The 53,248-nt window shown below is 69.5% G+C and carries 68 protein-coding genes and 2 tRNA genes (1 of these 70 cut by a window edge); 11 read left to right on the forward strand and 59 right to left on the reverse strand.

Features of this window, described 5'->3' with window-relative positions:
• Positions 1-376: 376 nt before the first annotated feature.
• On the forward strand, positions 377-1,543 hold the full coding sequence (locus ABZX65_RS26460) for a type III polyketide synthase (protein WP_355344878.1): 1,167 nt from the start codon (positions 377-379) through the stop codon (positions 1,541-1,543).
• A 171-nt stretch (positions 1,544-1,714) separates the two neighbouring features.
• Here the strand turns inward: ABZX65_RS26460 and ABZX65_RS26465 are convergent, their stop codons facing one another.
• Positions 1,715-3,871: a SpoIIE family protein phosphatase gene (locus tag ABZX65_RS26465; RefSeq protein ID WP_355344881.1), complete on the reverse strand. Its 2,157-nt coding sequence runs from the start codon at positions 3,869-3,871 to the stop codon at positions 1,715-1,717.
• Between the two features lie 586 nt (positions 3,872-4,457).
• Positions 4,458-4,685 carry a hypothetical protein gene (locus ABZX65_RS26470; RefSeq protein ID WP_355344884.1) on the reverse strand — a complete coding sequence of 76 codons (228 nt, stop codon included), beginning with the start codon at positions 4,683-4,685 and terminating at the stop codon, positions 4,458-4,460.
• 337 nt (positions 4,686-5,022) lie between these two features.
• Here ABZX65_RS26470 and ABZX65_RS26475 point away from each other — a divergent pair, with 337 nt between their 5' ends.
• Positions 5,023-5,277 (forward strand): helix-turn-helix transcriptional regulator, encoded by a 255-nt coding sequence (locus ABZX65_RS26475; RefSeq protein ID WP_355344887.1) that lies wholly within the window; start codon positions 5,023-5,025, stop codon positions 5,275-5,277.
• A 500-nt stretch (positions 5,278-5,777) separates the two neighbouring features.
• On the opposite strand, the gene ABZX65_RS26480 is transcribed toward ABZX65_RS26475, so the two are convergent.
• Positions 5,778-6,041 (reverse strand): hypothetical protein, encoded by a 264-nt coding sequence (locus ABZX65_RS26480; RefSeq protein WP_355344890.1) that lies wholly within the window; start codon positions 6,039-6,041, stop codon positions 5,778-5,780.
• Between the two features lie 91 nt (positions 6,042-6,132).
• Between ABZX65_RS26480 and ABZX65_RS26485 the strand changes: the two genes are divergently transcribed.
• The 3 genes from ABZX65_RS26485 to ABZX65_RS26495 all read left to right on the forward strand — a co-directional run bounded on the left by ABZX65_RS26485 (position 6,133) and on the right by ABZX65_RS26495 (position 8,320).
• A complete protein-coding gene (locus ABZX65_RS26485; RefSeq protein WP_355344893.1) occupies positions 6,133-7,371 on the forward strand; it encodes a Twin-arginine translocation pathway signal in 1,239 nt (412 codons plus the stop codon).
• Positions 7,368-7,682, forward strand: coding sequence for a 4a-hydroxytetrahydrobiopterin dehydratase (locus tag ABZX65_RS26490; protein WP_355344896.1), 315 nt, complete (start codon positions 7,368-7,370; stop codon positions 7,680-7,682). The genes ABZX65_RS26485 and ABZX65_RS26490 overlap by 4 nt, the downstream gene beginning before the upstream one ends.
• A 323-nt stretch (positions 7,683-8,005) precedes the next feature.
• Positions 8,006-8,320, forward strand: coding sequence for a hypothetical protein (locus tag ABZX65_RS26495; RefSeq protein ID WP_355344899.1), 315 nt, complete (start codon positions 8,006-8,008; stop codon positions 8,318-8,320).
• Between the two features lie 36 nt (positions 8,321-8,356).
• On the opposite strand, the gene ABZX65_RS26500 is transcribed toward ABZX65_RS26495, so the two are convergent.
• Positions 8,357-9,040: a hypothetical protein gene (locus ABZX65_RS26500; protein ID WP_355344902.1), complete on the reverse strand. Its 684-nt coding sequence runs from the start codon at positions 9,038-9,040 to the stop codon at positions 8,357-8,359.
• A 21-nt stretch (positions 9,041-9,061) separates the two neighbouring features.
• Here ABZX65_RS26500 and ABZX65_RS26505 point away from each other — a divergent pair, with 21 nt between their 5' ends.
• Complete coding sequence (locus tag ABZX65_RS26505) at positions 9,062-9,418, forward strand: hypothetical protein (RefSeq protein ID WP_355344905.1); 357 nt, start codon at positions 9,062-9,064, stop codon at positions 9,416-9,418.
• 149 nt (positions 9,419-9,567) lie between these two features.
• Here the strand turns inward: ABZX65_RS26505 and ABZX65_RS26510 are convergent, their stop codons facing one another.
• Positions 9,568-10,215 (reverse strand): hypothetical protein, encoded by a 648-nt coding sequence (locus ABZX65_RS26510; protein ID WP_355344908.1) that lies wholly within the window; start codon positions 10,213-10,215, stop codon positions 9,568-9,570.
• 166 nt (positions 10,216-10,381) lie between these two features.
• Here ABZX65_RS26510 and ABZX65_RS26515 point away from each other — a divergent pair, with 166 nt between their 5' ends.
• Together ABZX65_RS26515 and ABZX65_RS26520 are read left to right on the forward strand one after the other, a co-directional pair.
• Complete coding sequence (locus tag ABZX65_RS26515; protein WP_355344911.1) at positions 10,382-10,717, forward strand: hypothetical protein; 336 nt, start codon at positions 10,382-10,384, stop codon at positions 10,715-10,717.
• A 136-nt stretch (positions 10,718-10,853) separates the two neighbouring features.
• Positions 10,854-11,150, forward strand: coding sequence for a hypothetical protein (locus tag ABZX65_RS26520; RefSeq protein ID WP_355344914.1), 297 nt, complete (start codon positions 10,854-10,856; stop codon positions 11,148-11,150).
• A 655-nt stretch (positions 11,151-11,805) separates the two neighbouring features.
• On the opposite strand, the gene ABZX65_RS26525 is transcribed toward ABZX65_RS26520, so the two are convergent.
• The 49 genes from ABZX65_RS26525 to ABZX65_RS26765 form a co-directional block, all read right to left on the reverse strand.
• The gene (locus ABZX65_RS26525; RefSeq protein ID WP_355344917.1) at positions 11,806-12,057 is read right to left on the reverse strand and encodes a hypothetical protein; all 252 of its coding nucleotides are present in this window, start codon (positions 12,055-12,057) and stop codon (positions 11,806-11,808) included.
• Between the two features lie 3 nt (positions 12,058-12,060).
• Positions 12,061-12,183, reverse strand: coding sequence for a hypothetical protein (locus ABZX65_RS26530; protein WP_355344920.1), 123 nt, complete (start codon positions 12,181-12,183; stop codon positions 12,061-12,063).
• 85 nt (positions 12,184-12,268) lie between these two features.
• The gene (locus ABZX65_RS26535; protein ID WP_355344923.1) at positions 12,269-12,490 is read right to left on the reverse strand and encodes a hypothetical protein; all 222 of its coding nucleotides are present in this window, start codon (positions 12,488-12,490) and stop codon (positions 12,269-12,271) included.
• Position 12,491: 1 nt separating this feature from the next.
• The gene (locus ABZX65_RS26540) at positions 12,492-12,806 is read right to left on the reverse strand and encodes a hypothetical protein (RefSeq protein WP_355344926.1); all 315 of its coding nucleotides are present in this window, start codon (positions 12,804-12,806) and stop codon (positions 12,492-12,494) included.
• 255 nt (positions 12,807-13,061) lie between these two features.
• Entirely contained in the window at positions 13,062-13,715 is a 654-nt protein-coding gene (locus tag ABZX65_RS26545) for an HNH endonuclease family protein (protein WP_355345441.1), read from the reverse strand.
• A 192-nt stretch (positions 13,716-13,907) separates the two neighbouring features.
• Positions 13,908-14,066, reverse strand: a complete 159-nt coding sequence (locus tag ABZX65_RS26550; RefSeq protein WP_355344929.1) for a hypothetical protein — start codon at positions 14,064-14,066, stop codon at positions 13,908-13,910.
• A gap of 301 nt (positions 14,067-14,367) precedes the next feature.
• Positions 14,368-14,712: a hypothetical protein gene (locus ABZX65_RS26555; RefSeq protein ID WP_355344932.1), complete on the reverse strand. Its 345-nt coding sequence runs from the start codon at positions 14,710-14,712 to the stop codon at positions 14,368-14,370.
• A gap of 195 nt (positions 14,713-14,907) precedes the next feature.
• A complete protein-coding gene (locus ABZX65_RS26560; RefSeq protein WP_355344935.1) occupies positions 14,908-15,225 on the reverse strand; it encodes a hypothetical protein in 318 nt (105 codons plus the stop codon).
• 32 nt (positions 15,226-15,257) lie between these two features.
• Entirely contained in the window at positions 15,258-15,650 is a 393-nt protein-coding gene (locus ABZX65_RS26565; RefSeq protein ID WP_355344938.1) for a hypothetical protein, read from the reverse strand.
• Between the two features lie 26 nt (positions 15,651-15,676).
• A complete protein-coding gene (locus ABZX65_RS26570) occupies positions 15,677-16,540 on the reverse strand; it encodes a GH25 family lysozyme (protein ID WP_355344941.1) in 864 nt (287 codons plus the stop codon).
• Positions 16,540-17,424 (reverse strand): hypothetical protein, encoded by an 885-nt coding sequence (locus ABZX65_RS26575; protein WP_355344944.1) that lies wholly within the window; start codon positions 17,422-17,424, stop codon positions 16,540-16,542. The genes ABZX65_RS26570 and ABZX65_RS26575 overlap by 1 nt, the downstream gene beginning before the upstream one ends.
• Positions 17,425-17,453: 29 nt before the next feature.
• Positions 17,454-17,987: a hypothetical protein gene (locus ABZX65_RS26580; RefSeq protein ID WP_355344947.1), complete on the reverse strand. Its 534-nt coding sequence runs from the start codon at positions 17,985-17,987 to the stop codon at positions 17,454-17,456.
• Positions 17,988-17,999: 12 nt separating this feature from the next.
• Positions 18,000-21,389 carry a hypothetical protein gene (locus tag ABZX65_RS26585; RefSeq protein ID WP_355344950.1) on the reverse strand — a complete coding sequence of 1,130 codons (3,390 nt, stop codon included), beginning with the start codon at positions 21,387-21,389 and terminating at the stop codon, positions 18,000-18,002.
• Between the two features lie 9 nt (positions 21,390-21,398).
• A complete protein-coding gene (locus ABZX65_RS26590) occupies positions 21,399-25,280 on the reverse strand; it encodes a phage tail tape measure protein (RefSeq protein WP_355344953.1) in 3,882 nt (1,293 codons plus the stop codon).
• A gap of 84 nt (positions 25,281-25,364) precedes the next feature.
• Positions 25,365-25,829 (reverse strand): hypothetical protein, encoded by a 465-nt coding sequence (locus ABZX65_RS26595; protein ID WP_355344956.1) that lies wholly within the window; start codon positions 25,827-25,829, stop codon positions 25,365-25,367.
• 227 nt (positions 25,830-26,056) lie between these two features.
• Complete coding sequence (locus tag ABZX65_RS26600; protein WP_355344959.1) at positions 26,057-26,425, reverse strand: hypothetical protein; 369 nt, start codon at positions 26,423-26,425, stop codon at positions 26,057-26,059.
• Positions 26,426-26,459: 34 nt separating this feature from the next.
• On the reverse strand, positions 26,460-27,707 hold the full coding sequence (locus ABZX65_RS26605) for a phage tail tube protein (protein ID WP_355344962.1): 1,248 nt from the start codon (positions 27,705-27,707) through the stop codon (positions 26,460-26,462).
• Positions 27,708-27,710: 3 nt separating this feature from the next.
• Positions 27,711-28,067: a hypothetical protein gene (locus ABZX65_RS26610; RefSeq protein ID WP_355344965.1), complete on the reverse strand. Its 357-nt coding sequence runs from the start codon at positions 28,065-28,067 to the stop codon at positions 27,711-27,713.
• 32 nt (positions 28,068-28,099) lie between these two features.
• Positions 28,100-28,636, reverse strand: a complete 537-nt coding sequence (locus ABZX65_RS26615; RefSeq protein ID WP_355344968.1) for a hypothetical protein — start codon at positions 28,634-28,636, stop codon at positions 28,100-28,102.
• On the reverse strand, positions 28,633-29,514 hold the full coding sequence (locus ABZX65_RS26620) for a hypothetical protein (protein WP_355344971.1): 882 nt from the start codon (positions 29,512-29,514) through the stop codon (positions 28,633-28,635). The genes ABZX65_RS26615 and ABZX65_RS26620 overlap by 4 nt, the downstream gene beginning before the upstream one ends.
• Before the next feature lie 26 nt (positions 29,515-29,540).
• A complete protein-coding gene (locus tag ABZX65_RS26625) occupies positions 29,541-29,777 on the reverse strand; it encodes a hypothetical protein (protein WP_355344974.1) in 237 nt (78 codons plus the stop codon).
• 2 nt (positions 29,778-29,779) lie between these two features.
• Positions 29,780-30,046: a hypothetical protein gene (locus ABZX65_RS26630; RefSeq protein WP_355344977.1), complete on the reverse strand. Its 267-nt coding sequence runs from the start codon at positions 30,044-30,046 to the stop codon at positions 29,780-29,782.
• Positions 30,047-30,120: 74 nt separating this feature from the next.
• Complete coding sequence (locus ABZX65_RS26635) at positions 30,121-31,842, reverse strand: hypothetical protein (protein WP_355344980.1); 1,722 nt, start codon at positions 31,840-31,842, stop codon at positions 30,121-30,123.
• A gap of 63 nt (positions 31,843-31,905) precedes the next feature.
• A complete protein-coding gene (locus ABZX65_RS26640) occupies positions 31,906-33,678 on the reverse strand; it encodes a hypothetical protein (RefSeq protein WP_355344983.1) in 1,773 nt (590 codons plus the stop codon).
• A gap of 27 nt (positions 33,679-33,705) precedes the next feature.
• Positions 33,706-36,426, reverse strand: a complete 2,721-nt coding sequence (locus tag ABZX65_RS26645; RefSeq protein ID WP_355344986.1) for a phage minor head protein — start codon at positions 36,424-36,426, stop codon at positions 33,706-33,708.
• A 23-nt stretch (positions 36,427-36,449) separates the two neighbouring features.
• Entirely contained in the window at positions 36,450-37,748 is a 1,299-nt protein-coding gene (gene terL / locus ABZX65_RS26650) for a phage terminase large subunit (RefSeq protein WP_355345444.1), read from the reverse strand.
• A complete protein-coding gene (locus ABZX65_RS26655) occupies positions 37,667-37,987 on the reverse strand; it encodes a hypothetical protein (protein ID WP_355344989.1) in 321 nt (106 codons plus the stop codon). Before ABZX65_RS26655 ends, terL begins: the two co-directional genes overlap by 82 nt.
• A gap of 38 nt (positions 37,988-38,025) precedes the next feature.
• Positions 38,026-38,538, reverse strand: a complete 513-nt coding sequence (locus ABZX65_RS26660) for a hypothetical protein (protein WP_355344992.1) — start codon at positions 38,536-38,538, stop codon at positions 38,026-38,028.
• Between the two features lie 16 nt (positions 38,539-38,554).
• Positions 38,555-38,959, reverse strand: coding sequence for a hypothetical protein (locus ABZX65_RS26665; protein ID WP_355344995.1), 405 nt, complete (start codon positions 38,957-38,959; stop codon positions 38,555-38,557).
• Positions 38,960-38,967: 8 nt separating this feature from the next.
• Complete coding sequence (locus ABZX65_RS26670) at positions 38,968-39,384, reverse strand: hypothetical protein (RefSeq protein ID WP_355344998.1); 417 nt, start codon at positions 39,382-39,384, stop codon at positions 38,968-38,970.
• Between the two features lie 147 nt (positions 39,385-39,531).
• Positions 39,532-40,323: a hypothetical protein gene (locus ABZX65_RS26675; RefSeq protein ID WP_355345001.1), complete on the reverse strand. Its 792-nt coding sequence runs from the start codon at positions 40,321-40,323 to the stop codon at positions 39,532-39,534.
• 12 nt (positions 40,324-40,335) lie between these two features.
• A complete protein-coding gene (locus ABZX65_RS26680; RefSeq protein ID WP_355345004.1) occupies positions 40,336-40,755 on the reverse strand; it encodes a hypothetical protein in 420 nt (139 codons plus the stop codon).
• Between the two features lie 10 nt (positions 40,756-40,765).
• A complete protein-coding gene (locus tag ABZX65_RS26685) occupies positions 40,766-41,131 on the reverse strand; it encodes a hypothetical protein (RefSeq protein WP_355345007.1) in 366 nt (121 codons plus the stop codon).
• Positions 41,132-41,144: 13 nt separating this feature from the next.
• On the reverse strand, positions 41,145-41,327 hold the full coding sequence (locus ABZX65_RS26690; protein ID WP_355345010.1) for a hypothetical protein: 183 nt from the start codon (positions 41,325-41,327) through the stop codon (positions 41,145-41,147).
• A gap of 127 nt (positions 41,328-41,454) precedes the next feature.
• Positions 41,455-41,640, reverse strand: a complete 186-nt coding sequence (locus ABZX65_RS26695) for a hypothetical protein (RefSeq protein ID WP_355345013.1) — start codon at positions 41,638-41,640, stop codon at positions 41,455-41,457.
• Positions 41,641-41,642: 2 nt separating this feature from the next.
• Complete coding sequence (locus tag ABZX65_RS26700; RefSeq protein WP_355345016.1) at positions 41,643-41,774, reverse strand: hypothetical protein; 132 nt, start codon at positions 41,772-41,774, stop codon at positions 41,643-41,645.
• On the reverse strand, positions 41,771-42,013 hold the full coding sequence (locus ABZX65_RS26705) for a hypothetical protein (RefSeq protein WP_355345019.1): 243 nt from the start codon (positions 42,011-42,013) through the stop codon (positions 41,771-41,773). The genes ABZX65_RS26700 and ABZX65_RS26705 overlap by 4 nt, the downstream gene beginning before the upstream one ends.
• 168 nt (positions 42,014-42,181) lie before the next feature.
• A tRNA-Trp gene (locus tag ABZX65_RS26710) sits at positions 42,182-42,254 on the reverse strand.
• 142 nt (positions 42,255-42,396) lie between these two features.
• Positions 42,397-42,470: transfer RNA gene (locus ABZX65_RS26715), tRNA-Met, on the reverse strand.
• A 405-nt stretch (positions 42,471-42,875) separates the two neighbouring features.
• Positions 42,876-43,181 carry a MerR family transcriptional regulator gene (locus ABZX65_RS26720; protein WP_355345022.1) on the reverse strand — a complete coding sequence of 102 codons (306 nt, stop codon included), beginning with the start codon at positions 43,179-43,181 and terminating at the stop codon, positions 42,876-42,878.
• 15 nt (positions 43,182-43,196) lie between these two features.
• On the reverse strand, positions 43,197-43,922 hold the full coding sequence (locus ABZX65_RS26725; RefSeq protein ID WP_355345025.1) for a hypothetical protein: 726 nt from the start codon (positions 43,920-43,922) through the stop codon (positions 43,197-43,199).
• 68 nt (positions 43,923-43,990) lie between these two features.
• The gene (locus ABZX65_RS26730) at positions 43,991-44,428 is read right to left on the reverse strand and encodes a DUF6221 family protein (RefSeq protein ID WP_355345028.1); all 438 of its coding nucleotides are present in this window, start codon (positions 44,426-44,428) and stop codon (positions 43,991-43,993) included.
• Complete coding sequence (locus tag ABZX65_RS26735) at positions 44,425-44,904, reverse strand: hypothetical protein (protein ID WP_355345031.1); 480 nt, start codon at positions 44,902-44,904, stop codon at positions 44,425-44,427. Before ABZX65_RS26735 ends, ABZX65_RS26730 begins: the two co-directional genes overlap by 4 nt.
• Positions 44,901-45,377: a hypothetical protein gene (locus tag ABZX65_RS26740; RefSeq protein ID WP_355345033.1), complete on the reverse strand. Its 477-nt coding sequence runs from the start codon at positions 45,375-45,377 to the stop codon at positions 44,901-44,903. The genes ABZX65_RS26735 and ABZX65_RS26740 overlap by 4 nt, the downstream gene beginning before the upstream one ends.
• Complete coding sequence (locus ABZX65_RS26745) at positions 45,374-45,655, reverse strand: hypothetical protein (protein ID WP_355345036.1); 282 nt, start codon at positions 45,653-45,655, stop codon at positions 45,374-45,376. The genes ABZX65_RS26740 and ABZX65_RS26745 overlap by 4 nt, the downstream gene beginning before the upstream one ends.
• Positions 45,656-45,755: 100 nt before the next feature.
• Positions 45,756-45,908, reverse strand: coding sequence for a hypothetical protein (locus ABZX65_RS26750; protein ID WP_355345039.1), 153 nt, complete (start codon positions 45,906-45,908; stop codon positions 45,756-45,758).
• A gap of 44 nt (positions 45,909-45,952) precedes the next feature.
• Positions 45,953-46,414 carry a DUF6221 family protein gene (locus ABZX65_RS26755; RefSeq protein WP_355345042.1) on the reverse strand — a complete coding sequence of 154 codons (462 nt, stop codon included), beginning with the start codon at positions 46,412-46,414 and terminating at the stop codon, positions 45,953-45,955.
• Positions 46,411-46,794: a hypothetical protein gene (locus ABZX65_RS26760; protein WP_355345045.1), complete on the reverse strand. Its 384-nt coding sequence runs from the start codon at positions 46,792-46,794 to the stop codon at positions 46,411-46,413. Before ABZX65_RS26760 ends, ABZX65_RS26755 begins: the two co-directional genes overlap by 4 nt.
• Before the next feature lie 40 nt (positions 46,795-46,834).
• Positions 46,835-47,218: a hypothetical protein gene (locus ABZX65_RS26765; RefSeq protein ID WP_355345048.1), complete on the reverse strand. Its 384-nt coding sequence runs from the start codon at positions 47,216-47,218 to the stop codon at positions 46,835-46,837.
• A gap of 84 nt (positions 47,219-47,302) precedes the next feature.
• Here ABZX65_RS26765 and ABZX65_RS26770 point away from each other — a divergent pair, with 84 nt between their 5' ends.
• The 3 genes from ABZX65_RS26770 to ABZX65_RS26780 all read left to right on the forward strand — a co-directional run bounded on the left by ABZX65_RS26770 (position 47,303) and on the right by ABZX65_RS26780 (position 48,449).
• Positions 47,303-47,617, forward strand: coding sequence for a PadR family transcriptional regulator (locus ABZX65_RS26770; RefSeq protein ID WP_355345051.1), 315 nt, complete (start codon positions 47,303-47,305; stop codon positions 47,615-47,617).
• Between the two features lie 17 nt (positions 47,618-47,634).
• Positions 47,635-48,207 (forward strand): hypothetical protein, encoded by a 573-nt coding sequence (locus ABZX65_RS26775; RefSeq protein ID WP_355345054.1) that lies wholly within the window; start codon positions 47,635-47,637, stop codon positions 48,205-48,207.
• Between the two features lie 62 nt (positions 48,208-48,269).
• Complete coding sequence (locus ABZX65_RS26780; protein ID WP_355345057.1) at positions 48,270-48,449, forward strand: hypothetical protein; 180 nt, start codon at positions 48,270-48,272, stop codon at positions 48,447-48,449.
• Positions 48,450-48,645: 196 nt separating this feature from the next.
• On the opposite strand, the gene ABZX65_RS26785 is transcribed toward ABZX65_RS26780, so the two are convergent.
• From ABZX65_RS26785 to ABZX65_RS26805, 5 genes are all read right to left on the reverse strand, one after another.
• Positions 48,646-49,041: a DUF3307 domain-containing protein gene (locus ABZX65_RS26785; protein WP_355345060.1), complete on the reverse strand. Its 396-nt coding sequence runs from the start codon at positions 49,039-49,041 to the stop codon at positions 48,646-48,648.
• Positions 49,042-49,109: 68 nt separating this feature from the next.
• Positions 49,110-49,493, reverse strand: coding sequence for a hypothetical protein (locus ABZX65_RS26790; RefSeq protein ID WP_355345063.1), 384 nt, complete (start codon positions 49,491-49,493; stop codon positions 49,110-49,112).
• An 11-nt stretch (positions 49,494-49,504) separates the two neighbouring features.
• Positions 49,505-51,562 carry a hypothetical protein gene (locus ABZX65_RS26795; RefSeq protein ID WP_355345066.1) on the reverse strand — a complete coding sequence of 686 codons (2,058 nt, stop codon included), beginning with the start codon at positions 51,560-51,562 and terminating at the stop codon, positions 49,505-49,507.
• A gap of 32 nt (positions 51,563-51,594) precedes the next feature.
• Entirely contained in the window at positions 51,595-52,476 is an 882-nt protein-coding gene (locus ABZX65_RS26800; protein WP_355345069.1) for a hypothetical protein, read from the reverse strand.
• 769 nt (positions 52,477-53,245) lie between these two features.
• A protein-coding gene (locus tag ABZX65_RS26805; protein WP_355345072.1) for a DUF2637 domain-containing protein crosses the window boundary here: on the reverse strand, positions 53,246-53,248 show its 3' end. 1,119 nt of this gene lie beyond the right edge of the window; only the last 3 of its 1,122 coding nucleotides appear in the window; its start codon lies beyond the right edge, outside the window — the gene reads right to left on this strand; it ends in the stop codon at positions 53,246-53,248.

The following is a 53,248-nucleotide window of genomic DNA, read 5'->3' on the forward strand; positions in this document are numbered from 1 at the left end:
CCGGGGCCCCCCTTACCCCGCGGCGGGGGGGCCCCCCCCCCCCCCCCACGACCCACCCCCCGGCCCCCGCACCGCCACCCTCGTCTCCTGCCCCGGCTCCAAATCCCCCGCCGCCCCCACCGCCGCCCAACGCACCCTGGACGGCTACACCATCCCCGACTTTCCCGGCCAACTCCCCTTGTTCTAGACATATCGCCGCACCCACGGAAACAGCCGGTCCGCACGGGCCGCTGGATCCGGCCGAGTTGACCGGTCAGATCGGCGAATTCCTCGACATAGAGGTCGAAACGGGCAATGTGGAATCCGGACTTCCGTTTCGGGGAGAGGGACAATACGGTGATACGGCGCCGTCCGGGCGCCGGGAAGGGGGTGCGGGATGAGCGTGTACATGTGGCCTCCCGCCGTGGTGCCGGGGCCGTACACCATCACTACCGAGGAGATCCTCGCCGAGGTCAACGGCCGTCACCCGGGGGCGAGTTGGCTGAAGCGCGCGGACGGGATGGCCAAGAACACCGGGATCGGGGAGCGGCGGTGGATGCAGCCCCTGGAGGCGATCACGGCGCCGAGCCGCAGCGGCTTCCCCGGGCCCGCGGCCTCAGCGGCGGGCGGGACGGGCGAGACCGGCAAGACGGCAGAGGCGGGCCCGCCGGTGCCGCAGACCGTCGAGGAGCGCACCGCGTCGGTGTGGGTGACGGTCCAGGACTGCGCGGAGCGGGCGGCCCGCCAGGCGCTGGAGACCGCGGGAGTCACCCCTGACCAGGTGGATTACGTGGTCACCAGCAACTCGACCACCCCCGCCCTGCCGGGCCTGGACATCGCCTTGTTCAACCGGCTCGGGCTGCGCGAGGACGTGCTGCTGCTGCCGTTCTCGCAGTGGGCCTGCATCGCCGGTACCCGGTCGCTGGCCACCGCTTCGAAACTGCTGGCCGCCGACCCCGGCGCGACGGTGCTGATCGTCATCGCGGAGGCGCTGAGCACCACCTACCAGCCCGACGACACCGGCATCGACTCGCTGCTGATGCGGCTGCTGTTCGCCGACACCGCGGTCGCCGCCGTCGTCCGCGGCCGGCCGGACCAGGGCGCGTTCCTGCGGCTGGACGCCGCGTGGCACCGCACGGTGCCCGGCACCGCCGACATCCACCGGCTGCACACCCGCGCCGACGGGGTGCACTACGAGATGGACCGCTCGGGGCCCAAGTGGGTGCAGTCGACGCTCCCGCCGATGTGGGAGTGGGTGCGCGGCCGTCACACCGACCCGGACTGGCACCCGGACCTGCTGGTGGCCCACCCGGGCGGCACCCGCGTGCTGGAACTCATCCAGGAGAGCGTCCCGAGCTCCTGGCCCGACGTCCCGGGGCCCTGGACCGACCACCTGCTGGACCACTCCTGGAGCAGCATCGTCACCGGCAACCGTGGCGGCGCCGCCGTATTCGACGTCCTCGACCGCGCCCTCAGCGCGGGCGTACCCGCCGGAGCCCGGACCGTGCTGTACGGAGCGGCGCCGGGGCTGACGGCCACCGCGATGGACGGAGTGTGGCTCTAGCCCGCCGTACGGGACGCGCGGATCACAGGGCCGGTCCGGGCCCAACTGCCCGCCGCCGACGGTCAGTCCGGGTGACACCTACTCGCCGCCAGCGTTCAGTCCGGGGCGCAGCTGCCCGCCGCCAGCGTTCAGCCCGGGGCACAGCTGCCCGCCGCCGACAGTCGGCCCTGGTCACAACTGCCCGCCCGTGACGGCCAGTTGTGCCCACACCGTGCGCTCCCCCGCGGTCTCCCCGAGCCGCGTCCCCCACGCGGCACTCGTGTGCTGGACGACGAGGAGCCCGCGTCCGCTGGTCTCGGACACCGCGGGGCGGGCGGCCCGCGGCCTGCCGTGCGAGGGGCCGGTGACCTCGCAGATCAGACGGTCGGACAGGTGCAGCAGCCGGAGGGTCACCGGGCCGCCGGTGCCGAACCGCAGGGCGTTGGTGACGAGTTCGGACACCACCAGGGCGCTGCGGCCGTGGGGGTCCGCGATGCCCCACTCGGCGGTGCGGGCGCCGGTCCACGCCCGTGCGCGGGCGACCGCCGTGAGATCGCCCGCGGGCAGGCGGAGTGCGGGCATGTCGGCCGCGGGCAGGCCGTCCATGCGCGCCAGGAGCAGCGTGAGGTCGTCGTGCTGCGGCGGCGGCCCGGTGACGTGGTCGACGACCGGGCCGACGACGGCGCTCAGGTCGCCGGTCGCGTAGTGCCAGGACAATGCCTCCAGCAGGGCGGTCATCCCGTCGTCGAGGTCGCGGCCCGGGTGCTCCACGAGGCCGTCGGTGTAGAGCCCGATCAGGGCGCCCGGCTCGGCGGTGACCTCCAGGGCCTCGTACGGTTCCTCGCGGGCCGTGCCCAGCGGCGGGTGCAGCGGCGGGGCGAGCAGTTCCGCGGCCCCGTCCGGGTGGACCAGCACCGGCGGCAGGTGCCCGGCGCTGACCACGGTGAGCCGCCGGGCGGCCGGGTCGTACACGGCGTAGCAGCAGGTCGTGCCCAGCGCCGCCGCCGCGGCGCCCAGTTCGCCGTCGGTCTCGGCGGTCGCGTGCAGGCTCCCCACGAGGGTGTCCAGGTGGGTCATCACCTCGACCGGCGGGTGGTCGGCGGCGGCCAGGGTCTGGGCGGCCTGGCGCAGTGTGCCCATGACGGCGGCGGCTGCCAGGCCGTGTCCGACGGCGTCGCCGATCACCAGCGCGATCCGGCCGCCCGACAGGCCGATGACGTCCATCCAGTCGCCGCCGAGGCCGGCGCTGTCGGGTGCGGCGGGCCGGTAGGCGCCCGCGGTGTGCATCGCCCGGCTCGGCGAGTGCGGCGGGCGCAGCCTGCGCTGGAGCGCCAGGACCTGCCGGTGCTCCCGCTGATGACGGCGCCCGTGCTCCAGATTCATCGCGGCGCGGAAGGCCAGTTCCTGGACGGCGAGCTGGTCGTCGCCGTCGAAGGCCCCGCGGGGGTTGTCCTCACGCCGCCAGACCGCGACCGTGCCGAGTACGCGCTGCCGCCGGTCGGCGTCGGGGACGGTCAGCGGCGCGAAGGCCACCGCGAGCGGGCCGTGGTCCGGCACCAGGGCCCGTATCAGGTCCGGGTCGTCGCCCAGGGCCCGCTCGATGGCGGCGCGGTCGGGCAGCACGGTGACGCCGGGGTGACCGGTGGTGTCGGAGGCGGGGTGGGCGGGCAGGTCCGGCAGGCGCTCGCCCAGGCGGAGGAAGCCGCGCGGCCACGGCCGGTTCCCCGCGCGGGCGTACGCGGCGCGGCACAGCGGCTCGGTCCGATCGGGCAGGTCCCCGCTCCACAGGCACTGCGCCAGCGACACCGTGACGGCGTCGCCCCAGGGCAGCAGCCCTTCGGCGAGCTGGCGCGCCGTCGTTTCGATCTCCAGGGAGGTGCCGAGGGTCGAGGAGGCGGCGAAGACGTCGAGCTGGGCGCTGACGTCGATCAGGCTGATCACCACCCGGCCCGGAGCCGCCGGGAGGACCGAGAGCGACACCACCGCGGGCGTTCCGTCCGGCCGGATCATGCGCTGGACCCGCGCCAGCAGCGGGCGGCCGGTGGCCAGTACCCGCTCCACCCGGGCGGCGATCGCCGCCGCGTCCTCGGTCGGGAAGAGGTCGGTCGCCCGCGCGCCCGATCCGTCGACCACCCCGTCGAGCCAGGTCCCGGCCAGATCGGCCTCCAGCACGGTCAGCCGCTCGTCGACGACGATGATGCCGAGCGTGTCGTCCGACCCCGCCCCCGACGGCGCGCTCAGCGCACTGGGCGGCTGCTGCGGAATCATCTCCGTCAGCACGGCACCGACCCGGCCGCCCGCACCGGACGCACCCTCGGAAGAAGCGTGGCTGGAGTTGGGGCTGGTCATCACGGCAAAGTCCGATCATCCGCCAACGGTTGATTTCAGACATTACGGACAATTAGCCAATAAAAACATAAAGAGTAGGTAAAGCGACTCTTTGTTCACCATGACTCACACGGTGTACGGGCCGCGCGATCAGCCCCTCCCGGTGGACCCGCACGCCCCCACCTGCGGTCCAGGACCGCGTCCCGGCAAGAGCCCTCGCGGCACCCAGGAGTGCATCAACGATGCACGACGCGGCTCACCCGACCGTGCTCGCGCCCCGGGCGAGCCCAAGGGGGCGGTGGCGGCAGACGAGTCGAGCTGTACGCCGGGTTCTGTCGCCGGTAAATCTGGGTGTCGAGGTGGGGTCACGGCGCCGCTTCCTCGTGAGTCGGCGACTGCGCTCTCCCTGCCCTGAACTGGCCCGATGGTGAGTCGGTTCAGGGTCGACGCGGAGTCGACGAGTTCCGACGGTGCGAGAACTGGTTCTCCCCCGGCGCTCCCCAGTCCCGGATTCTCCCCACGTGCTCCCCAGGAACAGGACCGTGAGCAGCCCTGATGCGACAGAAGCCGCCCTCCGCGAATCGGAGAGCGGCAAAGTGTCGCGGCACTAGGAGCCGAGCCCTCCCGGCATGTACCGCGCGCCGAGGCGGTCAGCTCGGCGCATCCTTTCGTACTCAAGATCAATCACGCAGGCACGGCAGGCACGGACGTCGTAGCGGACGCCGGCCGGGGTGTCGATCTGGTTCAGGCTCGTGGTTTCCACCCGGCTCCGTGCGCACCTGAAGCATGAGCCGGTGGCCCAGAGGTAGAGCCGTGTGATGTCTTCGTCGTCCATGCCATCCTCCGCAAGAGGCGCTGCCCTACGCACTCCGGCCGTATCGGCGAGGCGATCCGACTTCGGTCCGGGGTTGTGCACGGTCTGTCAATCTGTTCAACGAGTTGGTCATGACCCGGTCATTCACTCGTTCGAGTGAACATGTGTTCGAACCTAGCGCAGGGGGTTCCGGCCTCGCGGCGTCGTGAATGCCGCGGGGCTGCGAAGGGGCGGGGCGTCAGGGGCGGCTCGCCTCGCGGGTTCATGGCGACGAGCGGGTGGACCTGCTAGATCAAGATCGCGAAACACTTCAAAGTTGCTGTGGGCTTATGATCAACAACGCCACAGCGTTTGTCGAGTGCCTGCACAACCGCCGCTTCCCGCCTGGGTTCACATCCGCCGCCGTATGCACGGCCGCCGTATCCAGATGTGGCGTGAGCACCGCAACCTGACGCAGGAGCAGCTCGCAGAACGAGTCGAGGAGACTCTGTCCCTGTCGTCCATCCAGCGCATCGAGGCCGGAGGAGAGATCCGCTTCTCTGCGATCATCGTGGTCGCCGAGGCGCTGGGTGTGCCCATCGGGACCCTCCTCTCCGCCGACCCTGAAAGCTGACCGCCCGCCAGCTCGGGGGCATCTGGCGGGCGGTGGTCACGCTCCCACTGTCTCGCTCGTGCAATTGCACGTCCAGCCGTAGGACGGAATCCGGTAGCAACCATGTACCCCGGTATGGCCATTCGGCCATGCCCGACATCCCGGACCGTCACGGCGCCGGCCACGCGCGGGCCCGCGGCTTTGCGGCACGGAGGCATGACCGGGCGTCCGCGCACACCACCACGTTGCTGCCCGCACTCCCCTGCTCGATGTCCGCTGTGACGACGGTCTGGTGTGCGCGCTGGCAGCGGTGGCACGTACCCGTGCGGCGGGTCATCGTGCGGGCCGTTCCGGGGCAGCGTCCCGGCGGCCGATGTACGGGCGCGGCACGATCCCGTGGTCGCGGACGTGCGTGTGGCAGGCGTACACGGGCACCCCTGGCCCGGACCCGGCCTCCATGCTCCCGATGACCTGCGCCTCGTGGTTGGGCACCGCATGCCGTCCGGGGCCGCACCAGCGGGTCACGACGCGGGCCCAGCAGGCGTCGGCGGTCCGGACAGGGCAGCGAGAAGCAGGTCCGCCGATTCCACGGACACCGTGCCCAGCCGCACGTACCCGCGGCCCTCGATGTCGGTCTGGGGCAGCACCATGCGCACCTCGTCCGGGGTGAGACCGATAACGGCCAGCTCGTCGCGGAGCAGCGCGACCGTCGACTGCGCGCGGGTGTAGGCGCGGGTCGCCGTGTCGGGTGAATCTGCTGCGGTACCTGCATGATCTGTGGTCACAGGTCGATAGTGGGCGGTGTACGCATTGCGCCACTAGGCCGTGCAGCGGCCATCATCGGCCACATGGCGGCCACGCCTGGGGAGCACGACGATGGCCGGACACAATGACATCCTGCGGGCCGCGCGTCTCAGAAAGGGCTGGTCATCGCAGGAGGCGGCGGCGCGTTGGGTGACCCGCGCGGGCGTTGAGGCGCTCGGCGATCCGTCATTCGAGGTGTCCGCACGGACGTGGCGCCGGTGGGAATCGGAAGCGCCGGGCTGGCCTCGCGGCGATTCGGCAATCGCGCTCCGGGCGGCGTTCGGCGTCGGGCCCGGCGCGCTGGGGTTTCAGCCGCCTGACGGGGTGGATCTGAGTGAGAGCGAGCCGGTGGCCCAGCGCAGTCTGATCTCCGTCACCGCTGCGGCGCTCGTGGCCGGGCCGGTCCCGCACCGGGCTGTTGACCCTGCGCTGGTCACGTACTTCGACCAGCAGTTGGAGGGCCACTACCGGGCGGACATGCTTCTGGGCCCTCACGATCTGATCGGCACCGTGTCCGAGCAGTACAAGCTGATCGACAACTTGGCGCGCACCGCCACCGGGGAAACCCGGCGCGGTCTGCTGCGCGCGGGCGCAGCCTACGCGGCGCTCGTCGGATGGCTGTACCAGGACGCGGGCGATATGGGTGCCGCCGCTTTCTGGCGGGGTATCACGCAGGAGATTGCCATACGGTCACGGGATGTGCAGCTCGTCGGCTACAGCCTGGTGAATCAGGCGCAGGTGCGGACGGATCTGGGTGACGGTCTGGCGGTTGTGGACCTGTGTGAGGCGGCCCTGGACGATGCCGACCGGCTCGCCCCGAAGGTGCGGGTGATGGCCCTTCAGCAGCAGGCGCACGGCGCGTCACTTGTCCACGACCGTACTGCGGTGGACGCGTTGATCGACCAGGCTGCCGGGCTCATCGGGCGCATTGATGACGAGATGCCGTGGGGCAATGCGTGCCGGAGGACGCCCGGCTATCTGGAGGTGCAGCGGGCCACTTGCTACGGCCGGTTGGGGCTTGGCCGGGAGGCGGGTGCCTTGTGGCACCAGGTGCTCGCCGGGGTGCCGGTGACGGCGCGACGGGACCGCGGCGTCTACATGGCGCGGCAGGCTGTGGCGGCGGCGACGGCGGATGCCCCGGATCAGGCGGTGGAGATCGCGCGGGAGGTGGCGACGATCGCGGTGGAGACGGGGTCGGTGCGGATGTGCCGGGAGCTGGTCAGTCTGGAGCGGGTGATGAGGCCGTGGAAGGATGCGCCGGAGGGCCGGGGTCTGGTGGAGGCGCTGGCGCCGCTGGCGGAGAGGGAATGACTGTGGCCGAGCCGGAGCCGTTGTCGGATGCTGAGATCGAGGCGCGCCTGGCCGGGCTTCCGGGGTGGGAGCGCCGTGGTGACGAGATCACCCGCACGTTCTGGACGGGCCGGTATCACGGCGGTGTCGCCCTGATCGTGCACGTCGCGGACGTTGAGCGCCTGATCGGCCACCACGCGGACATTGATCTGCGGTGGGACACGGTGCGGTTCGGGATCACGACTCACGACGCTGGGAACCGTCTGACCGAGGCCGATTTCGACCTGGCGGAGCGGATTAACGGCATCGCCGCGAGACACGACGCAACGTAGGCATATGCCGCGTCGCCTGCGCGTATACCGCCGTGTCACACCCGCCCCATAGGCTTGCTCTATGCGTGGGGGGCGGTCGTCGGCGGAGCTGAACCGGCGCCTGCGTGCGTTCATGCGGCCTCGTGGTCACCGGTTGCTGACTGACCCGGAGCAGGCCGAGTACCGGCGGATGCTCGCGGAGTGGGCTGCCGCAGAGGAGCAGGAGCGGCTGTGCCGAGGCGACGTCGTTGAGGTGGCGTAGCCAGGGAACAGCGGGCTACCCCCCAGGCTGGTAGTTGCGTGGCGCTCGCGCCGCTGTCACACCTCCGTCGTAGGGTGCAACCATGCCTGACATCGATTTCCCGGCCACGCTCGTTGACCTGCAGAAACGTTCCGACGCTGCTTGGGCTGCTGTCGAGGCGCACCGGAAGCAGGTGGACGCGCAGCGGCGTGCGGAAGCAGCCCCGCTGAAGGATGCGCCGAAGTGGATGTCCCCGGCGCTCCGCGAGTGGACGGCAGAGGAGCGCGAACGGCACGCGGCCCTGATGGCCGAGGCGACCGCCGCGGCTGACGCACTGCACCAGGCGCTCGCCGCGTCCGGGCTCGGTGCCAGCTATGACGTGGTGCAGGGGCTCCACCGGGCGGCGCGCGCGGCGTAGGCCCCGCCGCTCAACCAGCGGGGCTCGCAGCCACAGTCAGCGTGAATGGGATACGGCGAGCGTAGCGGCGGGGTCGGACAGCCTGGTCAGGCCCGTCTCGTCCTCGCCGACCGCGGCGAGGCGTCCGTGGCGGTCGGGCAGCCATACCTCCGCGTGACGGGGTACGGGCACACCTCGGCCGCTGGCGACGACGGTGGCGCGGCGTCCTCGCAGCAGGCCGTGCCCGGTCCCGAGGCCGTCCCATGCGGTGGAGGTCACGCGCAGGCGCATGGATGCGGTCGGCCATGGCCCTGCTGACAGAAGGATGCTGCTAGCGCGGCGGGCGCGGGCGGTGATGCGCCGGGCGAGCTGATCCGGTACCGGGCCGACGTCGCCGATGAGGACGACGCTCGCGGAGTCCAGAAGCAGCCCCACTACTTGCGGCCAGGATCCGCCGGGGGTGTCGACCCACAGTCCGGCGGAGATGTCGAGGCCCGCGTCGGCGGCGGCGAGTGCACCGAGGTCCGGTAGGGCTACGGCGGCCCAGATTTTGGCGGCGGCTCCGGCGAGGGCGAGGAGCAGTGCGCGGTCGGCAACCTCGATGGCCGATCCTGCGGGGAGTCCGTCCGGGAGGAGGCCGGTCAGGGCTGGGGGTACTGGGAGGCGGCGCACCGGGGTCACCGGGGTGGCGCTGACTGCGCGCGGCCCGGTGGCGACGGGTCTCAGGGGTGCGGGTTCCACACAGGCACTATATTAGAACAAATGATCGAACACGATGGAACGCCGCAGCTCAGCCGCCTGGATAAACTCCGGGTGACCGAGGAGTGGCTGGCCTGGGCGCTGGGGCGTGTTCGAATGCAGATCGCCGCCGCCGAGCACGAACAGGCGCGCGCTACACAGGAAGCGGCGACCGCCGAACGAAGAGCCCGCGCACTTGCCGGTTGGACGGTTGAGCGCCGCTGGCAGGGTCAGCGCGTCCACCACGGGTCGTGTCTGCGGCGCGACGACGACAACAGCCACCCTCTGGCCGGTCACGAGCAGGCGCGGGCTCTCGTCGACAGCGGCAACGCGGAGGCGTGCCCGGAGTGCGCGGGGCCCGTCCTGGACGCACCGGCATGAGGTGGCAGCGCCGCGCCGGTCAGCAGGTGAATCACGGCTTGTCCGAGGCGGCACACGCGGCATCGCGGATCGCGTCCGCCTCCGCCCCTTGCTTCATCAGATGCTTCATCAGATCCAGGATGGTCTGAGCCTGCGCGCGGATCTTCGGCTCAATGCTCCTCGTCTTCGGGCGTCCCCGTGGGGGTTTCACCGCGCGCAACCTGACCGCCGAGCCGGAATCCGTGGATGCTGTACCCCGCCTTCCGAGCCTGCCGGATCGCCGCCTCTCTGCTGATCGGACGGTCGCCGATCCGTAGAGCAGGACCGTCCTCCGCGCCACCGATCGCCGCGACGAGCAGTGCGGCTGAGCGCTCGCCAAGCCGGACGGTGAAGGGCTCCTTCGCACGCGTCGGATAGTCGACCTTGATCACCCGGCCTTCAAAGTCGACGTCCCTCACGTCGATGGAGAGCAGTTCGTCGAGATAGACGTCCCCGTCCCACAGCAGCGACCACAGGGCGCGGTGCGCAACGGGAACTGCCTGGTCTGTGAGCAGTTGCGCCAGAGCGTCCGCCGGAACGGCGGTGTTGCGGCCGGAGCCGGGGGGTCGGCCACCCTTGCGTGAGCGGCGAGTGGCCAACTCCTCTTCTGCGGCGGCGAGTTCGGCGCGGTCGTGGTCGTTGCCGTGTTCGGTGATGACGGTCCGGACGTGGTCGAGGAGGTCGGCGGAGCGGTCGCGGTCGCCGAGGACGCGGCCGTAGGTGTCCCACATTCGGTGGGGGATGCGGACGCGGGCGGTGAAGGTGTGGTCGTTTGCCATGAGGTCATGTTGCCACACGGTTTTCTTCAGTGGGAGGCTTGTGTAGCTACACACTTTTCGTTTACTGTGTAGCCACAAGGTTCGACAGGGGTTGCCGTCGAACCACACCAGCGCCCCCTGACCCGAATCCGCCCGCGCCGCCTACTCGTCACGCAAGGATGAAGCCATGACCGAGACCGACACCACGCCCACCGCCACCATCGACGACATCCGCGACCTCCTCGCCTACGGCGGCCAGGAGCCCGTCCTCTACGTCCAGAACGGGCCCGACGACGAAGGCGGCGAGCAGACCCTCGCCGTCTGGGCGCGCGCCCTGGTGCCGCACAACCGCGTCGTGTGCTCCCGCGAGGAGGTCATCGACGCCCTCGGGGACGGCCCGGACGGCGGAGACATTGACGACGACCTCATCGAGGACTACCTCCCCGGCGTCCAGGACACCATCGACGAGATCATCCAGACCGCCGCGCAGAACAAGGCGGACTGGGCGGACATCGAGAGCTGACCGTCTCCGGGGTGGCGGGGGCGCGGGCGAACCCGCCCGCGGCGCCGGACCGTTCCGGTAGACCAGAACCACTGCTCCCCGCCCACGCGGGGCCGAACCACCCACCCGCCAGACCCCACGCCCCAGGGAGCATCCCATGATCGAGATCGCCAGCAACAACCCCGGCCGCACCGTCTACCCGTACGACCTCCTGGACGACGTCATGGAGGACACCGGCCTCAGCCGGGCCGACGCCCACGCCGGGATCCACGCCATGCTCGACGACCTCATCAACCTCGACGGCGAAGACACTGTCATTCTCAGCCGCCGCCCCGTCGACCCCGCGCTGCTGGTGTCCAACCCGAACGACCGCGACGTCTACTACTGGCTGACGGTCAGCGACGAGACCGCGCAGGCGATCCGCGACGCCCTCGCCGCGACCAACCCGCGCTGACCCCGGACACGACGAAGCCCCCGAGCGTTAACCGGGGGCTTCGTAACCCCGCTGATGCGGGGAGCACTACAAGAGGTTCGCCATGATCGGCCTGAGCTTACGGGCCAGCCCCGCGTAAGCGGGGAGCATGCCGTCATTGCTGACGACGAGACGACTATGGCACAGCCCGCAGACCGCCCGCATTCGAACAGCCGAAGAACACCCCACCCCGCTTGGGCCGTGCCGCCGACTCCCCCCGGCCGCACGCCCCTTCTGCGTCACAGTCCCGTCACAACCCGCACGCCACCACGCGCAGACCGGCACACTCCCCCCGACACCACGCACCAGGGGGAACCGTGAAGAAGTTCGCACTCGGCTGGGCCGGAACCGCCCTCGCCTTCCTCGCCGCAGGTTGCACCGCCGGTATCTTCCTCGGCGGCAGCGCTGGCGGCCGGATCGGCAGTGGCGTCATTGCCGTCGTCGCCGCCGCTTCGGCGTGGCGGTGTTGGAATCTCGCCAGCGGGCACACGCAGCCAGGGCCGCCTCGGACGCCGACACCTGAACGTCGGCCGTGGGAGCGGTAGTCAGCCCTCGTAGTTGTCCGTTGAGGACTGCTGGCCCGAGCCGTAGCGCCCCGCCTCCACGAAGGCGTTGACGGGGCGCGTCCTTGAAGGCGTCAAGGACTCTCGGGCTCGTAGAAGCCCTTCATCTGCGCGTTCAACTCCGCAAGGTCCGGGTGCTCGGCAATCTCACGGGCCTCGGACTCGGTCATCACCTCGGCGAAGCGCTTAAGCGACCGGGTCGCCAGAACGGCCGTGGCCGCCATCTCCAACTCGGCGGCGCGGGCACGAGCCCGGGCCGCCAGGATGCGCAGCACGCGAGCACGGATCTCGTACTGATCCGGAGGCGGATCGGTTGGGGTCGTCATGGCTCAATGCTCCTCTTCGGCGGGCGTGGCCTGCGTGGGAACCGCGAGATTGCGGCCGTCGGCGACGAGGCGGCGGACGGTCTCCCGGCTGTAGCCGGTCGCTTCGATGATGTCCGTCTGCGGCATCTGGTCAGCGCCTCCTCCCAGCTCGCGGGCGCGTTGACGGTTCGCCGCCCAGCCCACTTTCACTGGGCTGGGTGTCGCACCATTGTCAGAGCTTGTTGGGCTGGATATCGAAGGCTATGACCGTGAGTTCCTTCAGGCCGGACAGGTCTGCCACCATGTCGCGGATGTGGCGGTACATGTCCCAGCGCGTTGCCCCGTCTGGCAGGTCGATGTGACCGGCGTGATCTTCTTGGCGCAGACCGAGCGGGTTTCGGCCGACGACATTCATGAACCAGAAGTGCGAGGCTTGCTGGGGCTGGTCGGCCATCTCACCCCTCCTTGGTCGCGCGGTGTTTGCGCAGGTGATTGGTGATGCTGGCGGGTGCGCCGACGTAGCCGCAGTCGCGCGGGCACTCCTCCCAGCCGCCTTCGGCGAGGGCGGCGGCGGTGACAGAGTTGTCGGGACCGAAGCCGTGCTCGGCGAGGAGGCGGGGCACGGAGGCGTCGTAGCGGGCGGCCACGAGGGCGGCCTCGGAGACTTTGTCGTGGCCTTGAGCGAAGAAGCGGCCGATGCCGACTTCCTTGCCGCAGCCGCACCAGCAGAATCCATTGGGGAGCAGGCGAGGTTTCTCGGTGTCGTTCATACAGCCAAGGTAGCACTTCAAGACTTGCAGTCAAGAGGTAAAGTCAAGACTTCAGATGGGAGTCGCGAGGGATCATGACGTGCGTAACGCACGCCATGCCCTGCGACCAAGCCACCACCCCCGGTCCGTGGTGCCGGGCCGCACGCTCTGGGGCCCGGCACCACTCCGCGCAGACGGGCGCGGCCGTGATGCGATGGTGGCATCGGGGCCTGACAGCGGCCCATTCCTGTTTCGGTGAACGCCGGAAAAGCCTGCTCAGGCGAGCGGTACGTCAAGCTCGTCGTCGGGGCACGAGTCGGCGATGTCGGTGAGCGCGGCCTGCTCCGCCGGATCAATACTGAGGTTCCAGCGGGTCTTCACGGACACCCAGTCATCCAGGTAGCGGCAGCGCGCATCAGCAGCCGGAGGCATCCACGTCGCCGGGTCCTGGTCGGACTTGCTGCGGTTCGCCTTCGCCGTCACCGCCGCAAGGCTCCGCGGCCAGTCCAGATCGTTGGCGTACTGCTCGCGCCTCTTCGCATCCCACTGCGACGCCCCGCTGTCCCACGCCTCCGCGAGCGGCACCATGTGGTCAATGTCCAGGCCGGACGGGCCGTCAACGGTCGTGTCGTCGTAGTAGGAGAACCACTCGCCACCCGTCAGCTTGCAGTTCGCACCGCGCTCCGGCGCGACCACCGCCTCGTCCAGCAGCACCTCGGCGCGCGTGTTGCACCCGTCCTTGTCCGCGTCCACCCAGTGCTTGAACTTGGTCCGCTCATACCCCTCGCGCGACTCCGCCGCCACCGGCAGGCGAGCCAGCAACTCCCGCACCGACACGGGCCCGGCAGCCGACTCCTGGGCGTGTGCGCCCACCGTCGTACCGCCCAGCAGGGCAGCGGCAGCCAGCAGGGCAAACAGCGTGCGCTTCATCAAGATCCCATCAACGATCAGCAACTGACGAGACCTGACTACCGGCGATCACCAATCAACACGCGCAGGCGCGACCGCCGTTCACCCCACAGAGAGCCCAGATCACCCACGAGAAGGGGAGCCTCGGGTACGACACAGAAGGGCCGTGCGAACCGCCGCGATACGAACGGGGCGGACCGCACGGCCCAACTGCTACTTAATGGCCTGCGTCACCAGCCAGCCCAGCACCGCGACCCCAGCCATCGGGATCCCCAGTGCCGCCGCCTGCTTGTTCGCCGCCTTCGTCGCCACAGCCGACACCGCCAGCATCACAGCCAACGCGACTGCCGCATCCTGCTGCTTCCTTGTCATCTTCGTCTCACCTCCTCCCAATTGATCACCTCCCTTGATCGTCGCAGCCGACGATTTGAATGCAAGCCCCGCACGTCCCCGAACATGCAAACGAGCCCCGCCCCGGCCGGAGCCAGGGCGGGGCAACTACTAGTCTGGGACGATTCGGTAGATCACTAGTAGTTCACTTCGCGGTGCCAAAACCGCTTCTCCCGGGCCCGCCCAGCACCCTTTGACCGGGACACGTCCGCGCAGTCCAGCCCTACCGGGCCACGACAGAACGGGCACCACGAGCGCCGACACGCGCCCAACATGCGGGCCATCAGGGGGATGCCCCAGGAGGTCGGCCCTCCTCCTCGCGCCGGACTCTGTCGCGGACCACACCCTCGCGCTGCGTGCGGACCAGCAGCCAGGACTGGCGGACCAGCAACACGATCATTCCCAGGCCGATCGCGACCCGGCAGCAGCGGAGAACCGCCGCCACCGCACCGTGAGGCCAGAAGTAGATCAGTACCGTGTACGCGCCGAACAGCCCCACCGTTGCCGTCAGCGCCATCAGATGACGCCCCACCCGCGTCGTCCACCACGGCGCCACCCGCTGATACGTCACCGCGAACACAGCCGCCGTCACCGCAATCGCCCCGGACGTGCACACGTTGGCGGTCATCGCCCAGTCCATCAGGATCTACCCCCCAGTCCGGCGTTACTGAACAGCTCACCGAAATGGTTCCGCTCCCGCAGCCGACGCTGGAGCGCCGCCTGTTCAGCCACCTCCGGGGCGCGTCGGCCAGCCTCTAGACCCCGCTCCTCCACCCTCGCCAGAGCAGACGACGCTGCCTTCTGCCCGGGAGTCGCGGCCCGCTCACCCAGGCGGAACAGCCGTCGGATCAATCCCACTGGCCGCCACCCCCTGCACCTGAGCCTGGGACGGATGCGGCAGCGACGTCAGTACATGCCCTGCCGTGCGGGACAGTTCCAGCAGCTCGCCGACCTGCCGCTGCTGCACCCGGGTGACCTCCTCGGCGGCCTGAGCCGTCTCCCGCCACGTATCCCGTTCACGCAGCAGATCGTCATACGTCCGCCGAGGCACCAGTCGGCCCGTCAGAACCATCAGCACAACCAGCGCCAACAGGCCGACCGCACCGCCCTGAGCCACGCTCACGCCGAGAACCTCGCTCACACACACCTCCCGGCGATCTCAACTGCGACGTGCTACGGCTCTGCGACCACGCGCGGGGCCGTCGGCTCGACCGGGCTGGTCTGCTCCAGCCCCACCACGGGCACGGGGGCGGTGACTTCGCGGTGCAGGACCAGGGCCACGATCGCGGCGAGCGTCGACATCAGGAGCGCCTGTTGGTCCGCGCTGAGATGCAGGCCGAACCCGACGAACAGGGCCAGGGCCGCCTGCCCGACCTGGATGACCGCCGCACCGGCCGCACCGGTCTTCAGGACGATCGCCGACACCACACCCACTGCGGCGGCGAGGGCGGCGTTGATGTACGCCTGCTGGGTGTCGCTGACGTCCCACCCGAAAGCGGCGGCCAGCTTCAGGACGATGGCCACCAAGGCCAGGATGTAGACAGGCTCACGCCCGAAGATCTTCATGAGGAGATCCGTTTCTGCTGGTGGGATTAAGACTGGAGTCGGGCGGCGAGGTCCTTGCCGAGCGCGACGGCGAGCGCCTGCGCGAAGACCGGGCTCACGGCGAGCCGGTCGGCGATGGCCGCCGTCTGCGCATCTGTGAGCGCCGGGGCCGTGAGCCCCTTCACCGCGTTGAGGGCGGCGGCAGCCGACGCTGCGGCTGAGGCGGCGCTCTTCGCTGCGTTCGTCATGGTCTGGTGCACGTCGGGGCTGTCACCGGGGCCCTTGTAGCCCCACAGCTTCTTCGCGTCGGCGTCGGTCAGGGGCATGTCGTCGTTCTCCTTCGCGTGGGCCCACGTCTTGAGCTGGGCCGGGGTCAGCGGGCAGTAGTCGCGGTCGACACCCGACGCCCCGTACTGGTGGAACAGCCAGGGGTGGACGATGCCGGGCTGCCCGGCGGGCTTGTCCGCGGTGGCGATCCACAGGAAGTCCCCGTACCGGCCCTTGGGGTCACGGGAGAGGTAGTCGGCGTTGGCGTAGGTTCCGACCTGATGCAGGGGCTGCGCCGCCTGGACGCGGTCGAGAAATGCGTCCTTGTAGGCGATCTGCCGGGCCATGGGCACGCCCTGGTTCGCCGCGTCGTATCCCTCCCAGTCCAGGACGAGGATTTCTCCGGCGGCCGGCTGTGCGGCGGCGAGGAAGTACGCGGCCTCGGCGGCCGGGTCGGCGGCCATGTGCGGGTAGTGGTAGTGCCCGACGACGAGCCCGGCGGCTCGGGCGTGGGCGACCTGGGCCGCACGGCGGGTGTTGACGTACCCCAGGCCCTCCGTGGCCTTCACGAACACGAACCCGAGGCCCGCGGTGGACGGGGTGGCCGACTGGTATGACGCCCAGTCCTGTCCGTAGGTGCCCATCACAGCCCCTTCGCGGTAAGCCACGTGTGCGCGGCGGCGGCAAGGCTGGCGTCCGCACTATCCGGAGAAGGTGCCGGAACGGGCGTGGGTGCTGTCGTGAACTGGGGCACGGTGACGTCGCCCTGCATCTTGAGGAGCCGGGCCAGGTCGACGCTGGTGAAGTAGCCGCAACCGTCCACACCCCACGATTCGGCCCACGAGTTCGGGACCTCGTACTCGCCGGTCACCGCGTCGAAGGAGACGACCTCCAGTTCGTGGCCGCCGTCCAGCGGGCTGCTGGTGTCCACGACGATCCGGCCGTCCGGCGCGGGGTCGAACATCGACCGGTACCAAGGGATGCCGATCAGTACCGGCCCCGCCTGCAACGCCGATTTCAGGGCGTCCATGGAGAAGGCGTGCGTGTAGCCCGACGCCAGACCCAAGGCCCGAAGTGCCTTCGCCACGCCGATCCCCGATGACCCGGTGTCAGTCGGCGGGTACTGGCCGGAGATCCCGTCGAGGATCGTCGCCAGCGAATACAGGGCCACCGCGAACGCCTCGTCCAGATCGTGCGCGCCCGCGGTGAACAGGCCGTGCGAGGCAGCCGCACCGGCGGCGCTGACCGTCACCGACGTCGACGCCGTCCGCCCCAGCGAGTCCGTCCCCAGCGCGCCCGTCGCCGCATTCCCCGTACACGACCCCAGGTCGCCCTGGTCCAGGACCGGAATCCGCCGCGTCCACGACACCGACCGCACCGCAGACCGCGGCAGCACCCCATGCGCGAACGCCAGCGACCTCGGGTCATGCTCGACATGCCGTCCCAGGCGCGGACCCGCGCCCGTCTCCGGCAACAGCTCAACGTGCATACGGCCCTCCGGGCATGAGAAAGCCCCGGCCAGCGGCACGGGGCGTGGGTGGTGAGGGGGGCAGGCGATCAGGCGGCAATCCATTTCAAGGTCAGCGAAGGCCCGAAGGCAGCCGTCACGGCAGTGTTGAGGGAACCGCCGGAGGTCTGCCACCCGACGAGTTCGACGTAGTCGCCGATCGCAAGGACGGCGTCACAGGTCACGATGGCGCACCAGGAGTTGCTGGCTATGCCGCCCTGCTGGGTGATCGAGCCCCTGGCCGAGGTGCCGTTGATAGTGATGCCAGCGCCCCGGTTGCCTGTCGCCGAGGAGTTGAAGCCCAGGCAGCCGGTGATGGTGTACGTGCCTGCGACTCGGCACACGTACCGGGACGTGTTGGTGGTGGTGGAGTGTCCGCCGTCGGTGTCGTAGTCGTCGGTGTCGAGGGTGATCGGCACCAGCGTGGTGCCGGACAGGAGGGCCTGGGCGCTGGTGGCGTAGCCCTTGTAGCGGGGCGGGTTGGTGAGGAAGTCCCCCAGGGCCTTCGCCGTCGCGTTGAAGAGGCTGCCGGTGTTGTAGTTGCCGGGGGCCTCGGTGGGCATGACCGGCGGGATGCGGGCCACGGCGCGCTCCTCTCAGTAGGCGAACACGGTTGCGTCGAACGCGCTGACGGCGTCCCAGGTGGTGGGGTCCGTGAACCCGGCGGGCAGCAGCTCGCAGACGACTGTGCCCGCCGCGTGCGCCTTCACGGTGGGTGCGGTGAGGGTGATGACCGCGGTCGTCCAGCCTGGCGATGTGGCGCCGACTGCGGCGACGGTGACGGTTTCGGCGTTGACGACACCGGGTTCCAGCTTGAGCTGCTGGCCTGCAAAGAGCTGCGTGCTCAGCGGGTTCGTGTTGTCCTGGGATGCCTTGACGGTGATGCTCGTGGCGCCGGTCGCAATGCTTGATGCCGCAGTGGTGTGCCATGCGGCGAACCGGGCGTATGGGGTGAGGTCGGCCGGGGAGCACTGGAGGGTGAGGGTCGCGTCGTTCCCGTCATCCCAGGACCACGCCAGGTTCTCAATGAAGCAGTCGACCTGGATCGCCGCCAGGCCGGGTGGCCGTCGCATTACCCGGACGCGGGTGCCGAGCTCCAGGGACAGGCACATGGCCCACATCGCCGGGTTCGCGGACGGGTGGAGGACGAGGCTGCCGATGCGGTTGACGGGTGCCTTGTACCGGGACAGGGCGTAGGCGGCGGCGTCCTGCACTTCGAGGGCGCTGCTGGCGTTGACGGTGCGGGTGATGGTCTTCGGGAAGTGCGCCGCGATCGATGCGGCGTCGCGCGCGTTGAAGACCTGTCCGGTGGACGCCTGAGTGAACGCGATGACGTTGCCCAAGTGGGTGCTGTCGAAGACCGGCTTGAGGTCCTCGTACGGCCACTCCCCCAGGTCGGTTCGCTCCCCGAACGTCACAGCGGGCGCGAACGCGTTGTAGCGGGCGGCGCGGGACAAAAAGGTGACACCACCGCTGCCGTCAACGAAGTGCGCGCCATTCTCAGTGGTCACAACGTCGCCGAGTGCGGTGACCGCGTCCTGCCCGTCGATTGCGGCAGGGCCCATGCTGGTGGTCAGCCCGCTCTGGATCGAGGTGGGCCCGGTGTACCCGGCGTAGCGGAGGATCCGCGCGTACCGGGCATCCGTGGACTCTCCTGCGCATGCCGCCGACCAGGCCGTGTACAGGTTGGTGCAGTCAGTGGCGGTGAGGATTGACGGGAACTCCCCGACGAAACTGATGCTGCCGCTGAACGTGTTGCTGGTGTAGTTGCCGTTCGCGCCGTCCACGAACGCGGCCACGCTGTCGGAGACGACATCGCGCGGGAACACGCTGATGCCGGATGCGCTCGACGTGTAGCTGCCGTCGAGCGACAGGAACACCGTCCCCGCCCCGCCCGCCTGGTTGCCGAACACGGCCAGATGCCAGTTGCCGTCCAGCACGCTCGCAGTGGAGGTGAGGGTGGCACCGCCGACGGCGAACGACGTTGTGGTCATGTTGACTTTGCCTGCGCTGTTGATGAACAGGCGCAGCTGGCCGCTGGGGTTCTGGGCGTGCCGGTTGTCCAGCGCAACCCACAGGTCGGTCTCGGTGGTGGGTGTCGGGCCGGTGTACCGGAACGCGATCATGCGGGAGTAGGGGCTGGTCTGGGGCCCCTTGATGCCCGCCTGCGTCAATGACAGGAACGTTGCCGCATTCGCAGCCCCCGATCCGCTGCCTGCGTTGGCGACGGTGGCCACGGTGCCCGTCGAACCGGTGTACACCCCGGACGGGCTCGTCGCCGTGATCGCGTTTCCGAACGACCAGGCACCAGCACCGTTCTTGCCCGCGACGACTGGCGCCGCAGGGTACGTCCCTGTCTGATCCGTGGCTGATACGACGCCAGCCGGGTCGTCCAGCCGGTACAGGAACGTCGGGGTGTGGGAGTTGATTTCCATAGTGAGGGCGTCTTGCAGCTCTTGCTGCGACAGGAGACTGAACGCGTCCGCCGCCGGCGGGCTGACGGTCCCGTAGGTTCCGGACATGGACCAGGATGAGGCGTAGTCGCCGGTGAATCCTGCGAACCACCCGTACCAGACGCCCGGCATCACCCACGGGGAGGCGGTGAGGCCCTTCTCCAGTTGCCAGCCGTCCGTCTGGATAGTGCAGTTCGCGGTTGCGGTTGCGGCTACCGCGACCCCGGCGTCCATGCCGTACACCCCGGCCGGAGCCGTGCCGGAGACGGTCAGGTACGTCCAGCCTGCGGTGGCCGAGCCCGTCAGGGTGGCGGTGCTGCCGTAGGTGTACGACGAGGGGACCTGCGACGCGGACCCCACCCAGCCGAGGAACGGCTTCACCGACAGGCTCGTTGACGCGGTCACGTCCCGGACCCGCATCTGCGCCGTGTACGCCTGACCCGGCAGTACCGCGACCTGACCGCTGTGCACCACCCGCTGCCCGGACGTGGCGCCCGTCGGCACGAGGAACTGGGTGACGCTCGCGCCCAGCCACGCTCCTGCCGTACTGATGACGCTGCCCCCGGACGCATCCGTGTCCGAGAGCAGGTCCAGGGCGGTCGAGGGCGTGATGGTGCCCGCTGCGACGCCAGCGCCGCCCAAGGCGATTCCCTGAGAGAGCAGGTTCGGCGACGGAGGCCACTGTGCCCTCACGCGCGTCGGCTGATCCGGCTGGATGTGCCCTGCATACGGGCCGGTGCCGGTCGGGTCCAGGAGCCCGTCCGCGTTGGTAAGGGTGACCTGCTCCTCGCCCGACCGCACCTGGTCGCTCTCGTACTGGCGTCCGCGGGAGACCGATACCGAGCCCTGTGTGCGCTGGGTGATGTCTACGTAGTAGTCGCGGGGGACGGTGCCGCCGTTCGCTCCCCAGAAGAGCCCGGCACCGAACTCGGCTTGCGGCCAGTTGTTGTTGAATTGCCCGCCGGTTCGGGTGCCGACGTGCGCCACGGTCATGGCGTTGCCCGCGACTTCGGTGCTGGTGGCCTGCGTCTCGAAGCGGAACAACGTTGCGGATGCGTCCCACGGGTACGCCATCGACGACTGGTTCGTCCAGGTGAGGCCGTCCGGGGAAGTGTCGGCGAAGAACACCCCGCCGGATTCCCGGAGCCGCCACCAGCGGTGCAGGTGCGGGTCGTAGGCGGGCAGTGTCACCGAGGTGAGAGTGCCCGCCACCTGAAGGGTCTGCCGGAAGGCTCCGCCGTCGAGCCGGATCGTGACGGCGTTGTTCGTGTCGAGCCGGACCCGCATGATGCTGCGGGTGCCGCCGTTGCCGTTCGCCGCAGGGGTGACCTGCGCATAGACCGCGGATCCGCGGGCGTCGTACACGTTGTTGCTGCCGAATACGTTCGCGGCCCCGGTAGTGGTGGGGTGCGCCAGAGACACCTGGCAGTTGACGGTGTCGAGCGTTACCGCCCCTGCCGTCACCGATGACCACAGGGCGGTGTTGATGGCGCCCGTCGTGAACGAGTCGACCAGGGTTTCGATCTTGGCCACGACGTCTCCTCAGCGCTTGTACGGGACATACGTGGATGAGTTCCGGGTGCCCCCCTGCTGGAGCCCCTTCGTGACCACGTCGATGAGCTTCTTCTCCGTCACGACAGAGCCCGTGACCTGCACATCGGCGTGGTAGTGGTGGTGGACGACCATTCCGGTGCCACGCGGCGCTACGGCCGGTCCGACGCCGGTGAGGCTTGCGCCCTGCTGTACCGCCATCGCGAGGCCCTGTGCCGCGATGGCGGCGTGCTTCGTCGACCGGTTGATGCCGACGGCCATTCCCTGGGCGGTGTAGTCGCCGAGCCGGGCCATCACCGCAGAGGGCGACTTGATCCCCAGGGCTTTCTTGATCGCCGCCTGCATGGATCTGGCGATGCGCAGCATCTGCGCTTCGATCGCCTTCTCCTGCGACTGAAGGCCCTTCACGATGCCCTGAGCGGACTTGATCCCGGCCCCGTACATGCTGTCCGCGACGGCGGCACCAGTGGAGTTCGCCGCCGATGACAGGCTGGCCTGGAGGCGGTTCATCTCGGCGATCTGCGCACCGTTGCCTGCGGAAAGCGCCAGTGCGGTGGCACCGCCCTGATCGACACCGGCTGCTGCGAGCTGCTGAAGGAGGTCGCTCCGCAAGCCCTTCTTGCGGAGCTGGTTCAGTTCACTGGCGAAGTCCTTGGCGGCCTGAACGCGCTGCCGCATCTGCGCGAGGATGTCAGTGGTGGCGACCGCGCGGCCTTCATCCGGACTGGCCGTGATGATCGACGCGTTCTGCATGATTCCCGAAGCGACGCTGCCCCGTTCGTCGGTCCAGGATTTCTTCAGGTCCGACAGCTTCTTCTGGGCCGACTTCAGGCGGCTGGCCACGGAGTCCCGCTGCGACGCAAGCTTCAGCAACTGGGCGTTCTCACGCCCGACCAACTGCTGGAGCCTCTTGTGGCTCGACCCGAAGTCGACATACAGGTCACTTGCGATGCGCTTGGCGGCGGCGCGGACATTCGCCGTGGACCCGGTCAGTCCCTGGACCAGGCCGTGGATGACGTAGGCGCCGAGCTGCCGGAAAACCCTGGACGGCGACTGAATTCCGAGGACGCTCTTGAACTCGGAGGCCGCCGAGTGCCCGAGCCCCTTCACTTTGCTCATCAGGGAGCCCGTCATCGACTCGATGCCGTTCGTGAGGCCGCGGATGAGATCCTGTCCGGCGCTGTAGAGGAGGGTGCCGAGGGAGCCCACCGCGCTGACGACTCGCCCCGGCAGGCCGCGGGCCCAGGACACCAGGCTGGTTGCTGTTGTCACCGCTGCCGTCTTGGCGCGGCCGAACGCCGACGTCGCCCACGACGAGAGGCGCCCGCCCAGGGCGGCCACGGCGCCAAGGATCCGGCCAGGCAGGCTGCGGGCCCACTCGACGAGCGTCGAGCCGACCCCCACAACGGCGTGGTAGGCGGCGGAGAAGCCTCTGCTGATGGACCCCCAGTAGTGGATGATCAGGGCGGCGGCGATACCGATGGGTCCGCCCAGCAGTCCGACGAGCAGCGGCCAGTGGGCGCGCACGAAGCCCGTCACGGCGCTGATCGTTGAGGTGAAGGCGACGCTGACCTGGCGCCAGTACCTCACTACGACGGCGACGGCGATGCCGATGGGTCCGGTGATGATCAGGACGATGGGCAGCCAGTGCGCGCGGACGAATCCGACCACGGCCATGACTGCGGTGGTGATCGCACCGAACGCGGCCTGCACCCCGGTGCGGAACCACGCGAAGTGCGTGTAGGCGTAGACCAGTCCGGCGACGACCGCCGCAAGGGCGAGGACGATCAGCATGATCGGGTTGGCGTCCATGGCGACGTTCAGCGCCCACTGCGCCAAAGCGGCGGCCTTCTCCGCGATCGTCGTCGCAATGAGCTGGACCTTCTGGAGGGTCCACGCTGCTGCGGCGCGCAGTCCGGCCACAGCGGACGCCAGCATGCTCTTGGAGAATTCGAGGGCCGCAACCGACGCGGCGCGGAGCGCTGTCGCGGTGGATTTGGCACCGCTGACTATGCCGGTCCAGGCGCTTTTGCCCGCGGTGGCCGCGGCGGTTGCCATGCGGCGGCCGAAGTCGGCGGCGGCGGTTGCGGCCTTCCGCGCCCCGCTCTGTGCGCCCTGCCAGGCGTACATGGCCTGGAGGCGCATGGTGGTGAACGCGCTCACGGCGCTGGCCCGGGCGGATGCCGCACCGGCTTTGATGCCGTCCATGGCGTACATGCCGCGCAGGCGGATTGTGTCCAGGGCCGACTTGATGCCCGCGCCTGCGGAGGTGAAGCTTCGGCGCAGCGCGCCGCCGAAGGTTCCGGCCCGGCCGGACGCCTCGGACGCGGCGAACTCTGCGGAGGCGAACCCGCGGACGACGTTCGCGCCTGCCGTGACGGCTGTCACGCCCATTTTCGCGAAGGCGGCGACGGCTTTCCCTGCGCCCCATATGAGTTTGCCGACGTATGCGATGACGGACAGGGTGAGGATGCCGCCGATGACGCTGGCGAGGGCGAGGGCGGCGTTCTTGTGCTGGCCGAGCCATGCGGTTGCGGCGGTGAGTACGGGGATGAGTTTTGTGCCGATCTCGATGGCCAGTACGGAGATCGTCTGCTTGGCTTTGGCCAGTTGTACGTTGAAGAGTTTGGAGGTGGCGTCCCAGCCCTCAACGTCCTTGGAGGCGTGGGTGAAGGATGCGGAGACCTTGTTGACGCGGTCCTTGAAGCCGGCGGTGTTTTCCCCGGTCAACTGCAAGGTCGTGTTGAGGCCGGTCGCGCCGCCGGTGAGTTTCTTGATTGCCTCTGTGTAGGTCTGTGCTGCGGGGCCGCCGCGCTTGAGTTCGGCGCTGAAGCCGTTGCTGCGGTTCTGCAGTGTCGCGTACTGCGACAGGAGATTCGCTTGTGCTGGTGGCAGTGTCTTGAGGGTCTGCCGCCAGTCGCCGAGGTTGATGGTGCCCTTGGCGTAGGAGTCCGCCAGTTTGTGGAGGCTCGCGGGCATGGCCTTGACCATGGTGTCCGCGTCGGCGGCGGCCTGCTTGGACTTGTTGAATGTCGACATCAGGACGGTCCCTGACGGTCCCATTTTCTGAAGGACTGTCTGTGAAAGGAGGTCCAGGGTGCCGGTCAGGCCGCGCTTGCCCAGCTTGGTGGAGATGTCCACTGATGACAGGCCGAGGCGCTGCATTTCGATGACTGCGACGTTGTTCGGCGCGGCCAGATTCCGGATCGTGTTGGACAGTTCCTGGGTGGCCTCGCGGGCGGAGGTGCCGTGCTGCGTGAGAGTGGCGATCGCCCCGCTGACCTCACCGAAGCTGATCTTGTTCGCGGAGGCGATGGGGATGACCGTGGAGAGGGAAGAGGCGAATTCCTCCATGGTCATTTTGCCCTCACCCGCAGCGGTTTTCAGCGCGTTCATGACGCGGACGCTGTCGGTGGCCTTGAGGTGGTAGGAGGCCATGACGCTGGTCATCGCGTTGGTGACCGACTCCAGGGACGCGTTCTCCTCGCGCGCACCCTGCGCCGCCGCTTTGAGGACCTTCAGGCCGTCGGCACCGCGAAGACCGGCCTTCTCGACCTGGTACATGCCGTCGGTCAGGTTGTGCCAGTCGGTACCGGTGCCCTTGGCGATGTCGAGGATGCCCTTGCGGACCGTGGCCAGGCCCTTCACCGACTCGCCCGCAGCCGTGTGCAGCACCATCGTCTGCGCCTGGAAGTCGCCCGCCATCTTCACCGACACGGCGGCCACGCCCACACCGATGAGCGACACCTGCCTGCCGAATTTCGCCGTCGCTGCGGCGATCTTCGCGCCGCTGGCCCGGATCCGGCTGCCCGAGGTGTCCGCGATCCTGGTGGCCTCGGCCATTTCCGCCCGGTAGTGGCTGATGTCGCCCATCAGGCGGGCTACGACCGGGGGAAGGAGAGCACCTCCCGACATGACGTCTCCCCTCGGCTGGGTGAGCTGTCTGCCGGTGGCGGGTCAGCGGGCCTTCGACAATGCGGCGAGCCACGCCTGGTGGTAGATGCCAGCCAGGAGGCCGGATGCGACGGCGCGGTCGAAGGTGGGCCGCACGTAAGGGCGTGCGGGCAGCGTGGTGGTGCCTCCGCGTCCGGTGACCCCTCCGAGCTCCTGGATGCGCCCGTAGACGGCGGTCGGCCCGATCTGGGCCTCCCACCGCCCCCTTCCGGCAGGCAGGGGGCCTTTGACGGTCACAGACCGGCGGAGAGTCCCGGTGACCAGCGCGGGCGGCTCACCGGGGCCCGACGGTGTCGGGGTCCCCTTCCGGTGGCTGCGCGCGGTCAGGGTCTTCTTGATCTCCCCTTCGAGAGCATGGGCGCCTTTCGCAGTAGCGACCCGCGTTGCGGTGTCTGCGAGTTTCACAGTGCGGGCCATGGCCGTCGTGAGTTCCGTGAGGCCCTCAATGCGGATGCCGCCTCCGGCCATGGGTCACCCCTTCTCGGCATCTTCCATGGCCCGGCGGTTAGCTCGCTCCTGCGCCCGGTCCACTTCGCGCCCGATGACCGCGAAGGGCGTGTCGAGCCATGCGGGCAGCTCATCAACCTGGCCGGGAGTCCATCCGAACTTTTCGGCGTACCAGTAGTAGGTCCACGCTTCATCGAGCGCGGTGACCGGGTGACCGGCGGGAACTTCATGCCCCTCCAGGCGCGCTCTCAGGCGGCGGAGGGCTCGGTAGGGGACGCCGGGTCGGCGATCTGCTTGGGGTCGGCTGGGTTCGCCGGCTCAGGGAAGATCATGGCGCGGGCGGGTTCGATGGCCTTCATCAGGGCGTCGTCGTCCTCGATCGGCAGGAGGTCCAGGGACTCCAGGGACTGCGACGGCAGCGGCAGGTCGTAGGACCAGTCGATGACGAGGACGGCGAGGAGGCCGTCCGTCATCTCGTAGGCCATGGCGAGGAGCTTGTCGCCCTCGCCGTTGACGTTGGCCATGGCCTTCTTCTTGTCGCCGCGGCGCAGGGTCCTGGCGTCCTTGAGCTGGATCCAGGCGCCGGAGGGCAGGGTGATGCGTTCGGTGGTGGACATGGGGTGCTCCGATGAGGGTGTGGGAACGCCGGGGCTAGAAGGTGCCGGGGGCGATGTTGTTGGTGACGGAGATCTTGCAGGGGCTGTAGCCGCCAGAGCCGCCCGCGTTGGCGGTGTTGAGGACCGCGTTGAAGCTGGTGCTGTACTCGACGGCGGTTTTCGTCCCGTCGGGTTCGACCTCGGTGAATGCGGCGATGCCCAGGTCGATCTGGAAGACCACCTTGCTCGTCCCGGTGAGCCCGTTGTCGAGGAGGAGCTGCAAGGACGGCTGCGTGTTGTTGAGCATGTACAGCAGCGGGGATTCGTCGGCGGCGACGAAGTTCAGTTTGCCCGCGACGGTGACGCCGCCTCGCTGGATGATGTACGGCGTCTGGGAGCCGTTGGCCGTGTAATACGGCGCCAGTTCGCGGGTGATGGTCAGCTCGCCGTCGGTGCTGGTGTTGACCAGGGTGCCGCCGGATGCGGGGCCGCCGATGCCGACGAGCATCCGCCACGACGCGACCGGGAGCACTGTGGACGGGGCCGCGGTCGGCATCGACCCGAGGGTCACCGAAGGGTAGGTCGTGGCCTTCCCGGACCACGTCAGGAGCTCGCTCTCGGCGTTCCACTTCAGGCCGACCTCGGAGAAGCAGGCGCCGGGGTACTGGCGGGCGCCCGAGGCGGCGGTGGGGCCGAGGAAGTGCGTGATCGTGTGGGAGATCGGCTGCCCGGTGCCGGAGTTGAGGAGGCTGTGGGTGTGCGTGTACGGCCCGGTGACAGGCTGAAGGGCCTGCGACGACGCGTGCTGGAAAAGCAGGCCGCCCGTGGGTGTGGCCAGCGGGATCGCGTACGGGCCCGAGCCGGTGGGGGTGCCCGTGGTGAAGACCTCTGCGGTGGCACCGCTGCCGATCTGGAGGGGGGTGCCGTTGGGAATCGTCGCCGTCGCGCTGATCGACGTGGCGCCGACGGCAGCCGGAGAGGCGAGGGTGGTGCCGCCGCTGCCGGTGGAGGTGCCCACCGCCGACCGGTCGCCGAGGATGTTCCGCAGGAAATGGCCGAGGCCGTCACCGTAGGCGGGTCCGCCGAGTTCGAGTTCGCCGGACTTCACTCCCTGGATCTTTGCGAAGCTGTCGGTGGCCATGCTGCCGCGCCACGACTTGTCGTCCAGCCATGTCGGATTGTCCTTGGGTTTCACGTCGTCCACCAGGACCGTGGCGGTCATGGCGACAGGCGTGCCCTGGACGGCCTCGCTGGCGATGCCGACGAACTGTTTGGCCGGGGCGTAGGTCACAGGGGTGCTCACCGGTCACTCCTCACTGGACGGGGCCGGGTCGTTGTCGGCGGCCTGGTTGGGCTTCTTGCGGGTGGTGGTCCAGCGTCCGTCGTCCGGGGGGCCGAACGGCCAGTTGAAGACGGTGGCTGTGACGGGGGATTCGCCGGGGTCGCCTTCGCTCTCGGGTCGGCCGGGGTTCGCGGCTCGGGCGGTGAGGGGCACCTGCGGGTACACGCAGTCGGCGCCGTGCGTGTACTCGTAGACGCCGGGCTCTGGGCCGGTTCCGGCACCGTCGGCGTCTGCGGACTGGCCGGGGGTGGTGGTGTGCGTCTGGGGGCTTTCCGCCGCGGCTTCCTCGGCGGGGTCCTTGCTGGTCTTGCTGGTGGGCATGGCGAACTCCGCGAGGAGAGAAATGAGGCGGGTCAGGCGTTGACGAACTCGACTGCGGCGAAGGCCACTTCGAGGTAGGACTTGGTGAGTCCGGCTTTGGTCTCGGACTGCCCGTAGGTGAAATCGAGGCCGTCGGCGCCGCCGTCGATGTGTTCACCGGCCTGGAAGACGGCCTGACCGAGAGTGCGGTCTTCGCGCATGTGCTGGGCAATCGCGTCCCGGAGCGCGTACACGTCGTCCTGGGCGTCCTCGGCATACGGGGTCCGGGAGCGGATGTAGCAGCACAACTGCACTTCGTAGGTGCACTGCTTCATGCCGTTCGTGGCACCGCCGAGTGCGATCCGGTGTTCGTTGTGCCGTGGGATGAACACGATGATCTGGGTCCCCGTGCGCGCCCCGGCGTCCAGGCCGTGGAAATAGTCGGGGAGTTTGTCGTCGCTCGCCCAGGCGCGGCGCACCACCCCGACGCCGGCGCTTTGGAGCGGTGACGACCGGTAGGTGCGGGTGTCGGGGTCGTAGGGGCCGCCGAAGTAGCGGCAGATGCCGTCGAGGGCGGTCTGGATGCTCATCTGACTCTGCCGTAGGAGGCCAGGGTCCGGGCGGCGGATGCGATGAGGCCGGACCCGTTGCGGGGGTCGTTGCGCCGGGTGTCCGAGCCGAGGCCGGTGTTCGGGAATTCGTCCTCGGCTGTCGAGTCGGGTCGCATCAGGGTGGCTGTGACGTACTGGACGATGGCGTTGCGCATTTCGGCGGGCATCCCGGAGAAGTCGTGGGCAGCCTCGTGGGCGAAGGCGGTCGGCGCGGCCAGGTCAACGGGAGTCGGCACCGGGGGGGCCGTCGCCGCGGGCGGTACCCAGGCGGGCGACACGGTGACCGTCTCCTCGGCGCCGGGCTGCCAGATGCGGTATTCGCCGCCCGGGATGATGCCTGTCGGGTCCAGCACGGTCAGAGTGCTGGCTTCTGGTGCCGAGTCGGCTGTCAGTACGGTGGCGACGAAGCCTGCGGCGGTCACGCTCTGCACGAAGACGTCGCCGGACAGGGGCAGCCCGAACTGGAGCGACCCCGACCATGCGGTGTTCATTCCGCCGATGGGCATGATGATGTTCGCGTCGTCCTCAACCCAGGCCCCGGCTCCGTCGAGGGTGGTGAGTGCGACTGGGGTGAGGCCGTATCCGACGCTGATCACGCTGATGACAGGTGTGTGGTCGGCGTGGAATTTGAGGTTTCCTGCGCGGTCGATGACTGCCCGGCGGCGTTGGGTGCGGATGTGCGCGCCGAGCGGCTGGTCGCAGATGCCGTCGGCCCAACTGCTGGCCTCCGTCAGGAGAGTGACGAGGGCTGCTGTCTGGGCGTCCGGGTCGGGGTCGCCGGGGCGCAGGCCGTCGGTGTCGAGGTAGGTGGGGTGGGCGCGGAACGCTGCGGCGGACACGTAGGGCGTTGCAGGCACGGCGCTCACCTCCTGCTGGTTGGTGGTCAGGTGTTGTTGCGGACCCAGGTGCCGTGTTCGCAGCCGTGCGCGAAGGCGCCGTCGGCCCAGCCGTTGGGGAAGCATGCGGGGCACGGCTGCCCGACCGGCTGGAGGTCGCTCTTGTCGGGTTCGGCCGGGGTGGTCTCCGGCTCTTTGCTGTCGCCGTCAGCGGCCGGGTCCGTTGTGTCTTCCGGGGTGGCGGGGTCGTCGGGCTTGGTCTCTGCGCGCTTGCGCGGGGGCATGCCTACTCCTTCTCGCAGGTGCCGCCGCAGCGGCCGCAGGTCTTGATGAATGCGGCGAATCCGCAGTCGGCGCAGCGGTATCCGCCGCGAACCCGGCCGCCGAGGTTCGCCGGGAACGCCCCGTACTCGCGCAGGGCGCGTTCGTGCTGGGCGTTGTCGACGGTCACGGTGCCGTCACGCCCGGCGGTGTACGCGGTGGTCGTGCCGGTCTGGGCGCCCTGGATGTCGATGCCGCGCACGGCACTGTCGGGCAGGCACAGTCGCGCCATGTCGTCCTCCGGGAGGCCGTTGAGGGTTGCTCCTGCGGCCCCGCACCCTCGGGCGGGGCCGCAGGAGGTAGGGGCTACGCGGCCTTGATGCCGGTGATGGAACCGTTCCAGGCGGGGGCGTAGCACAGCATCGCCCCGAACCAGTAGCTGCTGGACTCGAAGGCGAACTGACTGACGGGCCAGTCGATGCCCATGAGGTCCTGCACATTGAAGACCGCCCACACATCGGAGACCTGGGAGTCCGGGATGGGGAGGCTGTCGGACAGGATCACCGAGCTGCCCTGCGGCATCCACGGGTGGACCTCGACGGCGACACCCTTGCCCGTGACCTCATTGATGATCGTGTTGACGACATCGCCGATGGTCACACCGGTGAGCTGGTCCTGGGTGAGGGTCATCCGGTAGTTGGACGACGTCGCGGTCTTCAGCGAGTCGCTGAGCTGCTTGCGGTCCGCGCCGTTGAGCAGGGTGCGGTCCGGGTCCGCCTTCACCGCGGTGTAGAGGGCGACGAAAGCGTTCTGCCATTCCACGCCCGGGTTCGCGGTGCTGAGGACGCCGTTGAGACGGTTCACGTACCCGGAGTCTGCGCCGGTGCAGATCGGCAGGATGCCGTCGTATCCGGCCGCGTAGGCGGTGGTGTCGGCGGTGACGGCGCTTGCGGCGGTGCCGGAGGTGGGCAGCGCACCCTGGATGGTGAAGGTGTTGTATCCGGACCGGCCTGCGTACCAGCGGGAGCCGTCTCCGGGGTCGGAGGCTCCGGTGGAGACGTACACGCGCATGCCGGTCGCTCCGCTGGGGAGGACGGCGGTCACGTCGACGACCTGCCCGTTGGTGACGGCGACGGTGGCGGCGGAGGTGAGAACGGACTGCCCGAAGTCGCCCGCGTCCGAGGTGACCTTGATGTACAGGCTGGTGGTGGCACCGGAGATGCCGACCTCGGAGCCTGCTGCGGACCGGGCGGTGGCCGTCACGCCGGTCGGGGCTGCGAGCGCCCCGAGGAACCCGTTGCCGCTCGTTCCGCGGCCCATGAGCATCATGCGCTCTTCCAGCAGCATGCTGGAGTACAGGAGGCTGGTGCGGGAGAGCTGCCGGATGTCCTGGTAGCCCTGTCCGGCGTACTGCGCGGACCAGGTCACCGCGTCGGATACGGAGAACTGGCTGTAGCTGACGTTCTTGTCGTACCCGGCGTAGCTGATCTTCGGGCCGCGCGCGTAGTTCAGGCTGTTGGCCGCACCGGACGGGGCGAAGTTCGTCTGGGTGCTGTCCTGGATGCCGGGGTGGATGTTGCCGACGCCGCCGGTGCCGGTTCCGGTGAACCCGGAGATGACCTTGAAGCGGTGGGACAGGCCGATGCCCTTCTTCCGCGGGATGCGGTTGCGCAGCGGCGTCGGCCGCGGCGTGAGCATCTTCGCGGGGGCTTCGAGGTCGAACGCCACCAGGCCGGAGCTCAGCGGCGAGGTGGTGGAGATGTCCTTGACGAGGTCGGGCTGCTGGGACTTGAGGTCGGTCAGCGCCGCCGTCACCGACGCCAGGGCCTCCGGGGACAGCCCCTTGATGATGTCGGGGGCGTCCAGGGCCTTGGTCAGTGCACCGTAGGCGGTGGTGGGGCGCTGGTCGAAGCTGATGCCGCGGCCTTCGGTGAACGCCTTCACGACATCCTGCGGGCCCAGCACGCGGGTCGGGGCGGTATCGACGGCTGACATCAGCTCGTCGAAGCGGGTGGACACCTCGGCCTTGGAGAGCTGCGGGGCCTCGGGGGAATCACCGAAGAGAACTTCGGCCTTGGGCAGAGCCACGACGGGCCCCTTTCATGCGAAAGGCCCCCACGGGTGGGGGCCGGAGTTGGTGGAGGGGCAGGCTCAGGCGTCGGCCTTGACGAGGAGGGCCTTGGCCCGGTCCAGGTAGCCGTCGCGCAGGTCACGGTCGGAGACCTGGTCTGCCTTGGCCTTGAGGGCCGCGGCTTCCTGCCGCAGGAGGTCGGCGTCGCCGCCGCGTGCGGTTGCCTGCTGTGCAGAGGTGCGAGTGAGCGCGGGTCCGCCCGGGGTGGGCAGCGCCCGGAACTCCTCGATGGCCTGCTGCGCCTTCACCAGCTCTGCCTCCAGCGCCTTGTTGCGCTCTTCGGAGGTCTTGCTGGCCTCTGCGACTGCGGCCTTGACGAGTTCGGCCACATCGGCCTTCGTCACTGCGTCGGTGGGCGGCTCGCTGGCTGCGGGCTCGTCCTCGGTGGTGGTCTTGGGGTCCTGGGGCTCGACGGCTGGTACTGCGGGTTCCGCCGGGGGCTCGGCCGGAGCTTCCGGGGTGGTCGGGGTGTCGGTCTTGGTGATGTCGGGCTGGTCGGAGAAGCCCATGTCCGGGTCGCCGTCGCCGGTCTGCTCACGCTCTTCGCGGGCCTTGAACCAGGTCAGGGAGCGGACGGCATCGAGGAGGAGACTGATGTCCATGGCCTCGTTGAGGTTGCCCATCGCGAGGGATTCGGCTTCGGCGATGATGAGCTTGGCGATGCAGGCGATAGCGGACTCGGCGCTGGCAATGTCCCCGCCTTCGGCGCCGTCGTCGGCCTTGACGAGGTCGGGGACGACGGCACGCACGTTGCGGAGGATCTCCTCGGCCTTCGCCACGGCCTCCGCGTCGGGCTCGTCGGCCTTCGCAGCCTTGATCGAGCCGTCGGGGTTCCAGTTGTCGGGCACCAGGGCCTCCAGTCCGAGGGCCTTCGCCCGCTTGACGATGTGTGCGCGGATCTTGTCGTGATCGTTGCCGCCGCGGCCCACGGCCTTGACGGCCTTCCGCAGGTCCGCCTTGGTGCTGATCGGGTAGCTGCCGTCGCTCATCGCCGCACCCGAGGCGGCAGCCTTCTTGCGTCCGGCCGCGGACAGATCGGCCTTGTCGAGTTCGGCTGCACTCGCGTCGGTCAGGCCGTGCGTCATCTCTTCGGAGACGGATGCGCCGTGCAGCCGGATGACGAGCGACGGCGACGCAGTCTCGGGGTTGCCGTCGTCGGTCTTGACGGTCTCCGCCGACACTGTGGCGCCCCCGGCTGCGAGGGCGGTGAGGGCTTCCTTCACCGGGGCTGGGAGGCGGTCGTACACCTCGGGGAGCAGACCGAACGCTTCAGCGTCGGACTTCTCGGTGACGTGCGCCCCGTCGACCACTTCCAGGTCGCCGCCGATCCCGTCGGCCTTGGCGATTTCGAAGAGGGTGGTGGGGTTGCAGGGCCGGTCGACGACGGACACCTCGATGATGTCGCCGCCGACGATCTCCCCGCCGGGTGCGTCAGCCTTCCCCAAGGTGATCTTGGGGTTCTTGATGCCGACGGAGAACCCCTTGAGGACGCCGTGTTCACACTTCAGGACTGCGACGGGGTCGACGATGCGGGCCGCGAGCATGTGCAGGTCGCCGTCCGCCTTGGAAAGGCCGACACCGACACCCACCGCGCGCTTGCCGTCATGCTGCTCGCGGACGTTCCCGCCCTGGCTGAACCAGGCGGGCATGGCCTGGTCGAGCCAGTCGGCGTTCAGCCGCTGCTGGTCCCGGTCCAGGTCGGGTGACGCGGCGGGCCCGTACACGAGCAGGGTGCCGTCGTCGGCTTTCTCCATCTTCGTGATGGGCGCCCACGCGTATGAGATGTCGGGCACTGTGTTCTCCTTCCGCGCGGGTGCGGCTCAGGTGGTGCCGGTTTCGGGGTAGAGGGTGCAGCGGCACGACGGGTGTGCGGGCGGGTAGCGGACGCCGCTGGGGAACGTGGAGCCGACGGGAATGGGCCCGGTTCCTTCGTTGTCGAGGCACTTCTCGCAGACGCGCTGGTCGACGGCCGTGAGCCACGACGCCTCTGTGATGCCGTTGGCCTGGTAGGTGGCCACCGTCGCGGCAGACACTCCGCGGGCGATTTCGGTGACGGCGACGCGTTCTGCCCAGGCCGGATCGTCAAGGATTCCGCGGAGTTCGCGGGCGAGGCTGTCCGCACTGCTGCCCTTCGCGAGCGCGTCGGAGAGAGCTTCCGCGAGTTTGCCGAGCCTGGTGGCCGCGACGGAGCGGATGGTGATGCCTGCTTCGTCGAGGAGCGCCCGCAGTGCCTCGGGGGTGCGGGTGAGGCGCGCTGCGGTGGGATCGCCTGGTTTCCAGTTGGACCAGTCGAGGGTGGCGTGGGCGGTGAGGACGGCTTGCGCTGAGCGTTCTCCGATCACATACCCCTCGGAGCGGAGGTCCCGGATGATGACGAGTGCCTCGATGAGGGTGATGCCCCGTGCCGTGAGCCATCCTGCCGCGTCGTGCTGCGGGGTGATGGCGGTGTCGGCGTCCGAGTTGAGGCTTGTGGCAGTGTCGGGGTCCGGCTCGTCGGTCTTCGTGACGAGTCGTTCGGCAAGCCACATTTCTGCGATCCGCCGCGTGTCGGCCGCTGCCCGCATGGCGCTGCGGATCACGGGTGTCCAAAAGGTGACGGCGGTTTGGTCTGGCCCCCATCCCGGCCATTGCCGGGCCGAGTGGAGGTCAGGCACTTTTGGGCCGGTGTCCCCCGCTTCCGCGAAGGTGACTGCCGTGTGGGGGATGTGCGGCGCGTCGGCCTTGGTCACAGTGGTGAACGCGAAGTTCCGCGCCGGGTGCGGGTTCTTCCGGGCCCATCTGCGGTAGGCGGCAAGCTCCGCTTTCACCGCTTCCTCGCGGTCGCCGTCATCACCAGCCGGGACGTCGCCCTCCCCGGATGCCCCCGGCTTCCTGACGTCGGTGTCAGGGCCGTGCGGGGCGTCGAGGACGCCGTCCGCGTCAGCGTCCGCCTGCGGCGGCCCCAGTACCGGACCGACCACTTCGCCGGGGGGTGCCAGCTTCGATGCGCCGTCGAGGAAGACGAGACCGCGCCCGGTCTGCACCATCGGCATGTCCGCCTCAGGGAAATCAAACCGGGGCATGCCCATGCGGTCACGGTCCTCGTTGCGGGTGATCCGGCCGTCCTTGAGGCGGGCGCCGGCCACCGCGTCCGCCGCTGCCGCGTCTTCCTCTTCGAGGCCGAGGAACCGGAACTCCAGCTCCACCGGCATGCCCAGGTGCTTGCGGGAGACGTCGGTGAGGAGCTGCTGCAACCAGCGGAGCGTCGGGAGTGTGGCTTTGCGCTGCTGGACGTCCGCCTGGCCCTCGTGCCAGCCGGTGGAGCCGAGGCCGCCGGTCTCTGTGAAGCCAAGTTCGGCGATGGTCACGTCGAAGTGCGCGGCGATCTGCTTGACGAGGAACAGGTCGTACTCGGGCTTGTACCTCTCGGCGACGTCGCCCTGGGTTTCCAGGTCCATGCCGGGCGGCAGGACCCGGAGCCGGTGGCGCGCCGCGGTGCCCCCGGAGTATGTGTCGTTGAGGTCGGTTTCGTACTCGCGGACCTGCTGCGGTGTCCACTGGGACTGCCCGTTGGAGGTGATCCACCCGGTGGGGAGGGTGCCCTCGGTGTATTCGTCGCGGATCCACTTGCGGCGGCGCAGCCACACATCGACGTCTTCGAGGGCCTGCTCGACTGCGGAGTACCCGTAGGGGGTGTGGGCGCGCACGTTGCGGCGCTTGTACACCAGCCTGTCCGAGGCGTACCCGGCGAGGACGGTGCCGTCCGCATCGGTGTCGGCAATGAACTCGCCGCGGGGAAAACCCCACAGGAGCTGCTGGAATGCCGGGTCCGGCGGTGCGGGCCGCCCGCCGCGGTGGTCGCGCAGCACTTTGATGGTGGAGCCGTCGAGGATTTCCAGGGCGTACAGGTCACCGCCGTAGGTGAGCCTCGGGTAGATCGCGACCGCGTCGAGGACGAGCTGTTCTTCGAGGAGTTTGCCGAGCCATTCGGCGAAGGACTCCCCTTGACCGGGGTCGGGCTGCTCCCAGAAGCGGGTGCAGCGCGCGATGTCGCCGGACAGGCGCTCCCGCAGGGCGCCCTCGACTTCGGAGCGGGGTTTGTCGGTGTGGTGCTGTTCGGCTTCGACGGCCTGCTTGGTGATGGTGACAGCCCAGTCGAGGGTGGTGACCTCGGCCTTGCGGATCTCGATGCAGCGGCGCGGCAGTCCTCCGGCGTCGGCGGCGTCGCGCAGCACCTTCCATGGCACGAGGCGGTCGCTGGCGCCGGGCAGGTTGCTGGTGACCGGGTATTCGTTGAAGCGCGGTTCGGGTCTGCCGGTGTCGGGCCGGGGCGGGTCAATCGCGGCCGGGAACAGGGGCACGCCGGGTCCGAAGGCGACCTGCGGGTCGGTGCGCGGCAGCGGAACGGCAACGCCGGTGACCTGCTGGCCGCCACGGGCGGCGGCGTTGGCGACGGATGCGACCTGCGCGGCAGTGAACGTCGCCGCCGGGGTGGTGGCCGGGCTGACGGCCTTCGTGACGTCGGGGTTGCTGCGCCGGAAGATGTCACGCCAGCGGGCCACTGCTCACCCCCGGCATCAGTTGGTCAGGCGGCAGTGCCGCCGTCGGCTTCACGCATCTGCCGCAGCCAGTCCATGGCCTGGGCGGCGGAATTGTCGGTGATCAGCAGCCGGGACAGTGCCTGGCTGGTGCCGTCGACCTGGTCGTCGTGGGACGAGTTCGGGAAGCTGCTGTGTTCGACGATGAAGTCGTCGATCCACGGGGCCATGGACGGCTCGGGCAGGTAGACGTTCCCCGCTTCCTGGAACGGGCTGACCGCTGAGGCGCGCGCGTACTTGGAGTCTTTCGGGTTGACCGCGATCAGGCCCGGCACCTTGGCACGGAGCTGTGCAATGACCGCTGGACCGTTGGCTTTGTCCTCGACGAGCTTGGCGTTAGCCTGCGGCCACTTCGCCGACAGGGCCTGTACGGCCCGGCATGTCGCGGGGAAGTCGAGGCGGTCGCGGATCTGGTCCAGCAGGTACACCTCGGCGCCGAAGCGGGCCCAGACCTGGCCGACAACGAAGTCGGAGCCCTTGGTGTCCTTGAACGCCATGTCCCAGGACTGGATGATCTCGTCCGCGCCGTGGACCGAGTTCGTTCCGTCGCTGCGCCGGGACCACTTGGGGGCCCCGTACCACCGCCAGTTGGACCGTTTGAACAGGCCGCCCTCGGCCGGTGCCGGGCGCCCCTGGTAGAGGCTGGCCCAGGTAGCGGCACCCACATCCCGACGGGTGTCTTCCCAGTCCTTGGGGGTGCGCCCTCGGGCCGAGGTGAGGTACTCACCCGGCGACCGACCGAGCGGGTCGTCGTGGTCTTCAGCCTGGGCGGGGATGTTGATGTACCGCCAGTCGCCAGCGGACGCACCGGACAGCAGGCGTCCGGACAGGTCGTCTTCGTGCCAGCGGGTCTGCACCACGATGACTGCGGTGTCCGGGGAGAAGCGGGTGCGGGCGGTGTCGGTCCAGAAGTCCCAGCACGCCTGCCGGTAGGTCGGCGAATCGGCTTCTTTGCGGCCCTTGAGGGGGTCGTCAATGATCAGGATGTCGACGGGACGCCCGGTGAGTGCGCCGCCGATGCCCGCAGAGTAGACGCCGCCGATGGCACCGTCGAGCTGCCACTCGTGGGCCGCTGAGGTGTCGCGCCGGACGGTCAGCCCCAGCTCGGGATGCCCGCCGATGTCGTTTCGGATCACTCGGCCCCAGCGCCGGGCCACGCCCAGCTCGTAGGACACGATCGCGATGCGCAGGTCCGGGTTCCGCGTCAGCAGCCACAGAGGGAACCGGCGGCTGACGCGCTCGCTTTTCCCTCTTGCGGCGGCATCGAAAAGATCAGGCGCTTGCAGTCGCCCGCAGCAACGTCCACGAGGCTGCTGTCGAGCAGATCGAGGGCCGCAGTCTGCACGGTCCGCGGATCCATGGCGCGGGCCAAGGAGCCAGGGGTGGGGTGGTTGCCTGCGGCGTACCGCTGGCGCCGGCGCTCATCGCGCTGCCGCTGCTGCAGTTCGGCCTGGAGTCTCCTGAGTTCCCGGAGCCGCTCCAGTTTCGCTTCGAGGAGGGGTGATGCGGTGGAGGTGTCCAGCATTGGGCGCCTCCCGCTTCCGGTGGTTCCTCGCGCCGTCGCTAGTCGACTGGTTCCTCTTGGATGGGCGGGGCGCCGTTGAGTTCGGCCGACAGACGTTCGATCTCTGCGTCTACCTGGTCCATGGTCAGCATCTGAACCTTGAGGGGCTTGTCGAGGCCGAGGAGTTTCGCCCGCCGGTCCTGGATCTTCAAGAGGCGGTCGATGGCCGCCAGTGTCGGCCCGTCATCGATAAGGACTTCCTCCGTGTCGGGATGCCGGCCGATTTTCCCCGAGGGGGTGATCGCGTAGTGCTGGGTGCGCAGGACGTTGATCGCTTCGAGGGTGAGTTGATCGAGCCGGGTGAGTTCGACTTCGCGGTAGACCTCGACGCTGGTGCGCTGTTCGGTGAGGCGGATTTCGAAGGCGCGGCAGAAGTCTTTCGTGGCCGCGCTGCGGCTGGAGTAGCCGAGTTCCTCCCAGATGTCCTCGAAGAGGCGTCCTTCGAGGCGGGCGTTGATGAGCTTGGTGCGGCGTTCGGCGGTGGCGGCGCGTTTCCCGCGGGAGGCGGTCATGGTTCACCTCCCTCGGTCAGTTCCAGCCGGGCGGGAGTTGGGGGGTGGGTGGTTCGGGGTCGGGCGTGGGTGCTGTTTCGGGGGTGCAGTTGCAGCCGGGGAGGTCTGCTTCGGTGGGTGCGGTGCAGGTGGCTTGGTGGGTGAGGGCGGCGGTGTCTTGGGTGATGGCGTGGTGGATGCAGCCGTGGACGATGCGGGTGGCGTCTTCGAAGCCGGGCATGGGCGGGAAGACGGGCGGGGGTAGCGCGGGGTCGGCGAGGAGGACCACTTCGTCGCGGCGTCCTTGTTCGATGGCCTGCTGCTCGGCGACTTCAGCCCCGGTGAGGCGGCGTTGCCAGTGGACGAGCGCCGGGGTGCCGCAGAGGCCGCACACGGGGCCGGTGGGGGCGAGCGGTGCGGGCTGGACGTCGGGTGTGGTCACGGCGCCTCCTAGGCGATGGCGGCCCAGTAGCCCTGGCCGCCGATGTTGCTGGACATGGTGATGCTGGACGGCATCGCGGTTTTGCCGGTGCCGTTGGTGGCGTACAGGAGGTTCGCGCCGGTGAGTGCTCCGTTGAGCATGGTGGGGCCGCCTTGGCCGCCGCAGCGCGGTACTTGCGGGGCGGTTGCGGCGTTGAAGATCAGGCTGGCGTAGTAGGTGGCGGCCACGAGGTTGAGGGTGCCGATGGTGGCGGCTTTCCGGCCGAGTGAGGTGATGTCGGCGTCGATGCCTGCGCTGCCGAGGAGGGTCCCGCTTGCGTCGAGGAGTCCGGCCCAGTTTGCGCCTGCGGTGGGCGTCGCTCCGGCTACGGCTACGCCCCAGTAGAGGGTGGTGATGGTCATGGCGGTGGGGACGTCGATGGCCATGAGGTACTGGGTGCCGTTCGCGGCGAGGCTTGCTGAGGCGCAGAGGCGCGGTGAGTACGTCCACGCTTTGTAGCCGAGGGGTACCTGGGGGGTGTCCTGTCCCCAGAGTCGCCCGTAGACGTTGGCACCGTTGAGGACGTCCACGGTTCAGCCGGTCACGGTGACGCGGTACTGGTTGGTGCTCGGGGCGCTCGCGAATGCGAGGGTGATGGTGTTGACGTCGGTGGCGACCCAGTCGGTGAGGACCATGGCGTCGTCGGATACCCGGCGGAGGCCGACGATGACGTCCTTGGTACCGAGGTTGTGGGTGACCGCGATCGAGGTGGCAGAGCCGTTGCCGACGCTGGCGGCGGCGTGCCGGGCGACGATGGACGTGTCCACCGATACACCGCCGCCCGCGACGGTGATACCGCCTCCGCCCGCTGCGACGACGGACAGGGTGTTGCCGGACCGGCTGAGGCCGTTGCCTGCGGTGGGGAGGTTCGCGCCGCCGAACTGCGCCCAGACCAGGGCCGTGGTGCCGACGGTGGGGGCGTTGGTGGTCTGCGTGTAGGCGTTGTCGGCGTTGACGGTGCCGGACGTGACCAGGACGGCGGCGGAGTCGAGTTCGGCGCTGCTGTCGGCGTCGGTCGCCCGGGTGGGCGCACCGCTGGCATTGACGACGTAGATGCCGTTGTCGGGCTGGCTGGTCTGGTCCTTGATCAGGATGCGGTCGCCGGTGACCAGGCTGACGCCGTCGATGGACTGCCCGTTGGCATAGGCCGTGGCGAGCGTGCCGGTGGTGGTGGTCGCGGCCCGGACGGGCTGTTTCCACGTGAGGCCGGTGAGGCGCGCGTTGAGGGTCTGGAGGTTGACGGCGTCCGTGGCCGCGGACGGGTCGGCCAGATTGACGATCTTCTGGTTGTTGACGTCTGCGCCAGTGAGGAGAGGCAGGGCCATGGTCGGCTCCTCTCAGGAGCACATCGCCGTTCCGGCGTAGGCGGTCGGGAAGGTGATCACGGCGAGATTGTTCGAGGCGTGGACGATGTCCGCGTGGACGACCGTGCCGCCGGTGCTGATGACGGCGACGTTGGGGGTGCGCCCGAGTCCGTGGTGCACCTGCCAGGTGGCTGCCGGGCTGGACTGGGTGTGCAGGTAGTAGGAGGCTCCGGAGCCACCGCCGAGCGGTACTCCCCCGCCCCATGCGCCGCTGGTCTTGGGCCCGTAGAAGACGGGGGCCGACGGGTTGGCGCCGTCGATGTAGTAGTCGCCGTCGTTGCCGAGCGACGCGTCCGGCGGGCCGGTGCCGTGGCGTACCCCGTTGCCGGGCGGCCCCTGGACTCCGGTGGTGCTGACGGTGACAGCGGCCGGAATGGTCAGGGTGACGTCCACGGCACCCCCTCTACGCGGTGGCGACGAGCTGCGTGTTGAAGCGGCCCTCGCACCAGCACAGGGCGTCGTCCTGGCCGGGGTTGGACCAGAGGGCGTGGGGTCGGCTGCCCTGGCCGAGGAGTGCGGTGGCTGCCGGGGTGAGGGTGACGGTGACGATGCCCTGAAGCGGGGTCACGTCGATCTGGCCCTGCGCTGACGGGGTCGTGGTGACGCTCACGAGAGCCGGGACGGTGATGTCGGTGGTGTTCGGGCGGATCACGAACTCCCAGCCCAGGCCGGTGAGGTCGACGACGCCAGCCGCATCGGTGATCGTGAACGTCTGCCGCCACAGCGAGCCGGAGGCCGACGCGAACTGCACCCGGTTCGGGAGTGGCACGGCAGCGCCTCCCTCAGTCCTCAACCGTATCGGTGTCCGACACCGCACTGAAACCCATGGGCAGCTTGGCGACCGGTTCGGGTGTGGCGTCGAGGAGCCGCCGGGCAGCGGCCTCGGCCTGCCGGAGTTTCTTCCGCCCGTTGCCTTTGACGCGGACGTGGACTTGCTTGTCGCCGGATACGACGGTGAGACGCACGGCTACTCCTCGTCGGGTTCGAACTCGCTGCATCCGCAGGGGCGTTGGCCGTCGCTGGCGCGGCATGCCCCGGTGGCGCGGTGCTCGTCCTCGGCGTGACCGCACAAGCACCAGACAGGCGGCAGGATCACGCGCACGGTGGCTCCTGGAGTTCGCGGCCGTCGAGTGAGGCATGGACGATGAGCCATCCCATGCTGCCGTCGGGGCGCTCAACCGGCCGGACCGTCGGCCCGCAGGGGCAGTCGGCGTCGTCAGTGGACGTGTCGTGAGCGATCAGATCGTTGACCGGGTGGACATGCTCGACGTTCGACACGGCTACTCCTGCTTGGCGTCAGCCTGCTGTCGCTGCTCCTGGATGCGGCGCAGAGCGGTGGTGTAGTTCTCGCCCGTCTCCGCCATCCGAGCCCGGACGGCGCGCTTCAGGGCGCTGCTGCCGTTCTTCGTCATCCGCTGACCGCCTCATAGGTCGCCGCGAAGATGTCGGGCTTGCAGGGGTGGAACTCTCCGGCGACGCCCTTGGTGATCCAGTCGCCGGGCTCGGCGCGCATTGCGCCTTCAAGGGTGGCGACGACCAGCTTCCCGTCTCGGAACTCGGCGTCGCCGCCTACGAACTTCTCGATCTCATCGAAGTTCCCGACGAACCGGACGGCTTCGATGACGACGGGCTTCTTGCGAAATTTGGCCACAGTCTTCCTCCAGGTGTGCGGAAGCCCCAGCGCCTGGACCGCTGGGGCTTCCTACCTGCCGGGATCAGCGGCAGGCGATTGAGTGTTGAGGACGCGCCGCCGTTCCGGATTCGAACCGGTACTGGCCAGCAGTGGACGGCAGCCTTCGTCTGCCAGCGGCGTTCCCCGCTGGTCCGGCAGGACTCGAACCTGCAACCACCCGTGTTGGAGACGGGCGCTCTTCCAGTTGAGCTACGGGCCAAAGCGATCACCGGTGCGCGGGGCGAAGATCCGCGACTCACCAGTGATCACCCGAGGATGCTCTACCAAGCTGAGCTACCGGCCGGGCGGCGCGCTGCCGTTGTGTGGCCGGGCGGGCTTCGAACCCGCGACCTTCCTCTTCGTGGCACCGGTCGGATTTGAACCGACGACCTCTGGGTTATGAGCCCAGCGAGCTACCGAACTGCTCCACGATGCTTCGCTCAGGCTAGGTGCCTGGTGGCCGCCAGCGCGACCGAGTTCCCCGCTGCCCGGCGGACCGTGGGCCGGTTGTCGGGCAGCGGGAGTGGATGCCTCGCGGCCCGGTCCGTCTCCGGGCCGCGAGGGGCGGGCGTCGCCTTCTGGCATCAGCCCGCAGCCCCAGCAACGGCGAACCGGCGGGGCAGTCAGTGTTGGCGCGGTATGAACGCGTCCGTGATCGAGTCGGGGCCATCGGTCGTGCAGCAGGCGGGACACGGAACCCCAGCACCGCACCCGCACGCCCCGTGGCTGCACTTGCGGGCACCGATAGCACCCTCGGCGCAGCACAGCGGACCCCAGGGCCGGTCCGGATGGTTCTCACAGACGTGGCCGGTGTCCGCACAGGTGACGCAGTCGAGCAGCATCAGGCGGCTGCGTAGGTGCGCCGGGCGCGTTCGCGGGTCGCCTTCTCGGCGGCGAGTACGTCCATGGCGCGGTAGCGGGGCCAGCCGGTGCGGTTGATCGGCTTGATCTTGCCGCGCCGCTTCCACTGGTAGATCACGTCGGCGGTGACCCCGGCGGCCTCGGCGGCTTCGGCTGTTGTCCAGATGGTGGAGGTGAGGCTGCCGTCGATGACCATGCTCACCTCCTGGAGGCACACAAAAGGCCCCGCGCCGTTTCGGGTCGCGGGGCCGTTCGGAAGCATGGTGATCCGGTCAAAATCTGACACGGATCTTGACTTTCGTCAAGCTGCCTGCGTAATTCGTGCCTGACCGGCCAGTGACCTGGCGTGATCCGCGTACTCGGCAGGCGTCAGCAGCAGCGCGCAGGCGGCATTGCGGCACTCGATGTAGTCGTCACCATCAGCCCGGAACAGGGTCAGCATCTCGCAGCGCGGGCACGGCACCCGGTGGTGCTCCAGGCGCGGGTCACGGGCGGTGAACCGTTCGGCGGCCCGGTGCCAACCGGCGATCTGCGAGGCCGGGTTCGCGGAGTCACGGTCGTGGGTCTCGGTCGCGGCGGGGTGTTCGGTGAGCGCCCATTCGAGGTGCACACCCAGGAAGCGGACGGCCTCGGTGACACCGGCGCCTTCTGTGCCGCGACCGGGCCGGGTACGGAGGTGTCGCAGTTCGCGGATGTCATCCTCCAGTTCCAGGAGCCCGCCGACGATGTGGTCCGTCAACAGCCGCGACGACTGGCCGGGCCAGGAGGCGTGGGTGGCGGAGGACCGGCCGATCGTGCCGACCTTGGGGCCGCGGGAGCCGTGGACGGCCTCCAGCCAGATTGCCGCGATCAGTTCGGGGAGGTCGGCGAGTTGCTGGCGGGCGCGGGTGGTGCAGTGCTCGCAGTGGAGCGGCTGGCCCCAGTGCGAGGAGAGTTCGTGCAGGGTGCCGAGGGTGGTGCGCTCTTCCTCGGCGCGACGCCAGGCGTGGTTACAGCGGCCGGGACAGGAGACGGGGGCGAGGGACACAGGGGCCTCCGGGGTACGTGACGGTACTGGTCACATGATGCGCCCGGTACCGGACAACCCCTGAGCGGTCAGCCTGCGGTCCAGCCGTAGCCCTCGGCGAGGTGGCGGATGGTGTCGCAGGTCTCGCCTTCGGGGATCCAGCAGCACGGGTCGTGCTCACGGCTGATCCAGTCGGTGCTGGAGCATTCGTGGGGCTGGTCGTGCAGTTGGATGATCTTCCGGTCGGCGGCGATGCGGCGGAGGACGGCGGCCGGGTCGTGTCGTGCCATGTGGGGGATCAGCCCCCACGGGAGTTCGGCGTCGAGGAAGATGTCGTCCCGCCCGATCTCCGCACGGAGGTTCCCTCGCGGACGCGACACCCCGTCGGCTTCGCCGCTCTCTGCCGGGTATGGCCCGCGAGGTTCCCAGATGCCGCATCCGGCGTAGTCGACCTCGCGCGCCGCCACCGCCACGGCTTCCGCCGCGTCCATCTCCGCCCGCACCCAGACCAGGGAATCGGTGGTCATGTCGTCACCTGCCGAATCATGTGGGCGACATCGACGGAGCGGTACGGGGTGCCAGCCGCCATCCTGGTGACGGCGGGCAGCGTGTCGTTGATGCGTTCGTCCGGCCACGGGTCGTTCAGTCCGCGCAGCGTCTCCACGGCGGCCGTCAGGTCGGCTTGGCTGTACTGCGTGGTGGCCGCAAGATGTGCGACGGTGGCGCGCAGGTTGTCGCTCATCGGCACGGACCCACTGAGGGCGTGCGCAAGCACCCGTTCGCGGGCCGCCTCAAGGTCGCCGGGCGTTGGCGTGCTGCCCGCGCGGTCGCCCTGGGCCTCGTGAAGGATCCCTAGGGCGACTTCTCGGGGAACACCGACCGCTTCCGCAGCCAGGAAGTAGCGCTGCAACCGCGCGCCAGCTTCCAGAGCAGCACGGATCCCGGCACCGAGACGGTCGACCATCAAGCTCGCACCAGTTGCGCGGAAGGCGTCGAGGTTCACGCCTGCTTCTCCTTCTCGGTGGACTTGAGCGCGTCGCGGAGTTGGCCGGGGGTTACCAGCATTCGGTGGGCTAGTTCTCGGACTCGCTCTCTGAGCTGTCCGAGTCGCCGGTTCTCGGCGTACAGCTCCCTGCGCAGGTCGCGTTCATCCTCATGCCAGAGCATGTGCATGGCCCGGTCGGCAGCGTTCGCCACGGCCACGGGATCGGTGGTGTCGGCGTCGAGTGGTTGACGCCAGCGCCGATCCATGGTGTCGTCACCGACGCCGAAGGCGAGCTTGCCCTCCACTGGACGCCAGCTGATCCACCAGCCGGAGAACTGCATCGCCTGACCCGTCCTCGGACCGGGCCAGAACACCTCGATGTCGCCGTTCGGGTACCCGTCATAGGAGTGCTCGATCTCCCAGCCGAGTGCTTCTAGACGCTCCAGCATCACGGCCACGAACAGCCGGTGCGCCTCTTCCGCGTCGCTCATTCGTCCTCCTGGCAGGGGCAGCCGCCCTTGCATTCGCCGTGGGACTCGCAGACTCCGCCGCAGTTGTCGTGGCCGCAGGGCCCGTAGATCCAGCCTGCGATGCACCGGTAATCGTCACAGATCGGGTGCCCGCACGGGCACTGGGCTGGTGGCGGCACGGGGTCGCATTCGGGGCAGCGGTGGATGCCGTCCGGGTCGAGCCGAAGCCGGGCCCGGTGCGTCTTGTGCGCCTCCACGGCGGCCGTGTACGCCTCCCGCAAGGCGGTCTCATCGCTCATCGCCGTCTCCTTTGCCACTGATCCACGAACAGCAGCGACGCTACGAACCCGACGCCCACGCAGAACCCGAATCCCGCTCCCCACCAGTACGCCGTGGTTGTCATCGCCGTCTCCGCTTGATCCGGTTGCGCTGCCTGCGGTGGTAGGCGTGCCCGTCGATGGCGAGGCGCCCGATGCCGATGTGGCGCGGCTTCAACCGGTAGGCGCGCAGGATCGCACGAACCCACGGGTCATTCGGGTCAGGGGCCCTCATGGCCGCCACTCCTCGCGGTAGTCGGGGTGACGGTGTTCCCGGGCCTACCACGGGACGATCAATTCTGGCTGGTAGTCCGGGTGGTCGACATATGAGGCGGCTAGCTGCGTGAGGACGTAGTGCCACGCGGACCAGCGCGCTTCCATGGCGGCGACCGTCTTCAGTAGGTCCACCGAATCGGACGGGAGCTGGGCGCGCCAGTAGTCGCGGTCGTGCTGGGCTCCGGCAGCCGAGTCCACCAGATTCCGCTTGGCTTCGACTTCGCGGAGCACCCGCGCCGGGTCGTGGCGGGCGATGTGGGCCCCTTCGTTGTCGCCCAGGCCGATGCCGCCTGTCGCCACCTGAATGCCGTGGTCGTCGGTCCAGATGCCTTCGCCGGGAACCAGATGCCAGTCTGCATCGCCAATCGATGCGAATACGCCCGTGTTCGCATCGCGGGCGACGGTGGCGAGTGCCTCGTCCTCGTCGAGCCGCGCCCGCAGGAACGTCGCCAGGTCTTCGCTCATGCCGACCCCTTCCGCAAAGTGACCCACTCCGATTCAAACCGAACCAACGCTTCCCGTGTTGGTTCGTTGAGCTGCCCGGCTGCGAGAAGGAGGGTGAGCAGGATGGGTCCGATCGTCTCGCCGTCGCCGCTTCCGTCCTCGGCCAGCCAGCAGGCGGTGTAGCCGTTCATGACGTAGTCGCCGCCCTTGTGGCCCTGGTACGTGGCGCCGAGGGCTGAGCGGGCATCCGCGAGCATCGCACCGACCGTCACATTCGCGGTGGGCTCGAACGCCAAGTCCATGTAGTCGCCGCGGTACGAGTGCGGGCTGGAGAAGCCCAACGGCAGCACCACGCTGGGGTCTGCGGCTTCGAGGGCGCTGATCAGTTCGCCGAGGGTCATGCCGTCATTGTGCGCCTGCCGCCCGACAACGCCGGTTGGGTTATTCGGCGGGCCCGACCTCGGGACGCATCAGGCGCGCGGGTAGCGGCGGCAGGTCGTTGATGGTGCCGTCCGTCGATGCGCGACTGCCGACGTTAACTTGCGCGGGGGCCCGCTTCAGCGTCTCCAGCTTGGCGTGCTGGTCGGCGATCCGCTCGATGGCCGCGTCCGGCTCGGGCGCGCCGTACACGATGGTGTTCACCACCCGGTTGCACGCGCGCGGGTCCAGGCCCTCGCGCCGCATTGCGGGCACCGACAGCCGCAGGACACGGTCCAGCCACTCCATGTGCACCTTGAACGGCGGGTCGTTGAGGACAGCCTTATGGGCGGCAGGCACGCGCTCGATGTACTTGTTGAGAACAGGCTCAGGGTCGTACTCGGTCATGCCAGCATTGTGCGCCCACCGCCGGACAACACCGGTACCCCCAAACACCCGACACTCGTTCTCGATACATGCTGTACTAAGCCCATGCCCCCACCAATCCGCCTCACCACACCCACCATCGCAGTCATCGACGCCCTCCTCGCCGCAACCACCGACACCCCCCCATGGGGCCTCTCAATCTGCCGCGACGCCGACCTCGGCCCCGGAACCGTCTACCCCATCCTCGACCGGCTCCTCAACGTCGGCTGGGTCACCACCCGAGACGAAAACAGCCCCCACCCCGGCCGCCCCGCCCGCCGGTACTACCAACTCACCGGCACCGGACGGGCACAAGCACACGCAGCCCTGCAAGCCCGCCGCAACCGCCAGCAGGCATACCGCCCCGCGGCCGAACAATGACCTGCAACCCACACGGCATGGTGCCCGCCAGTCCCGCCGAGGGCTACACCGGCTGCTCCGCCGACGGCCAACCGGTACTCCTCCCCTGGCAACTGCTCATTGCCGTCGCAGTCATCCTCGTCGTCGGCACTGCCGCCCTGACCGCCTACCGGATGCTGTTCTCCCCCGCCAGCCTCGCCGGGCAGGCCGCTGACCTAGCCTGGATCGCCGGACGCCCCGACATGCGCGAGCCCTGGCACGACGCACTGGAAGCATCCGCAGAAGTGTCCACGGCGCAGGCGCGGCTCACCGCGTTATCGCTCCTGCGTGCGGCGGTCAGGCTCCGGCTCGGCGGCTGGCTGGGCGGCGCGTGGAGACCCGTCGACTGGGTCCTCGTCTCCCCCTCCCGCACGCAAGCACTCACCGCGATTGCGGTCGGGGCCGACGCGGTGTACATCGAATACGCGAACGGGCTGACGTCGCTCCTCACGGACGGCTGGGGATGGTGCGGAAGCTGCGGTCTGGCACTGATGAGTCTCACTGCCTGGCTGCGACGCGTGCGCAGCATTGAGCTGGCGGAGCGCCGCAGGCAGAACGACCGGACACCGTAAACCCGTACCGGAGTTCCGCTGTTCGCCTGCCGCCGACCACCGCCGCACGCCACACTCCTGCCATGGCTGTCGTGTACTCGGTGATGTGTGACACGCGCGATGAGGCGGAGCAGGCAATGGCGCGGTTGTGCGAACTGCTCGGCCTCGAACCGTCCGGGCCGCCGTCCGAGGTCATCGGACGCGACCGATGGATGGGCCGCGCCCGGCCAGCCACACCCGCAACAGACCAGCCGGAGCACTGACCGCCGAACCCCCGTACACCGTGCACGGGGGTTCCCTGCCAGCAACCGCCGGACGTAGCGTGACATTCGCGGCCGGTGGGCTGCGACAGCGGAGACCCCGGTCGCGGGCCTCCCCTCGGGAATCGACCCGGCCACCGGCCGCACCCACACGACGATGCCCCCGCCGGGTTCCTGGCGGGGGCATCGTGCTGGGCGTTCACGCAGCGACAATGAGCGCCGCAACGGCGAGGCAGAGCAGGTGCGCGGTCTGATCGACATGCTGCGCGCCGCCTCGCGTGCGGAAATCGGCGGACCCGGTGTTGTCCATCCACCAGGCGATGGGCCAACGGCGGTCAATGAAGCCGTGACTGACACCCACCCAGGCGACGGCGGCGACGGCCCGAGCCACGGGCAGGTGCACCCCGTCGAGGAGCGCAGCACCGGCAGCCAAGGCCAGCGCGCAGGCGACAACGTGCGTACCGGCATGCGTCAGATTCGCCCGCCAACCCTCCGCAGTCCGGTCGGCCTTGTGGGTCGCCTGGTGATCAGTCTGGACGGCGTAGTCAGCAACCATGTGCGCAACGAACAGCAGGACGAAAACGGTGGCGAACACGGGGGCTCCTTCAGCAGGGCATGGGACGGCCCCCGTCGCAGCATGGGGCGGGGGCCGGAGGGCCGAGGTCAACGGCGGTTATCGATGCGAATGTTGACCTTGCCGCCGCCCCCGCTGCCAGCGCGGAGGAGCGCGGTAGCGACGAGGCACGCGGCGAGATAGCCGAGCGCGGTGGTGGCACCGGCCATCGCGTCGAACGCGATCGCAGCACCCCAGCCGAACAACGGCGCGGCCGCACCGGCGGCCACGATGCGCTGCGCCCACGGATCGACCCGAGATGCGGGCGCAGCAGCAGACTGGGTCGGGTAGATCCACGTCGGTGTGCCGTCGAGGAGATTCGCGACGAGGACGGGCTGCGCGGGTGCTTCGGGGTGGGCCGGGTGCAGCGGTTGCTGCAACGGCGGCGACACGGCCTCAGGGGCGGTTGGCGTCTGCTGGTCGGCGGCGGGCATGTCGGGGGGCCTCATGTCTGGTCGGGGCGGACGGCGTACCGGCCGTGCCGCGGCTTGTGGATGCGCGGATCTGCGCCGAGCCAGCGGGTGATGACGTCGGGGTGCGGGGCTTCGGTGCCGGGGTGGAGGCGGGTCAGCGCGTCGATGATCGCGGCGGGGCCGATCCCTTCAGGGCCGGAGCCCGCGACGATGTCGTAGACCATCTGCCGCCGCGGGTCGGGGGTGGTGGTGTCGGCGGGGGGCTGCCAGGTGGCACCGCCTCCGTCGAGGATGCGGCGGAACTCCCGCTCCAGGTCGGGGTCGCGGGTACTGGCTTCGCCCATGGCGTCGTGGAGTTTGCGGCGTGCCGCGTCGGCGTCGTCGAGGACGGCCTGGACGTCGGAGTCGTTGCGGGCCGTGTCGGGCTTGCCCCAGTCGGCGGTGACGCCGGAACCGCGTGCGGGGCTGGCCGTTGGTGCCTCGGGTGCTGTCGCAGGCGCGGGGCCGTTGCCGAAGAGGTGCTCCGTGCCGTCCCACCGGTTGGTGTAAGCGTTACCTGCGGCGCGGACGGACAGGTCGTCAAGAACAGGGCGCAGGTTCGCTGCGCCGGCGACGATGTTCTTGATCTGGTCGGGCTTGAGGCGGTAGATCTTCACCGGCCGGGCGGGGTCGTCTTCGAGCTTCATGAACCCGCAGCCCGGATAGGGGGCTTCGTCGGGGCTGGCCTTGTCGTTCCACCCGAAGAGGTAGTTCATCTCCACCTCGTCGCTTTTCATACCGATGCGCAGCGCGGACTGCTTGAGGAGCTGCGGCTCGGACACCACGTCCTGGGTGGCGCGCAGGGCGGCGTTCAGGATGTTCACCGCTGCGGCGCGGGCGATCTCCATGACCTGCACGAGGGTGTCGCCGGTTTCACGGAGCACGGGGTCGCGGCGGGCGCGCGGCGAGAACAGTTCAGCGATCTCGTCGTTGTTCAGGGTCAGTGCGGGCACGGTGGCGTCGACGGGCAGCTTGTCGTCGTTGGCGGCGATCTCACGTGTCTTGTAGCCGGGCTTGCGGGCCTTGGCGATCCGCAGGGCGGCCTGCGCCATGGCCAGCGCCTTCTGCGGGGTGTCGGCGACCCAGTCGATGGGCGGCCGTCCCGGCCGGCCAAGGGCTTCCCAGGCGTGGAGCCACGGAAGGGCCAGGCCGCCGCCGTTGAGGTCGATGACCCACGCCAGGTTGTCGGTCATCCGCATCTGGTTGGCGAGCTGCACATTCATCAGGTTGGTTTTGCCGGAACCGCGGCGGCCGACGATCAGCGCGGACCGTTGCCGCATCACCGGTGCGGCTGGCTCTCCGTCCCGGTATACGCCGATCGGGGCCGGTTCGTTGATGGACAGCGGCGTGTAGTCGTCGGGGTAAGGAGCGTCGGCGATCAGGGCGTTCGCGGTGGCGACGTTGATGAGGACAGCGCCGCGGTGCACACCCGGCCCGACCTCAATGCCGCAGCCTTCAGGCAGGCGGGCATCGGATGCCATGGCGTCGGAGGCTGAGGCGATGTCCCGCCACTTGGCGCCTCCGGGCCCGAACTCCCCTTCGAGGGTGAACCCGGAGCCGGTGGCCCAGTCCTCAACGCCGACGATCTGCACGACGGTGCCGTTGCAGACGCGGGCGATGCGCTCCTCCCACTCCTTGGCGGTCGCCGCCCGCTTGCCGTCCAGCGATGCCCGCCGGGCTTCGGCTTCGGCCGCGGTCTTCTTCTCCGCGGCTTCGGCTTCGACGTGGTGGGCACCGGCCATGGCACCCCCGAGGCCGAGGGTCCCGGCGATGAGGGTGCCTATCCCCCACTGGGTCCAGGGACCGTTGGCAATGGCCCAGGAGCACCAGGCGCCGGCGCCGAGCCACGCTGCGGTGCGCATGGCGAGGGTGGCTGTGGTGACGCCTTTCCGGAGTCCGGCGATGTGGGTGCCTGCCCAGCCTGCACCGGCGGCGATGGCAGCCCAGGACGTGGGCATGCCGGTGACGTTCCCGGCCCAGCCGCCGGTGAGGGCGGTGAGCCCGCAGTTGATCGGGCCGGTGACGGGGCCGTGTCCGGCATCCCAGTCCATTTTCACGGGTGTGCTCCGAATCGGTGTGGTGGTCAGGAGGAGGTGGTGCCGAGGTTGGTGGTGACGTCCCACATGCGTTCGCCGGCGGCGCCCTTGCGGGGGTTGCGGAGCCGGTCGAGGTCGACCTGGTGGAGGTTCTCGAACGCGGGCCGCAGTTCGGTGGCCATCTCGGCGGCCTTGAGCTTGAGGCCGTGGATCTGCCGCATGATTTCGATGATGCGCGGGTCGAGGGGGAAAGCGGCGTCGGCTTTCTCGACGCTGATCTTGATGGCTTCGGCTTCGAGGCGCAGGGCCTCTTCGAGGCCGGTGAAGTCCGCGCCGACCTGGAGCATGCCGGTGGGTTCGTAGGCGGCGGCGATACGCGCGGCCTCCATGGCGGGGGCGACGAAGTGGTGTCCGGACACGGGGCTGACTCCAGGAGTTGTGGTCGGGGGCGTGCTTGCGGGGCGCCGCACGCTGCCTGCGACGGCGGGTGGTTCGGGTGCGGTGGCGTTTTTGGCGGCGCGGTGTTTGCGGTGCCGCCCCCAGGTGTCGCGGAGCCGGGCGAGCGCGGCTTTGCGGTCGCGTTTGCGGAGGCCGGTCCAGGCTGCGGCGAGTACGGCGCGGAGTCCGTCGATGGCGCCGTGACGGATCTTCTTCGCGCGGGCGGCGGCGTTTTTCCGGGCCTTGACGGCGCGCTCGGCCTTCCACGCGGCCTTGGCGCCACGCCCCAGGGCTTTGGCGGAGCGCACGGCCGGGGATGCGGGGCCGAGGGTCCTGCGGGCGGCGGCAGCGGCGCTGTGGCCGACTGCGGCCAGGGTTTTGCGGGGCTTCGAGCCGGGTGCCGCCGCGTTGCGGGTGGTGCGGGCGACTGCGGCCTTCAGTGTCGGGGACGTCGGCGCCTTGTTCTTACGGTTCTTCTTGTGGGGCTTCAACAGTTTCGGCGTGTTGGCGTCGGCGGCATGACGGCCGCCACCGCCGCCGGGTGTGGCGCTTCCCGGTGCCGCCGACCCCTTCCCGGCACCGTGCCCGGTCGGGCCGGTGCCGCCGCCTCCGTGGCGCCTCGATCCGCCGGAAGCGGAATCCAGTCCACCTCCGCTGTGGCCGCCGCCACGGCCTGCCGCAGGGCGCCGTCCGCCAGCAGGCGAAGCAAGGCTCCCCCAGTTGGCGGTGGTGCCACCAGGGCGGCGCCCGCCGCCGCCAGAGCCGGCGCTACGACGGGCCGCCATGTTCCGCTTCACCGTGGCGCGGCGGCGCACGACAGAAGCCGTCACCCCGGCCGCCACGAGAGCGCCCGTGGCGGCCAGCGCCACGACGCCACCGGTGGCGTAGGCGGTCGTCGCCACAAGGGTGGTGGCGTTACCTGTTGCGGCGAGCGCCGGGGCCACCGGCAGGCCGCGTTCGGCACGGCGGCGGGTGCGGCCGGTCTGCTCGGGCGGCACCGGAACGGGCCACTCCGACGGCCATGCGAGGACCGGCGACGGGGGGGATGACGCCCCCTCTGCGGGAGTGCTGGGTGCCGCAACCGGTGCTGCCGGTTCGGCGGTACGGGCGGCCACAGGGGGCTCCTTCGTCAAGCCGATTCCTACTCCGGTCGGAGTCGGAATCGGAACGGGGATGGGGATCATGCGCTGATCAACACGACGGTCGGTTCCGACTCCGACCGGTCGGAGTCGGGATCGGAGTCGGAATCAGGAGGGGCTCTCA

This window comes from Streptomyces sp. NPDC003300, assembly GCF_040610915.1.
Taxonomy (GTDB): Bacteria; Actinomycetota; Actinomycetes; order Streptomycetales; family Streptomycetaceae; genus Actinacidiphila.

Bases quoted from the DNA above. Each gene is read 5' to 3' on its own strand.
- ABZX65_RS26570 (WP_355344941.1), bottom strand. From the start codon at position 16,540: ATGGGCACCTACGGACAGGACTGGGCGTCATACCAGTCGGCCACCCCG.
- ABZX65_RS26490 (WP_355344896.1), top strand. From the start codon at position 7,368: ATGACTGTGGCCGAGCCGGAGCCGTTGTCGGATGCTGAGATCGAGGCG.
- ABZX65_RS26505 (WP_355344905.1), top strand. From the start codon at position 9,062: ATGATCGAACACGATGGAACGCCGCAGCTCAGCCGCCTGGATAAACTC.
- ABZX65_RS26780 (WP_355345057.1), top strand. From the start codon at position 48,270: ATGGCTGTCGTGTACTCGGTGATGTGTGACACGCGCGATGAGGCGGAG.
- ABZX65_RS26675 (WP_355345001.1), bottom strand. From the start codon at position 40,323: ATGGCCCTGCCTCTCCTCACTGGCGCAGACGTCAACAACCAGAAGATC.
- ABZX65_RS26765 (WP_355345048.1), bottom strand. From the start codon at position 47,218: ATGACCGAGTACGACCCTGAGCCTGTTCTCAACAAGTACATCGAGCGC.
- ABZX65_RS26660 (WP_355344992.1), bottom strand. From the start codon at position 38,538: ATGACCGCCTCCCGCGGGAAACGCGCCGCCACCGCCGAACGCCGCACC.
- ABZX65_RS26600 (WP_355344959.1), bottom strand. From the start codon at position 26,425: ATGTCCACCACCGAACGCATCACCCTGCCCTCCGGCGCCTGGATCCAG.
- ABZX65_RS26590 (WP_355344953.1), bottom strand. From the start codon at position 25,280: ATGGGCGACATCAGCCACTACCGGGCGGAAATGGCCGAGGCCACCAGG.
- ABZX65_RS26520 (WP_355344914.1), top strand. From the start codon at position 10,854: ATGATCGAGATCGCCAGCAACAACCCCGGCCGCACCGTCTACCCGTAC.
- ABZX65_RS26610 (WP_355344965.1), bottom strand. From the start codon at position 28,067: ATGCCCACCAGCAAGACCAGCAAGGACCCCGCCGAGGAAGCCGCGGCG.
- ABZX65_RS26555 (WP_355344932.1), bottom strand. From the start codon at position 14,712: ATGACCGCCAACGTGTGCACGTCCGGGGCGATTGCGGTGACGGCGGCT.
- ABZX65_RS26775 (WP_355345054.1), top strand. From the start codon at position 47,635: ATGGTGCCCGCCAGTCCCGCCGAGGGCTACACCGGCTGCTCCGCCGAC.
- ABZX65_RS26770 (WP_355345051.1), top strand. From the start codon at position 47,303: ATGCCCCCACCAATCCGCCTCACCACACCCACCATCGCAGTCATCGAC.
- ABZX65_RS26670 (WP_355344998.1), bottom strand. From the start codon at position 39,384: ATGGCCATCGACGTCCCCACCGCCATGACCATCACCACCCTCTACTGG.
- ABZX65_RS26750 (WP_355345039.1), bottom strand. From the start codon at position 45,908: ATGAGGGCCCCTGACCCGAATGACCCGTGGGTTCGTGCGATCCTGCGC.
- ABZX65_RS26615 (WP_355344968.1), bottom strand. From the start codon at position 28,636: ATGAGCATCCAGACCGCCCTCGACGGCATCTGCCGCTACTTCGGCGGC.
- ABZX65_RS26485 (WP_355344893.1), top strand. From the start codon at position 6,133: ATGGCCGGACACAATGACATCCTGCGGGCCGCGCGTCTCAGAAAGGGC.
- ABZX65_RS26595 (WP_355344956.1), bottom strand. From the start codon at position 25,829: ATGGCCGGAGGCGGCATCCGCATTGAGGGCCTCACGGAACTCACGACG.
- ABZX65_RS26790 (WP_355345063.1), bottom strand. From the start codon at position 49,493: ATGCCCGCCGCCGACCAGCAGACGCCAACCGCCCCTGAGGCCGTGTCG.
- ABZX65_RS26540 (WP_355344926.1), bottom strand. From the start codon at position 12,806: ATGAACGACACCGAGAAACCTCGCCTGCTCCCCAATGGATTCTGCTGG.
- ABZX65_RS26535 (WP_355344923.1), bottom strand. From the start codon at position 12,490: ATGGCCGACCAGCCCCAGCAAGCCTCGCACTTCTGGTTCATGAATGTC.
- ABZX65_RS26625 (WP_355344974.1), bottom strand. From the start codon at position 29,777: ATGCCCCCGCGCAAGCGCGCAGAGACCAAGCCCGACGACCCCGCCACC.
- ABZX65_RS26530 (WP_355344920.1), bottom strand. From the start codon at position 12,183: ATGCCGCAGACGGACATCATCGAAGCGACCGGCTACAGCCGGGAGACC.
- ABZX65_RS26745 (WP_355345036.1), bottom strand. From the start codon at position 45,655: ATGAGCGATGAGACCGCCTTGCGGGAGGCGTACACGGCCGCCGTGGAG.
- ABZX65_RS26510 (WP_355344908.1), bottom strand. From the start codon at position 10,215: ATGGCAAACGACCACACCTTCACCGCCCGCGTCCGCATCCCCCACCGA.
- ABZX65_RS26515 (WP_355344911.1), top strand. From the start codon at position 10,382: ATGACCGAGACCGACACCACGCCCACCGCCACCATCGACGACATCCGC.
- ABZX65_RS26465 (WP_355344881.1), bottom strand. From the start codon at position 3,871: ATGACCAGCCCCAACTCCAGCCACGCTTCTTCCGAGGGTGCGTCCGGT.
- ABZX65_RS26495 (WP_355344899.1), top strand. From the start codon at position 8,006: ATGCCTGACATCGATTTCCCGGCCACGCTCGTTGACCTGCAGAAACGT.
- ABZX65_RS26565 (WP_355344938.1), bottom strand. From the start codon at position 15,650: ATGAAGATCTTCGGGCGTGAGCCTGTCTACATCCTGGCCTTGGTGGCC.
- ABZX65_RS26655 (WP_355344989.1), bottom strand. From the start codon at position 37,987: ATGCTGGACACCTCCACCGCATCACCCCTCCTCGAAGCGAAACTGGAG.
- ABZX65_RS26730 (WP_355345028.1), bottom strand. From the start codon at position 44,428: ATGACCACCGATTCCCTGGTCTGGGTGCGGGCGGAGATGGACGCGGCG.
- ABZX65_RS26525 (WP_355344917.1), bottom strand. From the start codon at position 12,057: ATGACGACCCCAACCGATCCGCCTCCGGATCAGTACGAGATCCGTGCT.
- ABZX65_RS26550 (WP_355344929.1), bottom strand. From the start codon at position 14,066: ATGACAAGGAAGCAGCAGGATGCGGCAGTCGCGTTGGCTGTGATGCTG.
- ABZX65_RS26460 (WP_355344878.1), top strand. From the start codon at position 377: ATGAGCGTGTACATGTGGCCTCCCGCCGTGGTGCCGGGGCCGTACACC.
- ABZX65_RS26545 (WP_355345441.1), bottom strand. From the start codon at position 13,715: ATGAAGCGCACGCTGTTTGCCCTGCTGGCTGCCGCTGCCCTGCTGGGC.
- ABZX65_RS26470 (WP_355344884.1), bottom strand. From the start codon at position 4,685: ATGGACGACGAAGACATCACACGGCTCTACCTCTGGGCCACCGGCTCA.
- ABZX65_RS26795 (WP_355345066.1), bottom strand. From the start codon at position 51,562: ATGGACTGGGATGCCGGACACGGCCCCGTCACCGGCCCGATCAACTGC.
- ABZX65_RS26700 (WP_355345016.1), bottom strand. From the start codon at position 41,774: ATGACGAAGAACGGCAGCAGCGCCCTGAAGCGCGCCGTCCGGGCTCGG.
- ABZX65_RS26630 (WP_355344977.1), bottom strand. From the start codon at position 30,046: ATGGCGCGACTGTGCCTGCCCGACAGTGCCGTGCGCGGCATCGACATC.
- ABZX65_RS26740 (WP_355345033.1), bottom strand. From the start codon at position 45,377: ATGAGCGACGCGGAAGAGGCGCACCGGCTGTTCGTGGCCGTGATGCTG.
- ABZX65_RS26755 (WP_355345042.1), bottom strand. From the start codon at position 46,414: ATGAGCGAAGACCTGGCGACGTTCCTGCGGGCGCGGCTCGACGAGGAC.
- ABZX65_RS26760 (WP_355345045.1), bottom strand. From the start codon at position 46,794: ATGACCCTCGGCGAACTGATCAGCGCCCTCGAAGCCGCAGACCCCAGC.